We start from the raw sequence: 57,142 nt of genomic DNA, 5'->3' as shown, positions 1-57,142 counted from the left end.
ACGACGCCGACGACGAGTGCGTCGCCTCCGGCGAACCCTTCTTCGACGGGGGCTTCCTCGACGAGTACGAGGAGATGCGGGCGTTCCGGGACGCGCGCCCGGCGATCTTCACCGCGGTGCATCCCCTCCTCGCTCATGCCGACGCCGACGTCCGCCACACCGCCCTGGTCGCTGCCATCCCCCTCATCGAGCACCCCCTCCTCGCCCGCCACCAGGCAGACCTGGCCGACCACGCCCGCCGCCTGCTGGCCACCAGTACCGACCGACAGCACCGAGACCGCGTGCTGGACGCGCTGAAGGCGTGGGGCCACGACACCGGCGGACTGGAGAACGCGTCCGACGTCGCGGCCCACGAGCACTACGCCCGCCTCAGGGCCGCCCGCGCTTCCTGGGACGGCGACTGGGCGGGCGGCGGCTGCTACAGCGACGACCCACCGTTCTGAGCCGAGGGGCTTGCGCAATGGTCAAGAAACGTTGACCATTGAGCCATGCCTACCGATGATCTTCCCGAGACGCTTCACGTCACCACGGACGAACAGCTGCGTGCCGTCTCCAATCTGACGCGCCACCGAATCATGGCCGTGCTCCGCTTCGAGCCCGCGACGATCACGCAGATCGCCGACCGGGTGGGCCTCGCGAAGGGGAGTTCCAGCTACCACGTACGCCTGCTGGAGCGGGCCGGGCTGGTCAAGGTGGTCCGGACCCGCAAGGTCCGGGGGGTCACCGAGCGGTACTACGCGATGGCCGCGCGGTCGATCGTGCTGCCGGATCCGGGCGAGGGAGGGCCGGACGTGCTGATGCGGCATGCGGTGGCCGACCTGGAGGCGGCGCCGGCGGACGCCGAGCGGCACGTGCGGATGGCGCACCTGCGGCTCACCGACGATCAGTTCGCGGAACTGGGAGCGCGGCTGGAGGCGCTGGCGGACGAGTACCGCGCGCTGTCCGACCCGTCACTGCCGGACACGTCGCTCGTCTTCGCCCTGTTCCACCCGGGGTCGCGCGCCCAGGCCGCCGGGGAGGGCGAATGACCTCGGACCTCCGGAAGCCGCCGGCCGGGTTCGGACGGCTGTGGACCGCGCAGACGGTGTCCTCGCTCGGTGACGGGATGTCGCACGCCGCGCTGCCGCTGCTCGCGCTGGCGTTGACGCGGGACCCGATGGCGCTCGCCGTCGTCTCGGCCGCCGGGACGCTGCCGTGGCTGCTCTTCGGGGTGCTCGGCGGTGCGCTGGTGGACCGGTGGGACCGCCGGCGCACGATGTGGGTCACGGACGCGGCCCGTGCGGTGCTGCTCGCGATACCGGCGGCCGCGGCCGCGCTCGACGTGCTGAGCATTCCGCTGCTCGCGGCCGTCGCCTTCCTCCTCGGCCTCGGCGGGCTCTTCTTCGACACGGCCGCCACCGCCTACCTGCCGGAACTGCTCGGCCGGGACCCCGCGCTCCTCCAGCGCGCCAACTCCCGCCTGCGGGGCACCCAGACCGCCGCGTCCGGCTTCGCCGGGCCGCCTGCCGGCAGCGCCCTGCTCGCGCTCGGCCGGGCGGTTCCGCTGCTCGCCGACGCGGTCTCGTTCGCGGTCTGCGCAGCGCTCGTACGGTCGCTGCCGGCCACGCCCCGGCCCGTACCGCAGGCCCGGGAGTCGCTGCTGCGGCAGGCGCGGGCCGGCGCCTCGTACGTGTTCCGGAGCCGGTTGCTGCTCGGGCTCGCGCTGCGTCCGGCGGTCGGGAACATCGCCTTCGTCGCGGTGGAGACCGTACTGGCCCTCTTCGCGCACGACCGTCTCGGCATCGGCTCCCTCGGCTTCGGACTGCTCCTCACGGCGGAGGCCACCGGCGGTCTGCTCGGCGCGGGCATCGCCTCCTTCCTCGGCCGACGCCTCGGCACCGGAACCGCGCTGACCTGTACGGCCGCGGTCGAGGGGCTCGCAGTCCTGGGTCTTGCCACCGCCCCGAACGCGTACGTCGCCGGCGTCGCGCTCGCCGTCTGCGGCGCGGGCATGGGCGCCACGATGGTGCTCGGCCCTTCCCTGAGGCAGGCGATCGTCCCCGCCCACCTGATGGGCCGGGTCGCCTCCACCTCCCGCATGCTCGCCATGTGCGCCGCCCCGTTCGGCGCCTTCCTCGCGGGCTGGCTGGCCACCGCGTACGACGTGCGCACCGCGCTCTACGCCGCCGCGGGCCTCCTGCTCGCCATGACCGCCGTCACCGCGACGATGACCGGCAACCGCCGGGTCGAGGCGGCACTGGCCGCCGCCGCCCTCGAGTCCGGCGAGGTGGGCGGGACGCCGGCGCGGGGCGAGGGGGCGGGGGTCGGTTGATCAACATCGATGAGTTCTGGGTTCTGGGTTCTGGCACAGACCTTGGGGAGCCGTCGCAGAGGGTGAGGGCGCCGTTCGATGGAGAGGCCCAACCCCGACTGCTCGAGGTGACCCTAGGCATCGGCCAGCCGGACGGGGTCGCCGGCGCGGACACGGCCCGGGCGGACGACGGTGGCCAGGGCGTCGAGGCGCAGGTCGTGGGCGGTGGCGATGGTGCGCAGGACGGCGGGGGAATGCGGCAGGCCCGGCTGGGCCTCGTTGGTCATCACGCAGCGCTCGCTGGCGCGTTCGAAGCGGATCTGCAGGCTTTCGCCGATCCGGGCGGTCCGGCCGAGCCATGTGTCCTCGACGAACGGTGGTGTGCCCGGCGGGGTGCGCACCAGCAGGTTGGGCCGGAAGCGCCGCTCGTCGGTGGGCACCTCGGGCAGGGCGCCGCGGATCCAGTCCAGGGTGGCTGTGGCCAGCAGGCTGAGGGGGAGCTGGTCGAAGTGCGAGATGTCGCTCTCGCGGGACAGTTCGACGTCGGTCCGGCGCAGGTGGTGCCGCAGGAAGGCGGTCGGGTCCGGTACCGGCGCGCCGTCCGGATCCAGCAGCTCGGGTAGGGCCGTGACCGCGCCGCCCGGGTAGCGGGACCGTAGTTGAAGCAGGCCCGGCATCCGCCGGAACCGGCGGGTGCTCTTGCCCGAGCCGAACTTCCCCTCGGCGTCCCGGACCGCGTACAGGCGGTCGCCGACCAGTCCGCGCGGGTCCACTGCGGACTCCTCCACCGCCTCCCCGCCAGTGGACTTGACGGGGTATCGCCAGATCCGCTCGACCGTACCGAGCACCGCGTCCATGGCGGCCCCCTCTCGTCGGCCCGTGTCGCATGACCGTAGGCCGGAGCCGGCCCGAGGATCAAGAAATCTGCCCGGGATCGGGCAGGCGGGAAGGTGGTTGACGGGGTCGAAGCAGGGTCGTTGGCAACGTGGATCCAGGCAGCGCCCGACCGCGCGCCGTATGCCCATATCCCAACCGCGTACGGCGAATACACACTCTTCCGGGAGCCGAGGAGGCGGCCGAACTCTGATGCGAGGGCCGAGGCGTGGGAGAGCGGTGGCAGCCGATCCTCGGTGAGGACATCGTCTTGGAGACCGAGGATGCCGCGCCGCCCTGGCACGGCTTGCGGAGCAGGATGCGCCGTGGAGTCCATGGGAATCTGGATGGGTGCGGGTCCTTTGGAGGGATGACCGGCCGCTCAACAGCAACGGAGACGGCGCTGGATCCGTTCGGCGTTCGAATACTCGGATGACTGGGCAGGTGAAGGGCCACGAAAATGGTGAGATGCGGTCGCCGGAACTTACTGAGGATGAATATGAGAGATCTGTCGAAAGCCTGCGTGGTGCACGCCTTGCAGAAGTGACCTACTACCCGCTGAGCTGCGGTGATGGTGACGTCGCCATCGAGGAGTGGGACTTCGGCGTGTGGCACCGGCCCACGATGGGAGTCGGACTGCTTGCCGAGGACGGCACGCAGTACTCGGCGGTGTGGGGTCATAGTTTCGACCACTATGGCCTGGAGCTCTTCCGAGGGCCCATGTCCGACCACCTGACCATGATCGGACAGCCCGGAGGGACGCCGGCCGTGGTGGTAACCGACCACCCCTGTTGGTCAGGGCTCATCGGGGTTCCGCTGGTGGGCGCCGACATCCTCTGGTCCGAGGGCGACTCCGGAGTCCGGCTGCCGGTTGCAGTCGAGCTTCGTGCACCTGCTGCCAAGGCGTGGCTGGCCGCGGGTCGTCCGGCGCAATGGCCGCCAGTTGGGCGTTTCTGGCTCGGCACCGATGACGTGATGACCGTTTTCACGCGTGAGGCCGCTGTCGCTGTCGGTCTGTCTCCGGAAAGCGCAGAAGGCTGACGGACCGCCGCTTCACCGACAGGAGACTGGCCCGTGGCCCACGGGGCAGCAAAGGCTTCAGGCGTCATCTCGGCAGGTCGTTTGAGCCGGGTCGCCGCGGCATTCACTTCGATGTGAGCGACGGCCGGACCATGTGGTTCACCGCGCATCGTTTCCACCCGCCCTTCGTCCGCCGCGTCAGTGGTGAAGAGCGCCTCGTCCTTCGTTCCACTGGTGCCCGGACCGGGGCGAGTTGGCGCTCCTGTGCTTCGTTCTGATCTCAGGCGCCGACGCGCACCTCACCTCTCCTCTGTGGAATTTCTAGGCGCCCCCCCCGGCACCCCCTGGATGGTGGGGCCGCTCTCCGGTTCAGAACTCGCGGTGGGCATGCGGGCCGGGAGGGGCTGGCGGTCGAGGTAACCCGACTACGCCTGACCGGCGTCGGCGAGCCGGCCCGGCACGGACACCTGCGTGCCGTCGGCCGCGTCGTCCATCTGAACGCCGTCGCGGGGGTCGCCGTCGGCCCTGCCGGCCCAGCCGCTGATCCCGTCCAGCGCGGGAGCCGGCAGGCCGGCGGGGAGCGCCAGGGACGTGCGCGCCGGCGGAGGCGTCTCCGCCGGCGAGGCCGGAAGGCAGGCCGAGGCCGTGAGGGCGGCGGCGATGGCGAGGGGTACGGCGAGGCGCAGGAGCGTACGGTGCATGGCGGTGGTTTCCTTCGGGAGGTGCGGTCGGATCACCCCCGATCCTGTCCGCACCCCACCCCTGCGGACATCGCGCGCGGGAGTGAGTCGTCCTCCCCCACGTGGGGGAGGACCCTCGCCCGGCGGTCCTGCCCTCCGGCCGCCTGTCGGCCGGCCACACCGGCCCTGATCGCCCCCTCGTGATCATGATCCGCCGACGGCGGCACCTTGAGGCCGAGGGTCTGCTGTATGCGGCTTCGCAGCGGGCGGTGCGCGGCGGAATCCGATGGGGAGCCCGCATCGCCCATCAGAAAGCGGCCGCGTCACCCCGGCCCGGCGCGGGGGTTCGGGGTCAGGCGGCGAAGTCGCGTATGACCCGGCGTGCCAGTGCGGCGCGGGCGGGCGCCAGCTCCGCCGATACCGTCTCTACCCGCTGCTCCGCGAACGAGACGAGCCCCGGGTGCGGGCCGCCCGCGGCCGCGAGGTTTCGGCGCAGGTGGGTCGGGGGGTGGGTGGAGTCGACGCTGTGCCCGCGCCGGGCGGCGACCCGCCTCAGCCGCTCGTACTCCCGCTCCGGCACCGCCGCGAACCGGGCGGCCAGCCGCTCCCACAGCTCCCGCTCCGCGGCCTCGCGCGCCCCCCGCCCGGCCCGTCCGCCGCGCATCCCGGCGGCGACCGCTTCCCGCCGGAGCCCCGCGTCGACCGTGTCCGCGATCAGCAGCCGGTCCATCAGGGCGACGGCCGCGGCAGTCGAACCGACACGGGCCGCGCTCGCGTCGGCGAGGTACTCCGACCGCTGCGAGGCACGCAGCGTCAGGATGTCGAGCAGCCGCAGCAGCCCGAGCACGGCGCACCGGGGCAGGAACACGACCGTGTTGACGAACCGGTCCAGCAGGCCCGTCGGGGGCGTCGGCGCCAGCAGGTAGTACCAGACCGACAGCGAGTGCAGCGCCCCGACGGTGAACCCGGCCCGCCTGGTGTCCCCGTGGGCGAAGTGGCCCAGCTCATGACCCAGCAGCGCGACCCGCTCCTGCGGTGTCAGGACCTCCCACAGGCCGAGCCCGAGGTACAGCACACGGTGCTGGCGCAGACCGTACGTGGTCACACCGGCGTTGGCCCCCGGCACCACGACCACGGCGCGCACACCGCCCGTGCCGAGGGCCGCCGCGACCTCGTCGACCAGGCCGAACAGCTCGGGGGCATCGCCCCGCGACAGGACCGGCGCGTCCTTCGGCAGCCGCCCCGGCCGGGGCCTCAGCACCACGGCGAGGCCCAGGAGCAGCGCCCCCACCACGGGCTGCACACCGGTCTCCCAGCCCAGGACGATCAGGAGCACCCCCGCGACCGCCAGCAGCACGGTCAGGGAGTGCACCACCAGGGAAACTCCCTGCGCCAGCACGGCCGAAGCGGACGTGCCGCGCGTCTCACCGTGCTCCGCGCCCCGCGCCAGCTCCGCCGCCAGCTGTTCCCCGTGCCTGTGCGCGAGGCGCCGGCGGAAGGCGGCGATCCGGCCGGGTTCGGGGTCCGGCGTGCCCGGATCCACGTTCCAGTCGCATGCCGCGCACCATTCGACGTACGTCTCGTCCACCGGCACCGATGCGCCGCACGCCGGGCATTCCCGAACCGGGGGCGCGCCGGTGTCTTCCCCGCTGATGACGCTCACGTTCCCCTCCCCCGTCGCAGGTTCCCCCCTGGAACTGCGACCGGGGCAGCATAGGTGCCCGTCCGGTCCGGGCCAACCGCATTCCACCTGCGACAACGCGGCCCTGTGGATCGTGTGCGCCGTCAGGACAGGCGGGGGTTAGGCGGCGGATCACCCGCTGCCCGGGTCACGAGGTCGCCGCCACGGCGGAGCCCTTCCGCAGGGCGGCGGTGAACCAGCCGTACACGGGGGCCAGCGTCGGCGAGGGGGGCCATCCGTTGACCGTCGCCAGCAGCCGCCAGTACCGCTCGACGTGCGGGTCAGGGGTCAGGTGGAGGCGGGCGAGGAGCCAACGCCGCAGATCGCCGCCGCCCGCGCACTGGAACGCGTGGCCGTAGAGGCTGCCGAGTACGTCGGTGAGCGGTACGGCCGGGCCGGGGGCGGGGAGGACGCCGATGGCTGTGGCCTCCTCGATGCGTTCGCGCATCGTACGGTTGAGGTCGTCGTGCAGGTCGCCCACCGCTTCCGGGGACGGTGCTTGCGCCTGGTCCTCGGCGACGCGGCGTACCGCGGACCGGAATTCGGCGCTCCGGCACAGCTCCGCCAGTTCGATCCAGGCTCCGACCTGCTCCGGCGTGGGGTGGTCGGGGATCTCCGGCATGACGGACCGCATCAGGTTCGCGAACTCGGGGTTAGGCGCGCCGTCCGCGAAGACGGCCTCGACGAATTCGGTGACCAGGCGGTGCTGTTCGTCCTGGGAAAGCGTGGCGAGCCGGTGCATGAGGTCCATCTCCAGGGGTGTGGTGCCGCGCTGCGCGACGGCCCGCAGGACCGCCTGGCGCACGCGCAGGGACCGGATCTGTACGTCCAGGGCGTCGGCGTGCGCTTCGGCGACCTCGGGCAGGGACGTCTCCCGGTCCAGTACCTTGCGTACGGTCGCCAGGTCGAGGCCGAGTTCGCGCAGCGTCCGGACCAGGGCGAGGCGGGCGAGCGCGTCCGGGCCGTACAGCCGGTAGCCCGCGGGGCTTCGGCCGGCCGGCGGGACGATGCCTTTGTCGGAGTAGAACCGGATCGCCTTCACCGTCAGGCCGGTGCGGCGCGCCAGCTCTCCGATGGAGTGGAGGGTGTCTTCGTGCATGTCCCCCAGCTTGGGGTCTCCCCCGACGGGAGACTCAAGCGCTGCCGGGCGGCATCAGCGGTAGCCGGCTACCCAGACCGGGAAGAAGTCCTCGGTGAGCAGCACGTCGGACTCCGTCTGCGGCAGGCGCGAGCCGTTGATGTCCACCGCGGGCAGCACGGGTGCGCCGGCGGCCTCGTACGCCTTCTGGGACTTCTCCGCGAAGTCCGCGTACTTCATCTCCTGGACCGCGGAGTCGAATGCCGGACCGCGGAGGCCGTGCACGTGTGACGCCGCCTCCAGGAGGAGCGCGTCGGTGTAGCCGTCGCCGTTCTCCTCGGGTCGGCTACGGAGCAGGACGGCCCGGTACTCGGCGAACCTGCCCTGTTCCAGCGCGGCCCGCAGGGCGTTGACGGCCTTCTTCGACCCGGTGCCGCCCAGCCGGCCGTCCAGGGCCGAGGACAGGGTGTACTCGGTCCGCACCTCCCTGCCCAGCGTCATCTCCAGGAGCGAGGGCCCCGCACCGGTCACCTCGACCTCCCTGCACACCGAGCACCGCACGTCCTCGTACACGCGAACCGGCATCCGTCGCGGGTCCCCCACGACGATGGTGGTCCCGTCCGGCGCCAGGACCTCCGGCAGGTCTTCGACGGCGGCGTACGGGTGGCGGCGTTCCCGCTGCGCGGCCTCCGTCTGATCTCCGCAGGCTGTCGTGGTCAGCCCCAGCAGGGCGACCGTCACCAGTACGGGACGAATGCGTTCGGGTCTCATGCGGATGCGCTTTCACTGGTGTGCGGGAGGGCCCTGCCGCCTCTTGCGGCGGCACGGCGCGACAGGCATGTGACGCGCACACGAGGAATCTGAGCCCACTACAGCACAGCCGAAGACGTCTGAGGCGACCGGGGGTCGGATGGGGGGTCAGGGTGTGCGGAGGGGGGTGAGGAGGTTTGGGGGGAGGTATTCCGTGAGGGAGCGGGCGGCGGCTTCCGGGTCGGTGGACCAGTCGGGCGGCAGGTTGACCGGCCAGCGGGGCTGTTCCACCGGCTGGGTGCTTCCCAGCCTCAGGGCCACGTCCTGGCGCAGCCGCGGCAGCATCGCGTAGAGCCGGTCGCCCGGACAGGCGGTGCTGTTGAAGTCCCGGTGCCCGTAGATCTCGGAAGGGGAGAGGTCGTACTGGCGGCAGATCTGGGCGCACAGGTCGGCGAGGGTGGAGAACTGCGCCGCGGGAGGCTCCTGGGTGGTGTAGGTGCCCTCGTTCTCGATGCCGATGGCCACGCTGTTCTGTCCCACGCAGTGGGCGCCCCGCACCAGCCGGTCCCCGGATTCCAGTGCGGCCAGGCTGTGGTGGCGGCCTTCCAGGACGAAGGCGCCCCGGCTGACGGTGAAGTGCTGGCCGGTGTCGATCCAGCCCTGTGTGTCCATGTGGAACCGCTGGATCGCCCGGGCCAGGGCGTGGGCCCGCTCCTGCGAGTAGTCGCTCACGTTGGCCGACGCCGTGTGGTGGACGATGATCCGCTCGGGGCGCGTGTCGAGGACCACCACCTCCTCGGACGCCTCGCGGGCGCCCCAGCCGTCGCAGTCCGTGATACGGGGCGTCGTGGCCCCGTCCCGCCCTTCGGGCCGCCGGGAGCCGGTGGCGGCGCGGGCCGCGCCGGTGGCGGCGGTGGGGAGGAGGGTGGCGGCTCCGAGCGCGAGCGCGGTCGAGAACACGCCGCGGCGGGAGAACCGGGAGGGAAGGGACGTCATGGAGCCGCCTGTTCCGGTAGGGGTGGGCAACCCATCGAAGGGGAGCCCGCCGCAGAAGGCACACAGGCGCGCCGAGGGGCTGCTCCGCCGGGTCCCCTACCGGGCCGAACGAGCGGAGCGTCCCGGCCCCCAGGTCGTGCCGCCCGCACGTCCGCCGGTGGCGCCCCCCGGCATTCGCCGACGCGCGACGCCGGGGGTGCGCCGAGGGGCCGTCAGCGCCCGACGCGGGCGGACCGGGGCCGCCGCCCGGCCGCTGTTGCCCGGCGCCGGGTCAGGGCCGTGCGGTGCGGGCTCCCCGGGATGCCGCCCCCGCCCGGTCGAGCCGGCGGAGGCGGAGCAGCGGTCTCAGGACACAGCGGCCCGGTCGGTGGGCCCGGCTCCGGCCGGCGCAGCGCCGAACCACCGGCGTGCCGCCTCCTCGAACCCCTCGGGATCCGGGTGACGATCGCCCGCCCAGGCGACCACCCCGTCCGGCCGCACCAGCACGGCACCCAGGCCGAGGTCGTTCGCCGCCCGCCCGGCCGCGTACCGTATCCGGCCCTCCCAGCCGGCTGCGGAAGCGCGCAGGCGCCGGTCGGGGGTGAAGTCGAGGACGACGCCCCGTCCGTCCTCCATGAGGTCACCGAGGCGGCTGCCGTCCTCGAAGCGGAAGTCGGGGGCGCTGCGGCCGGCCAGCGGATGCTCGCTGCCCAGGTCGTACCGGATCCACGATCCTGACAGCCTCTCGAACACGTAGGTCGCCCCGTCACGGGTCCCTATGAGCTCGCGGACCACGGCCTGGATCGCCTGGGCGTGCGGTTCCGGCCTCATGGTCGCCACCTGGGCGCGCGACCAGTCGAGCACCGCCGCGCCGACCGGGTGGCGCTCGTCGGCGTAGGTGTCGAGAAGCCCGTCCGGCGCGTGCCCGTGCACGGTCGCCGCGAGCTTCCATCCCAGGTTCACGGCGTCACCGATGCCGGTGTTCAGCCCCTGGCCGCCGAGGGGGGAGTGGATGTGGGCGGCGTCGCCCGCGAGCAGGACGCGTCCCCGCCGGTACGACGTGGTCTGCATCGCCCGGTCGGTGAAGCTCGACGCCAGGTGGACCTCGTCGATCGTCACGTCGGTGCCGGACACGCGGCGCAGGACCGCCTGGAGGTGCTCGCGGGTCAGCGGCTGTGAACGGTCGAACGCACCGCCGTCGAAGTCCGTCATGGCGATGTGCCCGTCGGTGGGCATCCGGAGGTACATGCCCGTCGGCGTGAGGTGGAAGCCGGGGGGCAGACCCTGGGGGCCGGCGAGGGTGGCTTGCAGGGTGTAGCCGGTGAACTGCGGCTCGGTGCCGACGAATTCGAAGTCCGCGAGCCCGCGCACCGTACTGCGTCCGCCGTCGCAGCCGACCAGCCAGCGCGCCTCGTACGCGTCCGTGCCGGCTCGGGCGACGACGCTCTCGCCGTTCTGGGTCACGGCCGAGACCGTGACGCCGCGCCTGATGTCCACGCCGAGCTTGGACGCCCGGCCGCTGAGCACCGTCTCGACCGCCTCGAGGTCCGTGATCACGGCTTCGGGCGCCGGCCCGGGAAGCCGGTACGGGAGGGCGGCGACGTCGACCTGGTTCCCGTCGAGCATCATGCCGGCGAAGTGGCCGACGAACCGGGGGCCTGACGGCACACCCGCCGCTTCGGGGGCCGCACCGAACACCTCTTGAACCCCCGAGGCCGTCAGCAGCGGTTCCAGCAGCCCGCGCCGGTAGAACGCCTCCACCGATGCGGCGGACAGCCCGCGCCTGCCGAGCGGGGCCGACCGTAACGGGGAGCCGGGCCCCGGCTCCCGTTCCAGCACCACTACGGAACAGCCCGCGAGGCCGAGCTCGCAAGCCAGGGCCAGGCCCACCGGACCGGCTCCCACGATCACCACGTCATGCACGAAAGGTCCCCTCTTCGAACGCGTTCCGGCCGGACGGTCGTCCGGCACGACCTCCCGAACGGTGTCAGCCCGCTCCGACATCGCACCGACAGCCGCACCGACAAGCCGCTGACAGGCGGCCGCCACCAGCGCCCGGGGGCGGGGGGGCCTTCGCCCGGCCGCATGCGTTGGGTTAGGTTCCCGGTCGTGACTGACGATCGCGGACGACTGCTGGCCGGCCGGTACCGGCTGGCCGCACTGCTCGGCCAGGGCGGCATGGGGACCGTCTGGCGGGCGCACGACGAGCAGCTCGACCGGGAGGTCGCGCTCAAGGAACTCCGGCTCCCCGAGGGCCTCGACGCCGCCGGGCAGCAGGCGTGGATCGCCCGGCTGGACCGCGAGGCGCGTGCGGCCGCCAGGCCGAAACACCCGGGGGTGATCACCGTCCACGACCGGATAGCCGACGAGGACGGCCGGCCGTGGATCGTGATGGAACTCGTCCGCGGCCGCTCCCTGGACGACCTGGTCAAGGAGGACGGCCCGCTTCCGCCCGCCCGCGTGGCCCTGATCGGCCGACAGGTCCTGGACGCGTTGCGCGCCGTGCACGCGACGGGCGTGGTCCACCGGGACATCAAGCCGGCCAACGTGCTGCTCGAAGGCGACCGGGTGGTGCTGACCGACTTCGGGATCGCGTCCGTGGAGGGCGAGCCGGGTCTGACCCGCTCGGGGGCGCTCATGGGGACCCCGGTGTACATGTCCCCCGAGCAGATGCGCGGGCTCCCGGCGACCGCGGAATCCGACCTGTGGTCCCTGGGAGCGACGCTGTACACCGCCGTGGAGGGGCATCCGCCGTTCAACGGCTCCGGTTCCTGGGCCGTCTTCGTCGCCGTGGCCACCGAGGACCCCGTCCCCGCCGTCCGCGCCGGGGAGCTCGGCCCCGTGCTGACGGGACTGCTCCGCAAGGACCCTGCGCAGCGCCTCACCGCTGAGGAGGCGTACGAGCTGCTCGCCGGACCGGCGGGCGGGGCCGGGCCCTCCCGGCCGGCGGCCGCGGGCTCGGGCACGCTGCGGCTGGGGGAGGCCGTGCCGTCGGCTGCCGGGCCCGCGGCAGCTCCAGACCCCGGACCCGGACCCGGCCGCACCCGCGCCGGCGCGCGCGGGCGCTACGTTCTGGGCGGCCTGGCGGCGGTGGTGGCCGTCCTGGTCGCGGTGCCCTGGGGGTTACCGGACTCCGGAGCCTTTGACGACGCCGGCCCCACCCGCTCGGCCGGGGCCCTCGCGCCCACCGGCCCGTCCCGGCCCCCGTCCTCCCCGCCCGCCGAACCCACCCCGTCCGCCGCCACATCCGGCCCCGGCACCCGCCCCAGCGCGAGCCCCAGTCCCAGTCCCAGTCCCAGCCCCACGCCGACTCCCACGCCCGTGCCGGCCCACACGCCCCTCGACCGCCAGGCCATCGAACGCGTCTTCACCCTCTACATGAACGGGCTGGCCGACCACGACATGACGTCGCTGCGCCGAGGCACGTGTCCACGGCTCCGTTCGACCCTGCTCGGGTTCGCCCTCAACGGATACTTCGTGGACCGCTGGGAACTCCAGCACTACGAGATCCCCCCGGGCAGGAACGAGCTCAGCGTGGAAGCGAAGATCACCCGGCGGGACCCCGAGACCGGGGCGCTCGCGGGTGACGTCCTCAACCAGTGGATCATCGAGAGAACCGCGGACCAGCAGTACTACGTATGCGGCTGGCTCAACGGGGAGTGACGCCCCCGAGGTGGTCCGGCCGGCGGCCGCGGCTTGATCCTCACGTAGCGGGAGGTCCTACCGTCCCGTGTCATGAAGATCATCGTTCATGACACGGCGTCCGCCATGCTCGATCTCCTCCAGCGCCCGCTGGAGGAACGGCCCGACGCCCTGCGCGAGATGCTCAGCCCCCTGCAGAAGGCCATGTCCGCGATCGGCGACCTGGACATGGTCCAGATGCACCAGGCCGGCAGCGGCTTCCGGACCGACGTGGAGGACGCGCGCTACCTTCCGGCCCTGCGGCAGATGCAGGACGCCCAGGTGTGGAACCGGATCGAGGACTGCCTCGCCGCGGCGTGGAGCCGGCTGAGCGCGGCGGCGCCCGGGATCAAGGCCGCCGAGACCGTACACGTCGTCCTGGCGCTGGGTGACCCGGACGACGAGCTGCTGACGGTCCGCAACGGGGGCTACTTCGGAATGGGCGGCATACCGGGGGCGATCCAGCTGACGATGTGGCCCACCGCGACCAGCCTCGCCAAGATCGGGTACGCCGCCGCGCACGAGCTCCACCACAACGTGCGCTACGCCAACGTGGTCTGGGACCCGGCCACCGTCACGGTCGGCGAGCAGGTGGTGGCCGAGGGCCTGGCCGAGGCGTTCGTACGCGAGGTGGCCGGTGAAGACGCGATGGGGCCGTGGGCGACCCGGCTGTCCGGCCGGGAACTGGAGCAGGCACAGGCCAAGGTCACGGCGGCGATCGACGTGGCCGGGATGTGGAACCTGCCGCCGTACGTGTACGGCGACGCCACCGCCCGCCGCATGGGCTGCGAACCCGTCGGGCTGCCCGACGCCGCCGGGTACGCGGCCGGCCTGCGCATCGTCGACGCCCACCTCAGGGCCAGCGGCCTCACCGCCGCGCAGAGCACCGCCCTGCCCGCCCGGGACATCCTCGTGAACGCGGGCGTGCCGACCAGCGCGTGACCCCCGCCGCACGGCGCCACGACGGTACGCCTCGACTTCTGTAACTACTAGTATGTACATTACGCGTATGAGCACCAGGGACCGACTGATCGAGTCCACCCGCGAACTGCTCTGGGAGCGCGGCTACGTGGGCACCAGCCCCAAGGCGATCCTGGAGCGCGCGGGCGTGGGCCAGGGCAGCATGTACCACCACTTCCAGGGCAAGCCCGACCTCGCCCTGGCCGCGATCCGCCGCACCTGCGAGGAGCTGCGCGCCGCCGCGCAGAGCGCGCTGGACGGGCCCGGGACGCCGTACGAGCGGATCCGGGCCTATCTGGAGCGCGAACGCGACGTACTGCGCGGCTGCCCCGTGGGCCGCCTGACGATGGACCCGGACGTGGTCGCGAACGAGGATCTGCGGGCGCCGGTGGACGAGACGATCGCCTGGCTCCGCGAGCAGCTCGTCCGCATCGTCGAAGAGGGCCGGGAACAGGGCCAGTTCGCCCGGTCCCTCGACGCGCGGGAGATCGCCGCGACCGTCCTCGCCACGGTGCAGGGGGGTTACGTCCTGGCCCGCGCGTCGGGCTCGCCCGCGGCCTTCGACGCGGGGGTACGCGGTCTGCTCTCCCTGCTGCGACCGGCAATCTGAGGAGTTCCCCCATGCACATCACGACGAAGCGGCCCGACACCCTGCGGGGCCCGGCGGAGCACTTCACGGGCACGGTGTGGCTGGACGAGATCGCCGCCCCGAAGTCACCGTCCCGGCTGAGGATGTTCAGCGTGCACTTCGCCCCCGGCGCGCACACCGCCTGGCACCGCCATCCGCACGGCCAGGTCCTGCACGTCCTGGAGGGCGAGGGACTGGTCCAGCGCGAGGGCGGTGACGTCGCGGCGATCCGGGCGGGCGACACCGTGTGGATCGAGCCGGGCGAACGGCACTGGCACGGCGCCGCCCCCGGCACCTTCATGACGCACCTCGCCGTCGTGGAGGCGGCCGAGGACGGCGCGACCGTCGAGTGGCACGAACACGTGGACCACTACCCCGCTTGAGAACGGAGCTCACCGTGCACGCCATGCAGTACGAGATGACCCTGCCCGCCGACTACGACATGGGCGTCATCCGCGCCCGTGTCCTGCGCCTCGGGCACGCCCTCGACGACTGGGACGGCCTCGGCTTCAAGACGTACCTGATGCGCGAGCGCGGGGTACACGGTTCGCCGGTCAACCAGTACGCGCCGTTCTACCTCTGGAACACCATGGAGGGGATGAACACCTTCCTGTGGGGAGGCGCCTTCCAGGGGCCCGTCGACGACTTCGGCCGGCCCGACGTGCGGCAGTGGACGGGCCTGGCCTACGAGGAGGGCGCCGCGGCGGGCTCTCCCGCCGTCGCCGCGGTACGCCGGCGGGAGCGGGTCCCGGAGGGCGTGACGCTGTCCGCGTTCATGGAGGACGCGGTGCGCGAAACGGAGCGGCTCGCCTCGCGGGAAGGCGCCGTACTCGCCGCGGCCGCCGTCGACTCGCACCGCTGGGAGCTGGTCCGCTTCTCGCTCTGGGACCACCCCGCGCCCGAGGCCCCCGGCGACGTCTTCGAGGTGCTGCACGTGTCGGCGCCCGGAAGGCACGTACTGCCGCGGGGGCGGCAGTGGTAGACCGCGTCCGCACGGTCCTCGGGGACGTACACCCCGATGACCTGGGCGTCTGCGACGCCCACGACCACCTCTTCCTCCGCAGCCCCCAGCTCCCGGGCCGGGAACTGGACGACGTCACGGCCGCGCGCTGCGAACTGGCCGCGTTCCGCGCCGCGGGCGGTGCGAGCGTCATCCAGTGGACGCCGTACGGCATGGGACGGCGGACCGCGGACCTGCCGTCCCTGTCCCGCGCGGCCGGGGTGCACGTGGTGTGCGCGACCGGAATGCACCAAGCCGCCCACTACGAGCCGGAGTCACTCGACGCGCTGCGCGGCGGGCTGGCAGACCTCTTCGTCGGCGAACTGACCAGGGGCATCGGCACATCGGGCGTCCGCGCCGGCCTCATCAAGGTCGCGGGCGGCTTCCACGCCCTCGACGCGCACGCGCGGTGGACGATGGCCGCCGCGGCCGAGGCCCACCACGAGACCGGCGCGCCCGTCGCCGTCCACCTGGAGCACGGCACGGGCGCCCTCGACGTACTCGACCTGCTGTGCGACGAACTGGAAGTCCCGCCCCACCGCGTGATCCTCGGGCACCTCAACCGCTCCCCCGACGGCGTGGTGCAGCGCCAGGCCGCGGAGGCGGGCTGCTACCTGGCCTTCGACGGGCCCTCAGTCGCCCACCACGCCACCGACTGGCGGATGCCCGACGCGGTGAAGGCGCTGGCCGACGCCGGCTTCGGGCACCGGCTGCTGCTCGGCGGGGACACCGTCGTCTCCGGAGCGCGGTCGGTCGACGGCGGTCCCGGGATGCCGTACCTGCTGCGCCGGGTGCGACCCCGGCTGGTGGCCGCCGTCGGTGCGGAGCTGGTGGACCACGTCCTCACGCGGAACCCCGCGCGCGCCTTTGCCGTCGACTGGTGCGCATGAGCGGCGGGCGGTGTCGGCCCGTCAGCGGGCGAGCGAGACGGCGAAGGGCTCGAAGCCGTGGCGGCGCAGGATGTGGGGAACGACCAGGATCATCGCCTCGGTGGCGCGGGCCGTGGTGACGTCGCCGAGGTCCTCGATCTGTTCGGACCGCCAGCCCAGGTCGCCGAGCAGGGCGGTGACGGTCCGCTTCGCGTGCTCGTCGTTGCCCGAGAGGTAGGCGGTCGGGGGGACGGCGAGGGATTCGGGGGCGGTCATGACCATGAACAGCATGGTGTTGAGGGTCTTGACCACATGGGTGCCGGGAAGCGCGGCCTGCAGCTTCTCGGCGAGGCTGCTGCCGGGATAGCAGAGCTCTCCGGGCAGGCCGTCGCGGGCGTCGCGGGTGGCGTTGGAGACGTCGACGAGGATCTTGCCCGTGAGTTCGGTGCGCAGGTCGGTGAGGCGGTCCAGGGAACTGTCGCCGGGCGTCGCGTTGATCACGATGTCCGCGGTGCGGACGGCCGTACGATGGTCGGCGAAGGTGACGCGCGGCGTGGCAGGGGTGTCGGTGTCCGGCAGTCTGCGGCCGCCGAGGGTGACGTGGTGTCCGGCTGCGGCGAGCTTACGGGCGAGGTTGGTGCCTACGCGGCCGGTGCCGAGGATGCCGATGCGGGTCATGCGCTGCTGCTCCTTGCGATGGGGGTGGAGAGGGGACGTCCGGTCAGGCGAGCGGGGCGAGGACCTTGCGGGCGGCGTCGTGGATGCCGGGGGCCGCGGCCAGGAAGTCGCGGCTGGCGGTGTTCCAGGGCTCGCCCGCCAGGTCCGTGACGGTGCCTCCGGCCTCGGAGACCAGCAGGGCGCCGGCGACGAGGCCGGAGCGGACGTCGGAGAACTGCCAGAACGCGTCCATGCGTCCGGCGGCGACGTGGATGAGCTGCATCGTGGCGGGGACGGACACGCGTACGACCAGGCCGTTGACGAGCATGGCCGTGACGGAGTCACCGATCCGGCGGAAGGTGCGCTCGTCCTCTCCGGGCCTGGCCTGGCCGGTTCCGGTCAGGGCCGCACCGAGGTCGGTCTTGGCGGACGCCTTCAGGGGCCGGTCGTTCAGACGGGCGCCGCCACCGGCGACGGCCGTGTAGGTGTCGCCGGTCAGCGGCAGGTGGACGACGGTCAGTACCGGCTGGTTGTCGCGGACCAGGGTGGCGGTGACGGCCCAGTCGTCCATGCCGTGGACGTGGTTGATGTTGCCCTCGGCGGGGTCGACCACCCACCACTCGCCCGGCGGGAGCGCGCCGCCGGCCAGCTCGTCCTCGGCCCACTGCGAGCCCGGCCGGGCCCGCAGCAGGGGCTCCCGCAGCACGGCCAGTACCGCGTCGTCGTTGGCGTGGATCTCGGCGACGACCTGGTCCAGGCTCACGCCCCGGGCGTGCGGGGCGTAGCGGTCGCGCAGTGTTTCGCCGGCGGTCTTCACCGCGGTCGTCACGTCGGCGAGAAGCGTCGTACCGGCGGCGAAGGGCAGGGCAGTGCTCATGGCGGACTCCTGGGTCAGTCGATCGGTGGGGATGCGGGGCGGCGATGGTCTCTGCTGGTCTCCGCTCGCTCCCCGCACTTCGAAGGTAGGCCGCCCGATCGTTAACAACAAGTGCATGCTTGTCACTTGTAGAGTTACCGCCATGCAATTGGATCTGAACTTGCTCACGGCCCTGGACGCCCTGCTGGAAGAGGGCAGCGTGGCCGGCGCCGCAGCCCGCCTCCACGTCACCGCCCCGGCGATGAGCCGCTCCCTGGGCCGCATCCGCAAGGCCACCGGTGACCAGATCCTGGTCCGCACCGGCCGCAGCATGGTCCCCACCACCCGCGCGCTGGCCATGCGCGCCCAGGTCCACGCCCTCGTGCAGCAGGCCCACCAACTGCTGTCCGCGCAGCGGGAACTGGACCTGGCGTCCCTGGACCGGGTGTTCACCGTGCGCTGGCACGACGCCCTGACCGCAGCCTGCGGCACCGCCCTGATCGCCGCCGCCCGGCGTCAGGCTCCCGGCGTCCGGCTGCGCCTGTCCGCCGAAGCCGGCACGGACGACGCCGAGCTGCGCCGGGGCGAGGTCGACCTCGAATCGAGTTCCGGCGTCCCGACGCTCTCCGGCATCAGCCACCGCCTGGTCGGCCGGGACCGGCTGGTCGTCGCCGTCCGGCCGGGCCACCCGCTCACCGAAGGCCCGCTGAGTCTCGAGCGGTACGCCGCCGCCGAGCACCTCACCGTCTCGCGGCGCGGCAGCCTGCGCGACCCGATGGACGACGCGCTGACCGCACGCGGCCTCGAACGGCGCGTCGCCGCCGCCGGGCCCACCGCCTCCTTCGCCCTGCAACTCGCCCTCGCGACCGACCTGGTCGTCACCCTCCCCGACGCCGTCACCCGCACGGGCCGGGAAGAGCTCGGCCTGGTCACCCTGCCGCCGCCGCTCCCCCTGCCCGAGGTGCCCCTCTACCTCCTGTGGCACCAGCGCTACGACGACGACCACGCACACACCTGGCTGCGAGACCTGGCCGCCGCAACCGTCCAGGCCGTGTTCACCCCGCCGACGGCCGCCCAACAGGCCTAGACACGGCTTGGCCGTGCCGGCGTTGCCGGAAGGCCATGGGGCGGCGAGGCGGCCGGCGGCGGCCGGGGTGGGGGGTGTCGGGGGTGTCGGAGGCGTCGTGCATGATCAGGCCTCCGTACCGTTCCCGAGGAAGAGTCCGATGAGACGCTCCATATCCATGCCCGTACCCGCGGCGCTCGCCGTCGTCCTCGCCCTGGCGGCCACCGCCGGCTGCGGCGGCCACGGCACCGGCGAGCGGGCGGCCGGGCCCGCGAAGTCCGCCGCCGGCCCCGCGACGAGCAGCCCGCCCGCCCCGGTCAAGGTGGCGCCCCTCTCGCAGGAGGAGGCGCGGGGCGTCGTCAAGGACGTCACCCTGAAGGTCGAGGCGGACAACTTCGACGCCGGGTACTGGAAGGGCGTCGCCGAGGGCCCGCTGCTGGAGCAGCAGCTCGCCGTCGTGGAGACCGCCAAGAAGTACGGCACCGACCGCGAGCCGAGGCCCGCCGACTCCCCCGCGACGGACCCGGCGGTGCACACGTGGACCACCGGCAAGGACGACGGCAGCGACCGGTGGATCCTCGGCGCGCACGAGGTGCAGGGCTACACCGTCGGCGACGCCGGGAAGGAGGCCGTGCTGCGCTGGTCGCTGTTCCACCAGCAGAAGGCGGGTGCGCCGTGGCTCGCTGCCTTCATCGCGCGTGCTCCCGAGCCGGCGGACCTGCCGCAGGTCGCGGTCGGGCCCGACGGCCGGGCGGTCACCGGCGGGGACCTGGCGGGACTCGCGGCCGACCCGGCGAAGGTCTGCGGGCAGTACGGCGACTACATGCACACCGACGCCGGCGCGGGCGGCGTGAAGTGGAGCCAGGACGTCACCAAGCGGAAGGCGTCCTCCGGCGCGCAGCTGGAGCGGATGCGCACGTCCGTCGGGAAGGGCGGCAAGGTCGACTTCGGCGTCGACGTCAACCGCGGCTCGCACGGTCCCGTCTGGCGTACGACGGACGGCGGGGCGCTCGTGGCCTGCACGGCCGTCAGCAAGGTGTACACGGAGTCGGGCCCCGGCCGGTCGACGACCTTCAGCAGCAGCGGCTGGGCCGGCACCACGGACATCCCGTGGGCCTCGTACACCCAGCGGATCATGGGCCTGACCGTGCTGAAGGTGTCGGCGGGCGCCGCGGGCGAGGTGTCCGTCGCGGCCGAGTCGAACCTTCCGTACTCCTTCGACGGTACGAAGTCCACGGGCTGACGGGTCGTTCGGCTCCGGTGCCGGACACGTCCGGCGCCGGGCCGTACGGGTGACTTTCGGCCCCGTTCGGCCGATCTCGGGTCGGCGCGGCGGACGCACGGTGGCGCGTACCGGCCGAGTGTGAGGGGATCGTCCGCGCCCCGTTGCAGGACGCCGTCGCCGGGAGTTGTGAGTCCGATGATCCGTTTCCTGTCCGTCCTGCCGGTCGCCGCAGCCCTGACGACCGCGCTCGCCGTGCCCGCGGGCGCCGCGGCCGACCCGAGGCCCATCACCTCGCCGTACGTCCAGGCGGCTGCTGACGTCAGCGCCTCGGGCGTGCTGCAGCGGGCGAAGAACATCGACTGGGTGCGCCACGTCAACACCGGCAGGTACTGCGTGAACGTCAGCGAGGAGGTCAACCTCGCGTTCAGCGTGGTCCACGTGGAGCTGCCCAATTCCAACCGCCGCAGCTTCAGCACCACGCCCAACGCCCTCTGCGGCCCGGACACGGTCACCGTGTACACGTACGACCTCAACGGCGCCTACGTGGACAACCCCTTCACGGTCGCCGTGTTCTGACCCCCGCCGCGGCAGCGGCTGCGCCTGGCCGCGCTCTTGGGCCGTGGACGACGCGAGAATGGGTCTCCACGAGGACGAAGTCAGTCCGTGCGGTACCCCTCTGCCCCGACCACGCCCAAGGAGTCCGGTGACCGGCCTCACCACCCTCATACGGCTCTGCCCGCCGCCCCCGCCGGCTCTGCGCATCGCCTGGCAGCCTGTCGAATCCGCACTGGGCATGGCCCTGCCCGCGGACTACAAGCAGCTCGCCGAGCTGTACGGCCCGGGGGTGTTCTGCGAGTTCGTGCACGTCCACCACCCGCACGGGGTCACCCCGTTCGTCAACCTCACGGGCCCGATGCCCGCCAGGATCCGGTCTGACCTGCGCAACGACGTCGCCGAAGGCATCTTTCCGGTCCCCCACGACCCGGACCGGCTCTTCGCCGTCGGGGGGACGGACAACGGCGAACGGATCTTCTGGATCACCGATCCGGTCGATGAACCCGACCGGTGGCACATCGCCGTCAACGAAGCCAGGGGCCCAAGGTGGTTCACCTTCAGCGGCTCCCTCACCGAATTCCTCGGCTCCGTGTTCACCGGGCGGACCAGCGTCCCCCAGTTCCCCCGCGGCCTCCTCGACGAAGCCCCCGCCTTCACCGGCTCACGCCCCGTCCTGTGGAAGCCGGCGCCCATCGCGGAGTCCGCGCCTGTCGACACCGCGTCCATCCGGGCCTGGGCGCGGGCCAACGGCCACGACGTGCCCGCCCGGGGCCGCATCCCGGCCGAGATCCGCCGAGCCTGGGAGCAAGCCGTCTCCTGACCGGGCGCGCCCGTTGTGACCTGCGGAGATGCCGGTCGTCCCGACATGTGGCGCGATTCCGAGCGGTGGGCCCCGAGGGGGGTATGGTCTTCCGGTCACGGACGGCCATCGGATCGTCTGTTCTACCCGAGGGAGCCGACATGACGGACCTGAACTCGCTGCGGGCGAGCCTTGCGTCTGGTGAGCACGAGTTCGCCGACACCCTGGCCTTCGTCGCCGAGCACTACGACTACCAGCCGCAGGCGTTCCGCAACGGGGAACTGGAGAACGGCGCGGGTGAGAACGAGGGCTCCTGCAAGACGCTGGGTCTGGCGCTGCTGGAGGGTCTGACCGACGAGGAAGCGCTGCTGGCGTTCGGTGAGCACTACCGCAAGGTGCTGGCGACGCCGAACGACACCGATCACGGCAACATCCGCAACCTCCTGGCCCATGGCCTGGCCGGGGTGAGCTTCGCCGGGCAGGCGCTGACCCGGAAGGGCTGAACGGCGTCGGACTCCGGGCGGGCGGACGGTGGGCCTTCGTCACCGTTTCCCCACAAGTGCCCCTGTCGGCGTCGGGGTGGGCGGGGCCGGGGCTAGGGTCGTGGTCATGGGGGACGGACTGACGCGGGTGAAGCAGTGCAAGCAGTGCCGACGTCCGCTGGACGAGCGGCGTTGGGGGCGTCCGAAACGGTTCTGCAGCCGGTGGCACCGGGTGCGGTACTGGCTGGAGGAGCTGGGGGAGCTCGTGCTGAGCTAGGGACGGCCGCGCCGGCCGGCCCCTGTCAGGGTGGTCTGAGGCTGTAGGCCGGCGCGTGCCTCGCGGCCGGAGTGGCGGTAGCCGGTGCGGCCTGGTTCACGGTCTCCGGGGCCTGGGCCACGACGCACGCGGTGTGCGGGCCAGGTCGAAGGGCGTGGCCGTCGTCGGAGCCGTCGAGAACACCCGGTACCGCGAGGACGGCGGGCGCCTACCTGACGACGCGGCCCGCTACGCCGTGCTGGAGCCGGGGCGCCAGTACGTCATCGCCGTCCAGTCGGCCCGACGGCCGGCACGGGCTGTCAGCTCGCAGGCGGCGCCGGTTCGGATGACGCGGCTGCTGGTGGTACCAGCGTTCGTGCTCGGTGTCGCGAATGTCGAGCTTGCGCCAGCGGGGATGCCTGAAAGCCCGGGGCGGACCGCCAGTAGGCGGCGAGGGCGCAGAGGTCAGAAGCTGTCGACCCATCCGAACGTGGCGTTGTACGCGCGCTGCAGTGCGTGGCGGCCGCGGTCCCCGTCGGCGTACATCCATGCCAGGGCTGCGGAGAACCAGAGCAGGAAGATGCCGCCGACGACGGTCGGCGCGACTGTCTGGCCGAACCCGGTGAGGAGGAGCAGGACGGTGGCCGTGAGGGCCGCGCCGACGTGGGCTGGTCGTGAGTTGAGCGGCTCGGACTTGCGTGCCTCTCTGCGTTCGGCCCGTTCTGCGGCGAAGCGGGCGTCGCGGGTGGGCTGGGGTTCGTTCTCGTCGAAGTACATTTCATGTCCCCGGCCGGAAGCCGCGCGCCGCCTCGCGGAGGCGGGCGGTCAGGGCGGAGGTCTGGTCGTGGGGGAGGTTCAGGACGCCGTTCTCCGTCATCAGGGCGTGGAACTGCTGCTCCTGGTACGGGGTTCCGTGCGGCAGGGGGGCGATGTGCCAGTGGAGGTGGGCGTTGCCCTGTTGGCTGCCGAGGGAGTAGAGGTAGGTGCGCTCCGGGTCGCAGACCGCCTCGACGGCCAGCGCGATTCTCCTGACGAACAGCATCAGGCGGCTGTAGGCGGCTTCGTCCAGGTCGCGTACGGCGTGCTCGACGTGGGCTTTCGGGGCGACGAGGACCTTGCCCTCCAGCGTGGGCCATCTGTCCATGAACGCGATGTGGTCCTCGTCCTCGAAGACCGTCTCGTGGACGTAGTCCGGGTCTCCGGCGAGGAACGCGCAGACGAAGCAGGGGCCGTTGCGGGCGCGGGCCGTGTACGAGGTGAGGTCCATCGGTTGGCGGGCCGTCGGCATGGGGGCTCCTGGGTCAGGGCCGCGGTGTGGCCGCGGGGTCCGGGAGGGTGTGGAGGAGTTCGAGTCTGCGCTGGACGGCGTCCGTGGCCCCCGGGCGCAGGCCGGGGACGCGGCGGCGGAGGGTCACCAGGTGGGGGCCGAGTTCCCGGGCGCGGCGCGGGTCCGGGATCTGCTGCCACTGGTGGTGGGCGCGGTCCACGGCGCCTTGGACCGGTGGGGCGTCCGGGGCCTGGTGGCGGCCCAGGCGGGCGTCGGCGGCGGCCATCCACAGCTCGCAGCTGCCGGCCGCGTCGCCGGCGATGTGGGCGAGGTCGGCCCGGACCTCCAGCCAGTGCACGGCCTCGGCGGACCCGGGCCCGTACGTGTGGGCGGCCCAGCCCTCCCACCGGGCGGCAAGGGACGCGGCCTCGGTGTGCTGCCCGGCGTGCGCAGCGGCGAGGATCGCGGGGAGCGGGTCCGTGGCGTCCACCGCCGCGGGGCGCGGCGGAACGGGCGTCGGGGTGGCGTCCGCCGCGAGCAGCAGGGCGGTGTCGTCGCCGGCCTGGGCGGCCGCCCGCGTGTGGAGTTCGGCGAGCGGCGGGGTCAGTCCGCTGCGCCAGATGCCGGCCACGCCCTTCAGGTAGGCGGGGTCCGCGACGCGGTTGCGGGCGGGTGCGGGGGTGATCCGGCCGTAGAGGGACGTCCCGTGGCCGAGCGTGAGGCCGTGGGCGGTGATCTTCTGCCAGGTGTCGGGGGTGGCGACCAGGTCGACGAGGACGGTGGTGGTGCCGGGGCGGCGCGGCTTCAGCTCGTTCGCCAGCCAGGCCCAGGGCAGGCCGGTGTAGCGGAGGGTGGAGGGTGTGGTGCGGGCGAGGGCCAGGTGGATCCCGTGCTGCCGGGTGTCGAGGTGGAGTTGCCCCGCCAGGAGGAGCGTCAGGGGGCCGGGCGCGGTGGCGGCGGCGCGGATGCGCGTGAGGACGGTCTGCTGGTCCGTCGGATCGGACAGCTCGACGATCGTCCCGGCCGCGGTCCGGGTCAGCGCGCTGGGCGGACAGGCCGCGAGCGTGGACAGGACGCTGCTGGCCGCGATGAGGCGGCCCTTGCCGGCCGGGGCGGCGGCGAGGAGCAGCGCGGTCCCGGGTGCGGTCGTCTCCCCTGTGATCAACACACGAGCACCGTACGCCACCTCCTGGACGGGCCTCAAAGGGTTCCGGTGACTCGCTCCGTTCCGTCGACCCCGGCGGACCGGGTGACGGCCGGGGCGGACGGCGGCGCACGGGGGTCTGCCGTGGGCGTCGGTCAGGGCGAGGGGGCGGGGCGCGCCCCGGTCATGAGGGCCGTGTAGAGCAGCAGGGCCGCGGTCAGGCCCACCGCCCAGCCGTAGTCGGCGAGCGGCTTCAGGAAGGGGATCAGGCCCTCCTCGGGGAAGGGGCCCTTGCCGGGGGCCGAGTGGGAGCCTCCGACGGCCAGGACGCCGCCGACGGCGAAGGCCGCCAGTGCCCTGAGGTTCCAGCCGCCCGTGTACCAGTACGGGCCGCCCTCCCGGTAGAGGTCCGGCAGCGAGAGCCGAGTGCGGCGCACGATCCAGTAGTCGGCGATGAGGACGCCGGCGACCGTGCCGAGCAGCCCGCCGACCAGGCCGAGCCAGGTGAAGATGTACAGCTCGGGGGTGGAGGTCAGCTTCCACGGCATGATCAGTACGCCGACCACGCCGGTGATCAGCGCACCCCGGCGGAAGTCGATCAGGCGGGGGGCCAGGTTGGCCAGGTCGTAGGCCGGGGAGACGACGTTGGCCGCGAGGTTCACCGAGATCGTCGCGATCAGTACGGTGACCAGGGCGAAGAGCAGCCCGAAGACGCTGTCGGCCTTGGCGACGAGCTCCACCGGGTCCCAGATCGGGGCGCCGTACACCGCCTCCGAGCCGGAGGTGACGAACACCGACAGCAGCGCGAACAGCGTCATCGTCGTAGGCAAACCGAGGGTCTGGCCGAGGATCTGGGAGCGCTGGCCGGCGCCGAAGCGCGTGAAGTCGGGGATGTTGAGGGCGAGGGTGGACCAGAAGGCGATCATGCCCATGAGGGAGGGGAAGAAGACCGGCCAGAAGTCCGCGCCCCAGCCGAGCCGGGACGGCTGGTCGAGCAGTTCGCCGAAGCCGCCCGCCTTCACGCCGATCCACACCAGCAGGACCAGCGCGCCGAAGATGACGAAGGGCGCGGCCCAGTTCTCGAAGCGCCGCAGGGCCTCCATGCCCCGGTAGATGATGGCGAGTTCGAGGGCCCAGAAGGCGACGAAGCAGAGCCACAGCGTCCACGGCTCGCCGCCGATCTCCGAGGCCCCCGCCCAGCCGCCGAAGATCTTGCCGAGCAGGACGAAGATCCCGGACCCGCCGATCCAGGTCTGGATCCCGAACCAGCAGCAGGCCACGGCGGCCCGGATGAGCGCCGCCATGTTGGCTCCGCGGACCCCGAAGGAGGCACGGGCCAGTACGGGGAACGGGATGCCGTACTTGGGGCCTGCGTGCCCGGTGAGGAGCATCGGCAGGAGCACGATGAGGTTGGCGAGCGCGATGGTGAAGACGGCCTGCTTCCAGTCCATCCCCAGGGCCACCAGCCCGGAGGCGAGCAGCCAGGAGGGGATGTTGTGCGCCATGCCGACCCACAGGGCCGTGAAGTTGTACGTGGTCCAGCGCCGGGCCTGGACCGGTACGGGAAGGAGGTCGGGGTTGGCGAAACGGCCGTCGGAGGGGACTTCGCCGGGGGCGAGTTCGACGCGGTCCCCCGTCTCGGGCGTCGGGTGGTGGTGGTCGGGCACGTGCGCACGCCCCCTCGGGTCGGGTGGAGGCCCCGCGGGACGCGCAGACCTCGGTCAGGGCTGGACACCGGTTCCCCGTCCATCGTCTCCCCCCGGTCGCTCCGGGGCGAGGGGTCGGCGGTCGCGGAAGTTCACCGTCGGGTGAGGAGGCGACGCAGCCGGCCGCGGAGGCCGCCGTGGCCGCCGTGGCCGCCGTGGCCGCCGTGGTCGCCGTGGTCGCCGTGGTCGCCGTGGTCGCCGTGGTCGCCGTGGTCGCCGTGGAGGCTGCGCTCCGCGGCGGGGGGCCAGGGGCCGCGGGAGTCGAGCTCGTCGGCCAGCCGGGCCAGGAAGCCGCGGAACTCGGCTTCACCGAAGGGCTCCTGCCCTTCGTACGGGTCGAACGTGCTCGCCAGCGGGGTGCCGGTGGCCAGCACCGCCCGCAGCGCCGCCACCTGTTCGGCCATCGGCCGGTCGGAGAGCGGTTCGGCCCGCATGGCCGTCGCGTACCGGCGCACCGTCGCGTCGTCGAGCACCGCGCCGCCGCCCTCCCGGTACATCGCCTGGTACAGGATGCAGTTGACCAGCCCGAACGCCCATGGCGCCGCCTTCCCCCTCGCAGTGGCCATCGACGGCTCCTCCTCCTGACGGACGACGGGCTCCGCTGCACGTCGCCTCGCGTCACGTCACCGGGGCCATCAAACCAGCTGCCGTCCGCGCCGGATGCTGACGCCCCTCTTAGGGGTGTGCGGGGGACAGTGGGGACCGTCACGCCTTGAGGGGGGAGTGCGATGCCCATGCCCATGCCCATCCGCGTCCGAGGCCGCGCCGTGGGCGGGGGGCGGTCCGCGCCGCCGCGGCGTACCGTCACCCGCCTGCGCCTCACGTGCGTCTACGGCGGGGTCTTCATGCTGGCCGGGACGGCCCTGCTCGCCGTCGTCTTCCTGCTCGCGCAGGAGGCCGTGAACAGGGGCAACGAGCCGGTGTTCGAGCTGCGTTCGGAAGGCACACTGGTGCTGGCGCCGGCCGACTGCCCGTGGCCGGAGGCCGCTGGTCCTGAGGCCCACGGGCAGTCCCCCTGCCCGGCCCGCGACCCGCTGACCTCGCCGGCGCTGCTCGTCCTGGCCGCCCTCGGACCCCTGTCGGTCGTCGCGGGCTATGTGACGGCCGGGTACGCGCTGTCGCCGGTCCGGCGGATCACCCGCACCGCCCGGGCGGCCGGCGGCTGAGGGGTCCGTGCGCCCGTGTCACGTGCGTTCGTAGGCGACCTTCGCCAGCTGGACGGCCTGCTCGCGGGTCTCCTCGTCCACGATCTGCACGCTGATGCGGTACTGCGCGTTGCCGCCTTCGAGCCGGTACGCGGCGGGCGCGAGGCGGGCGAGCAGCTCGTCGTCCGTGTCGTAGGGGAGCCGGAGGTTGACCACGCCGTTGTGCGCGTAGACGTACGCGAAGGCGCCCTTCGGCGAGCCCTGCCGGCGCACCCTCAGGTAGTCGCCGTAGTCCAGGCCCGAATCCGCCCCGGCGCGGTGGCGCTTGACGCCGTGCACCTTGACGTCGGGCCAGGCGGTGGCCTCGGCGAGGAACCCGGTGAAGTGTTCGGCGGCCGGGTTCCCCCGCAGCAGTGCGCTCACCGCCCCCTGGCCCTCGTGTGCGACGCCCGGGATCAGGTCGGGGCCGGAACCCTCGGACGGACCCGGGGAGCCGGCCACGACGACGCCGGTGGGCGACTGGTCGCCCTGGGCGAGCAGCTGCTGGATGACCTGGGACGCGTCGAGTTCCGCGGCCGTACCTTCGAACTGAAACACCGTCAGCTTCATCGGATTCCCCCTAGGTGGATGAACTACGGCCAACTCTACCCGGTTCTCGTTCAGTTGTCGGCTAGTTCTACTTACTAATGGAGAGCTGAGCTCAACTACGACCCCCTGGATGTGAGGTGACCTGAGGTCGGCCTCAGGCGAGACGCAACGTCTTGCCAAAGGCGGGAGACCCGCGTAAGGTCTCGGCGAGACGATACGTCTCGTTTCGAATGAAGGGGGTCGCCTGTGCGTGCTTCAGCTGCTGGTAGTCAGGTCGTGCTGGCCGAGGTCGGCAAGCGGTACGGGACCCGGACTGTGCTGGACCGGGTCGGGTTCTCGGTGCGGCCCGGGGAGCGGGTCGGGGTCGTCGGGGACAACGGGTCGGGGAAGTCGACGCTGTTGAGGCTGCTGGCCCGGCAGGAACGGGCCGACGCGGGCGAGGTGTGCGTACGGGCGCCCGGTGGCGTGGGGTACCTCGCCCAGACCCTCGACCTGCCGGCCGGGGCGCGGGTCGGCGACGCCGTGGACCGTGCGCTGGCCGGGCTGCGGGAGCTGGAACGGCGGATCCGCGTGGCCGAGGAGCGGCTCCACCTGGCCGGCCCCGAGGAGGTGGAGGCGTACGGGCGACTCGTGGCCGAGTACGACGCGCGGGGCGGACGGGACGCCGACCGGCGGGTGGCCGTCATCCTGCGGCGGCTCGGTGAGCGGGAGCCGCTCGAGCGGGGGCGGGCGCTCGGCACCCTGTCCGGCGGGCAGCGCTCGCGGCTGGCACTGGCCGCGGCCCTGGCGTCCGAGCCGGAGTTGCTGCTGCTCGACGAGCCCACCAACGACCTGGACGACGAGGCCGTCGGGTGGCTGGAGGAGCACCTGGTGCGGCGGACCGGCACGCTGGTGGCCGTCACCCACGACCGGATGTTCCTGGACCGGGTCACCACGGCGGTCCTGGAGGTGGACCACGAACGGCTCACGGTGCACCGGCACGGCAACGGCTACGCCGGGCATCTGCTCGCGCGTGCCGCGGCGCGGGCCCGGTGGGAGCGCGAGTACGAGGAGTGGGTCGAGGAGACGCGGCGCGTGGAGCGGCTCGCCGACGGCAACATCGGGCGGCTCGCGCGGATCCCGCGCAAGGCGCCGGCCGCGTTCAGCGGCGCCGGGGCCTTCCGCGCCCGGTCGCGGGCGCACGGGGCGATGAGCCGCATCCGCAACGCGCGGGAGCGGCTGGCCCGGCTGACGGAACATCCGGTTCCGGCACCGCCGCAGCCGCTGCGGTTCACCGGGCGGTTCGGGGCCGACGAGGGCCCGAGGGGCGGGGTGGAGGTGCGGGGGCTGGCCGTGCCGGGGCGGCTCGCACCGGTGTCGTTCCGGCTGGAGCCGGGCGAGCGGATGCTGGTCACGGGGCCCAACGGGTCGGGGAAGTCCACCCTGCTGCAGGTGCTCGCGGGTCTCGTGCCGGCCGGGGACGGCAGCGTACGGGCGCCGGGACGGGTCGGGCTGCTGCGGCAGGACGATCCCTGGTCCGGTGAGGGCCGTTCGGCGGCGGGGGCGTTCGGGGAGGAGGCCGCGGAGGCGCTGGTGCGGTTCGGGCTGCTGGGAGCGGCCGACGCGGACCGGCCGCTGCGGGAGCTGTCCGCGGGGCAGCGGCGCAAGGTGGAGCTGGGCAGGCTCGTCGCCGACGGGCCGTACGACCTGCTCCTGCTCGACGAGCCGACCAACCATCTGGCGCCCGGGGTCGTGGAGGACCTGGAGGCGGCGCTGGCTCCGTACACCGGGACCCTGATCGTCGTCAGCCACGACCGGCGGCTGCGGGCCGGGTTCTCCGGGAAGCGCCTGCCCCTGGACGGGGCGGGTGCCCCGGACACGCGCCGCCGGGCGGCGGAGGCCCCGGCCGGGCGGTGACACCGCGGGAGTCCCGGCCGGGCCGTGCCGCCGCGCCCCGGAGTCCCCGCCAGGCATATGACACCGCGCCGTAGGGCCCCGGCCGGGCGGTGACCGCCCGGGGGCCGGCGTCCGGAGCCCGGCGTCCGGAGCCCGGCATCCGGAGCCCGTACCCGCGCGCCCGCGCCCCGGCTCACAGCCAGCCGTGGCGTTGTGCCTGGAGGGCCATCTGGAAGCGGTTCTCGGCGCCCAGGCGGGCCATCAGGATCTGGAGCCGGCGGAAGAAGGTGCGGCGGCTGATGCCCAGTTCGCGGGCGATGACCTCGTCGCTCGCGCCGCCCGCGAGGAGGCGGAGCAGGCGGCGGTCGGCCGGGGGCAGGCCGGCCGGGCGGGTGGCGCGGCCGTGGAAGGGGAGGGCCTGCTGCCAGGTCTGCTCGAACAGGGCCAGGAGCGCGGAGAGCAGCCCGCACGGCTGCACCACCAGCATCGTGTTGTGCACGTCCGCCTCCCTGATCGACAGGGACACCAGCGCGTACGCCTCGTCGATGATCACCAGCTTGACCGGTACCGTCGGCGCCACCCTGGCCTGCTCGCCGGCCTCGATGCACGGCTCGATGGCCGTCTCCAGCTGACCGGGCACCTCCAGCGACGCCTTGGAGTAGACGACCCGCTGCGTCACGCCGCGGGCGAGGGTCCCCAGCGCGTCGTCGAGGGCGCCGGCCAGCGGGAAGTAGGGCGGCGAGTCGAGCTGGCGGATCTGCGCGCGGGCGCTGGTCCAGGCCTGTCGCATCCTCGGGCCGATCGCGTCGCCGGTCACCACCTCGACGAGGTTGTCGTTGTACGCCGCGAGCCGCTGGCGGCGGAACGACTCGAACGCGCCGCCCACGGCGATGCGCGACCCCTCCAGCTCGGCGGCCCGGTGCCTGGCGAGGATCTCCAGGCCCGCGGCGGGCGGCACCGGCGCCACCACGTCCGCGCCCTCCGCGGCGGCGCTGGCGAGCCCGGCCTCGACCAGCTCGGCGTACGCGGCGGCGAGTTCGGCGCCGTCCAGCCCGGCGGCCTCCCCGATCCCGGTGAGCGGGGCGGGGGCCAGCTCGAGGAGCGACAGGTACACCCGGCCCGCCGCGGGGCCGACCCCCAGCATCCGCAGGGCCTCGGCCAGTTTCGCGTTCGCCATGCACCGCATTATCGACGACCGCCGGGACGGAATGGCCGATCAGTGCCACTGGCACCACGGGCCCACCCGGGCCCGCCCTCCCGCAGTACCGTCCGGGAACCGCCGGGGCTCACGGCCGGCCAACCCATCCGGAAAACGCAAGACGGAAGACGGAAGAAGGAGAAGGACGTGGCGAAGGGTCGCAAGAACGGCCTCTACTCGGGGGTCTCCGAGGAACTGTCCGCCCTGATGAGGACGGGCTGGGCGGACACCGAACAGCACGACCTCCCGCTCGACGAGCAGGCCCCGTACGCGGCCGGCCGCCGCGCCGCGCTCTCCGCGCGCTTCCCCGGCGAGCGCCTGGTCATCCCGTCGGGCAACCTCAAGACCCGCTCGAACGACGACACCTACCCGTTCCGCCCGTACACCGGGTACGTCCACATGACCGGGGACCGGGCCCGTGACTGCGCGCTGGTCCTCGAACCCCGCCCGGACGGCGGCCACGACGCGTACTGCTACCTGCTGCCGCGCGACGGCCGGGACACCGACGAGTTCTGGCTGGGCTACACCGCGGAGCTGTGGATGGGCCGGCGCCGTTCCCTCGCCGAGTCGGAGCGCGTGCTCGGGGTGTCCTGTCGCGACGTGCGCACCGCCGCGGACGATCTGGCCGCCGCGCCCGACGTGCCCACCCGTATCGTCCGCGGCGTCGATCCGGCGCTGGAGGCGGCGGTCACCACCGACGCCGAGCGGGACGCCGAGCTGGAGGAGGCGCTGAGCGGGCTCCGGCTCGTCAAGGACGCCTGGGAGATCGGCGAGATGCGCAAGGCGGTGGACTCCACGGTGCGCGGATTCACCGACTGCGTCGGCGAGCTCTCGCGGGCGGTCGCCTCCTCCGAGCGGTGGATCGAGGGCACCTTCTTCCGCCGGGCACGGCTGGAGGGCAACGCCGTGGGCTACGGCTCGATCTGTGCCGCCGGCGAGCACGCCACGATCATGCACTGGACCGACAACGACGGCCCCGTGCGCCCCGGCGACCTGCTCCTGCTCGACGCGGGCGTGGAGACGCACACCCTCTACACCGCCGACGTCACCCGCACCCTGCCGATCAGCGGCGTCTTCACGCCGGTGCAGCGCATGGTGTACGACGCCGTGTACGAGGCCCAGGAGGCGGGCATCGCCGCCGTGAAGCCGGGGGCCGCGTACCGCGACTTCCACGTCGCGGCGCAGCGGTACCTGGCGGAGAAGCTCGTCGAGTGGGGCTTCATCGAGGGCCCGGCGGACCGCGCCTTCGAGCTGGGCCTGCAGCGCCGCTTCACCATGGCCGGCACCGGCCACATGCTCGGGCTGGACGTCCACGACTGTGCCGAGGCCCGCAACGAGGAGTACGTGGACGGCGTGCTGGAACCGGGCATGGTGCTCACGGTGGAGCCGGGCCTGTACTTCCAGCCGGACGACCTCACGGTGCCCGAGGAGTGGCGCGGCATCGGCGTGCGCATCGAGGACGACCTGCTGGTGACCGCCGACGGCAGCGAGAACCTGTCGGCGGGGCTGCCGCGCTCGGCGGACGAGGTCGAGGCGTGGATGGCCCGCGTCGCGGGCTGACGACGCAAGCCGGGCCCCTCTCCCGCCGCGTTCCGCCGCCCACGGGGAGGGGCCCCAACGCCGTGCCGGCCCCGGGCGTTCGCGTCCCCGGGCCCCTCGGGTCCGCGACCCCGGGGTCCCGGGGCCTTCGGGTCCCGGGGCCTTCCGGTCCCGCATCTCGGGGTCTCCGGGGCCTTCCGGTCCCGGGGCGTTCGCGTCTCCGGGACCTTCGCGTCCCCCGGGCGGCGGTCCTCAGGCGCAGGCCCGGGCTCGGGTGTCCGCCGGGGTGCGGCGGGCGATCCGCATGCGGGCCCCGGCGTACTCCACCGTCTCGCCCGGCAGGATCAGCAGCCCGTCCTCGCCCGCCCCATCGGCCTCGCCGTCGGGCCCGTGCGGCCCGTCCGCACCTTCCGCGCCATACGCGTCATCTGCGCCGTCCGGTCCCGCCCCGATCGGCCGGACCTGGACCGCCTGGCCCAGACCGCCGGCCATGAACACCGTCGGGTCGACCTCCCAGCCGTGGCCGGCCAGCCAGCGCTCCAGCGCCTCACCGTCCGCCGCCTCCGCCCAGCGCGGCCATGCGTACGTCGTCGTGCTCTCCATGCCTACCCCCTGTAGCTGATGGGACCACCGGCCCAGATGGTGCCACCCGCCTCTGACAACGGCACCGTGAAATCCGTGCCGCACAACCCGCACGGGAACGTCTCTCCTTGAGGCCCCGAGGCAGGTGTCCGGTTTCGTCCTGGGGATCGAAGGGCCACCTCCTGCCACGCCTCGGAATCCGCACATGCCGGGTGTGGGCGACACCACTCGAAGGTGGCGGGGCGCGTCGGCACCGGGCCCGACGGAAGGGGGCATTCCGGGTGCGGCGACGCGAGTTCGGGCCAACTCCCTTGTTCGACAGTCGAGTTGATCTGCGCTGACCTATGTTCTAGGGGCTTCAGCGGTTCTTTCCACGACTCGCCAGGAGGTCCGATTGCAGCCCGGACGCATACGCGCCCTCGCCCGAGCGTTACGCCGCTCCCCCCTGCTCATCGCCTTCGCACTCGGCTCCCTGCTCGTCGGGCTCACCCCCTGGCTGGGCGTGGCCAGCACCGGCCCCCGGCCGGCCCCGTTGCCAGGTGCCCCCGTCCAACAGGCGGCTCAGCAGTCGCCGCACCACGGCGTGGCCCCGGCGAACGCCATGGAGCCGACGGCGCCCGTCCTCGACCGGACCGGATGGACGGCCACGGCCAGCGACGAGGAGACGACCGGCGAGAACGGCCGCGCGGCCAACGTCCTCGACGGCGACACGGCGACCATCTGGCACAGCAAGTGGACGGGCACCCCCGCCCCGCTGCCGCACAGCATCACCCTCGACATGCACCGCACGGCGGTGGTCTCGGCGCTCGTCTACCAGCCCCGCGCGGGCGGGGCCAACGGGCGCGTCGGTGAGTACAGCATCAGCGCCAGCGCCGACGGCCAGAACTGGGGCGGCCCCGTCGCCACCGGCACCCTCGCGGACGACGCCAGTGCCAAGACCCTCGGATTCGCCCCGCAGGGCGCCCGGTTCGTCCGGCTCACCGCGTCCACGGAGGCCGGCAACCGCGGCCCGTGGACCTCCGCAGCGGAGCTCAACCTGCTCGGCGACCCCGGCACCCCGGCCGCCACCGTCGACCTGTCCCGGACGGGGTGGACGGCCACCGCGAGCGACGAGGAGACGACCGGGGAGAGCGGCCGCGCGGCCAACGTCCTCGACGGGGACCCCGCCACCATCTGGCACAGCAGGTGGACGGGCACCCCGGCCCCGCTGCCGCACAGCATCACCGTCGACATGCACCGCACGGCGGCCGTCTCCGCGCTGGTCTACCAGCCGCGCAACGACGGCCCCAACGGGCGCGCGGGCGCGTACACCGTCACCACCAGCACCGACGGCACCACCTTCGGCGCACCGGTCGCCGCGGGCACCTGGCGCGACGACGACACCGTCAAGACCGCCACGTTCACCCGCACCGAGAACGCCCGCTACGTACGCCTGACCGTGACCGGCGAGGCCGGCAACCGCGGGCCCTGGACCTCCGCCGCAGAGATCCGCCTGAGCGGGCCGGCCGACCCGGCGGCCCACGGCTCCTGGGACCGGATCACCGGCTTCCCGCTGGTCCCGGTGGCCACGGCCGTCCTGCCGGGCGACAAACTCCTGGCCTGGTCGGCGTACGCGGTCGACCGCTTCGGCGGCAGCAACGGCTACACCCAGACCGCGATCCTGGACCTGAAGACGGGCAAGGTCACCCAGCGCCGCATCGACAACACCGGCCACGACATGTTCTGCCCGGGCATAGCGATGCTCGCCGACGGGCGGGTGCTGGTCACCGGCGGCAGCAACGCGGAGAAGGCGAGCGTCTACGACCCGGCCACCGACACCTGGTCGGCGACCACCGCCATGAACACCGCCCGCGGCTACCAGGCCATGACCCTGCTCTCCACCGGTGAGGCCTTCGTCCTCGGCGGGTCCTGGAGCGGGGCCACGGGCGACAAGGCCGGCGAGGTCTGGTCCCCGGACACCCGCACCTGGCGCAAGCTCCCCGGCGTCCCCGCCGGCCCGGCGCTGACGGCCGACCCCCGCGGCGCCTACCGCGCCGACAACCACATGTGGCTGCACGCCACCTCGGGCGGCAAGGTGCTCCAGCTGGGCCCGAGCAAGCAGATGAACTGGATCACGACCGGCGGGAACGGCAGCATCACCTCCGCCGGCACCCGGGCGGACAGCCAGGACGCCATGACGGGCAACGCCGTCGCGTACGACATCGGCAAGCTGCTGACCCTGGGCGGCTCGCCCGCGTACGAGAACACGCCCGCCACCCGGCGCGCGTACACGGTGAGCATCGACGGCGGCGGTCAGGTGCGGGCGGCGCGCACGGGTGACATGGGCTACGCCCGCGCGTTCGGCAACAGCGTCGTGCTGCCCGACGGCAAGGTCGCCGTGTTCGGCGGTCAGGCGTACCCGGTGCCGTTCAGCGACGCCACGTCCGTGCTGACCCCCGAGCTGTGGGACCCGGCGACCGGCAGCTTCACGCCGCTCGCCTCGATGGCCGTCCCGCGCAACTACCACAGCGTGGCGAACCTGCTGCCCGACGGGCGGATCTTCTCCGGCGGCGGCGGCCTGTGCGGCGACTGCGCCACCAACCACGCCGACGGGGCGGTGTTCACGCCGCCGTACCTGCTGCGCGCGGACGGCTCGCCCAAGCCGCGTCCCGTCATCACCGGCGGGGTGCCGCCGCGGGCGGCGGCGGGGGCCTCGCTCACCGTCACGGCGGAGGGGCAGGTGGCCTCGTTCGTCCTGATGCGGGCCGCGGCCGCGACGCACTCCACCGACAACGACCAGCGGCGGGTGCCGCTGGTGTCCACGGCCGCGGGCAACGGCACGTACACGGTGTCCGTCCCGGCCGACAAGGGCGTGGTCCTGCCGGGCACGTACATGCTCTTCGCCCTGGACGCCCAGGGCGTGCCGAGCACGGCCAAGTTCATCACCGTCTCCTGACGGGAGGGCAGCGGCGCCCGCCTCCCCCGGCCGGGAGGGGGGCGGGCGCCGCGCGTTTCACCGCGATTTCAAACATTGCGCGGATCCGTGATCGCCTCGGCGTCGCAGCGGGCTACGGTGGCGCCCACCACACACCAGCAACCCCCTCTGACGAAAGGCAACTTGTGAGCACACGGGACGACGCTTCGCAGCCGGACCTCGCGCAGCTGCTGGTCACGGCGGCGGAACTGCCCGCGGCGGGCCTCGACGACTTCACCGAGCTGGCATCGCCCTCGTCCGACGAGGACCCGCCGCCGATGACCGCGCAGACCCCGGAACTCACGGCCGTGCTGAACCGGGCGTTCGGCGACAAGGCCGCGCGGGAGGTCCGGACCTCGTTCATGAACGCCGACTCCTCGATGGTGGTCGACGAGGGCGTCTCGGAGCGGGTGCCGGGGGCGGCCGCGGCCTGGATGGCCGACATGCGGCGGGTGTACGCCGAGTGCGCCTCGTGGACGATGAGCATCGGCGACGACGAGATCACCGTCCGGGTGGTGGACCCGGCCGATGACCCGAGCGAGCCGCTCAAGGTGGAGCAGCGGTTCGGCAACGGGGGCGCGGAGGCCCTGATGCGCACGATGCTGGCCGGTGCGCCCGGGCAGCAGGCGCGGATCACGACCCTGCTGGTGCGCCAGGGTGACCGGGCCCTGGAGCTGACGTTCCGCAGCCTGGCGGGCGACCCGGACGGTCCGGAGGCGGCCCGCCTCGCCGACGGGACGGCGAGGTTCCTCGACCTGGCGCCGGCGAAGTTCCTGGGCCTGCCTCCCCGCTAGGAGGGCGGTGCGGGAGGTGCGGGGTGCGCAACCCGTCGCGCGTCGGGGCGTTGATCAGTTCCGAGTGCCCAGACGCCGAAGTCCCGCAGGATCGGAGCCCGCCCCGTGCCGCCTCACCTCCTCAAGCGCCGGTTCGTGCGCTTGCTCGCGCTCGTCACGGTCACCGCTGCCACGGCCCTGGGCCAGGCGGTGGCCGCTCCGGTGCTCGGCGCGCCGGTGCTCGACGCTCCGGTGTTCGACCGGGAGTTCGCCGACCCGGACGTCGTGAAGGTGGGCGGTACGTACCACGCGTACGCCACCAACGGCGACGGCAAGAACGTCCAGCACGCCACCTCCCGCGACCTGAAGCGGTGGCAGCCCGACAGCGGTGACGTCCTGCCCGTGCTCGGCGGATGGGCGGCGCCCCGGCGCGACCTGGTGTGGGCGCCGGAGGTGTTCGGCAGCGGCGACGGCTTCACCCTGTACTACACGGCCCATGACCGGGCGAGCGACCGGCAGTGCATCGGCGTCGCGCGGTCGGCGTCGCCGAACGGCCCGTTCCGCCCGGTCGGGGACGGGCCGCTGGTGTGCCCGGCCGCCGAGGGCGGCGCGATCGACGCCTCCACGTACGCCGAGGGCGGGCAGCGGTACCTGCTGTGGAAGAACGACGGCAACTGCTGCGGCGCGGACACCTGGCTGCGCCTGCAGCCCGTCTCGTGGGACGGCACCCGTACCACCGGCGACCCGGTCAGGCTGATCAGGCAGGACCCCACGGGGGACGGGGGCGTGGTGGAGGCCCCCACCCTCGTCAAGCGGGCGGGGCGGTACGTGCTGTTCTACTCGGCCGGCGACTACAGCGGCGACCAGTACCGGACCGGCTATGCGCTGGCCCCGGCCCTGACCGGCCCGTACACCAAGGCGGCCGAGCCGCTGATGACGACGGAGTCCCTCTCCGGCACGGTGCGGGGCCCCGGCGGGCAGGACGTGGTGACCGGCCCCGACGGCCGCGACCGCATTCTCTTCCACGGCTGGCGTGACGACCCGCGCCGCCGGGTGATGTACGCGGCCGACCTGGACTTCGCGAACGGCCACCCCGTCGTGCGCGGGGCCTGACGGTCGCGGTCGGGGTAGCCCCAACCCTTATTGCAACTACTTCGCAATAAGGGCAGGCTGTGCCGTGCCAAGCCGATCAGACGATCGGACGAATCACTCACCCGAAAAGGGGGCGTGCCTGATGGGCAGCACCTCCGTGGTTCCCGACCTCCCCCACGGCCAGGACGACACGGCCGGGGCCGTGCACGCGTGGGTCCGCGGCTGGGCCGTGTCGCGCGGCGCGGCCGACCCCGTCCCCGCGCCCTGGGGCTTCACCCTCGACGTCGGCCTCCCCGGGCACGTCGCGCGCCACGTACTGACGGCCGCGGACGAGGCGGCCGTCCGCAAGATCACCGAGAACCCGGCCGCCCCCGGCACCTGGCTGAAGGCGCCCGCGCCGCCGGAGGAGTTCGAGTCCTGGCTGGGCCCGGGCTGGTCCCTGGCCGGCGGGCCCGGCTTCCTGATGTCCGCCCCGCCCCACGCCGCCCGCGCCGGGGCCCGGCCGGCGGTCGCCGACGGCTACCGGCTGGACACCTGGATCCGGGACGGCGTCGCCCGCGCCCTGGTCCGCACCGCCGCGGGCGCCTTCGCCGCACGCGGCCAGGCCGGCATGGCCGGTCCCGTCTTCGTCGTCGACCAGGTCGAGACCGACCCCGCCCACCAGCGCCGGGGCCTGGGCCGCCTGCTGATGCACGCCCTCACCGACGCCACCGCCGAACGGGGCGCCACGCAGGGCGTGCTGGTCGCCACCCCGGAGGGCCGGGCCCTGTACGAGACGACGGGTTGGCGGGTAGTGGCCCCGCTGACGGGCGCGGTACGCGGCTGATCGGGAGGCCGGCTCACAGTCCGCGGATGGCCTCGGCCAGGTCGGAGCCGTACGAGGCCCAGCAGACGACCGACCCGTCGGTGTCGAGCTGCCCCATGAACCACTCCCCGTCGGCCAGCACGAGGCACAGGTCGTGGAACGCGAGGATCACCTCGGGCCGCAGGGTCTCGTAGTCGCTCCGGCCGCGTTCCTCGACGACCACGAGCCGGTCGAGGCCGAGCGGGGCGGCGCTCCGGTCCCCCGACAGCGCCCGGATCCGCTCGACGGTCCATCCGACGGGAAGGCCGGCGATCACGGTCGGACGGTCCATCAGACCTCCTCGAATCCGAATCCGCGGAAGGTCCCCGACCCGTCGGCGGCATCGGCGAACTCCGCGAAGTCCATGTTCGAGATGCTGAGGTTCGCGGACACGTCGGGGAACCACCGGGCCGGCACCCTGAACGTCCGCCCGGGCTCCTCCCAGAGGTCCACGGCCAGGAGCGGGTGGGCGGGATCCGCCATCGTCGCCGCGTCCGCCAGGAACATGTGGACGACCAGCTCGTCCTCGTCCGCGGCGGCCTCCTCGGCCAGCAGCACCCGCACGTCCACGTCGGTGAAGCGGGGGTCGCTGACATAGGTGGCGTTGGAGTACTCGCCGCCGACGGCATCGAGCGCGGCCCGGACCGCGTCCCAGGCCCCCTCGTCGCCGAAGTCGGTACGTACGACGAGCGAGGTCAGGTCATCGGGCTGGGGCAGCGGCATGAACGGATCCTCTCACCCGGCACCGACATCGCCCCTCACGCGTTTCGGGCGGAGGCCGTGCGCGCCGGCGCCCACCCCCGGGCGCGCACGTACGGGCCGTACCGTCAGTCGGCCCGGGGCGCCCACGAGGCGGCATGCGCCGCCGCGGTGCGTCCGCACGACCACGCCACGGCCACGGCGGAGACGGCCACCACGCAGATCCCGGCGCCGAGCAGGCCGGCCGATATCCAGCCCCCTTGCCCAGATTGACCATCAGGCCGCCCAGCAGCGCCGCGACCCCCGATCCGACGACGCCGACGACCGCCACGGCGAGGTTGTACAGGGCCAGCGGTCCAAGGGCCTGCGCCTGTTCGATGAACACCCCCGCGGCTCCGAGGGCGCCCGCGGCCGCCAGCGCCGCGATGCCGAGCAGCCCGACGTCCAGCAGCCAGCGCACCTGCGCCGCCTGGGCCGCCGCCCCCAGGTACCAGGACTGGCCCGGCTGCGCGGCCATCGGGCCGATCAGGTCCGGTACGCGGCCCGTTCGACGGCCTCCACGCCCACCGGCTCGGACGGGCACGCAGTGACAGTACCGAGCGCGGCCAGGGCCCGGCAGGTGGCGGGGATGTTGCGGGTCCGGCGAACTGGGTGGTGATGACCTGCCCGATGATGATGACGCCGAGGCCCACGACCAAGGCCGCGCTGAGCCGGGCCAGCGCCTGCGGCCGAGCCACGAGCCACCGCCCGGCCACGACCCAGGCCGCGTCCCCCCTCCTGCCGCCGCTGCGCGTGAGGCGTGCGCCAATGAGGCGGGCCAGCCGGCCGACCTTCCCCGCGGTGTGCCGGTACTCGGGTCCCCAGGCGACCACGACGACCGCCCCCGCGAACACCGCCCCCGACCACCGGCCGCGCCCGGCGCCGTACCCGCCCGCCGGCACCGCACGAGGCACCCGGCCACGCTCACCCCGAGCAGCACGGCGAACACCCCCACCGCACAAACCGGAAGCCACACCCGGTAGCCGGTGAACTGCAGCAACAGCGAGTCACCGAGACGCCCAGCACCGGCACGCACCCGCCCAGCACCCCCACCCGAGCGGCCGCGCGGCCTCCGCCGCCACCACGACGGCCCAGCCCCGTACCGGGACCCCGAGCGCGTCGAGGAGCAACAGCCGCCGCTCACGCACCTCCGACCGGCCGCGGGCACGAGCGCCGCCACGGGCACCCCGCCGATCAGCGCCACGACCAGATCGAGCTCGGCGACGCCCCGGTCGAACTGGTGGGAGCCCACGAAGAACATGTGGTGCTGCCGGTTTCCGAACCCGGAGACGAAGGAGCCGGGCTCGTCGACCTCGTCGAAGAACCCGTTCACGGCCGGATTGACGTACGCCACCAACGGACCCTGGCCGAGTCCGCGGCCACAGGGACCGGGTTCCGGGCAGTCATACGCGCGTCACGCCGATCATGGACGGCGTGCGCGGCCCCCCATACGGTGACCAGCGCGAGCAGCGCGGCGAGGGCGAGCGCCGCACGGTGCGCGGATCCGTCCCGGGCTCGGGCCATACGGAAGCCCAGCGCCCACCGCAGCCTTAAGCCGGACCGCCCCTCGCCCCTCAGCACCGGACACCTTCCAGCACTCCCCCGGCCAGGGTCAGCACGGCGTCCGCCCGCTCGGCCACCTCCGGGGCGTGGGTGACTACCACCAGCGCACACCGGCGCTGCGCGGGCAGGGCAAACAGCATCTCGGCGACGGCCCGCGCGGCTTCGCCGTCCAGGGCCCCGGTGGGCTCGTCGGCCAAGACCACGTCCGGGAAACCGATGAGCGCCCTGGCCACCGCCAGCCGTTGCCGCTCACCACCGGGCAGGGTGGCGGTGGGCGACGTACGCACACCCGCGAGACCGAGCTCCCCGGGCAACTCCTCGGCCCACCCGTACACCTCGCGGGGACTCGCCGAGGACATGAGGCCGGGCAGGGTTCTCCAGCGCGGTCATCTCGGGCAACAGCTCCCCGAACTGCCAGGCCATCCCGACGTGCGCCAGCCGCAGGGCGGACCGCCGGGAGGGCGGGGCGGCGGTGATGTCGTGCCCCGCGGCGGTGACCGTCCCCCGGTAACGACCACACTGCGGCCGGCCCGCACGTCGAGGTCCAGCCCGTCGAGCACGACCCGTCCGGCCACCTGGTGGCGCAGGCCCCTGGCGGAGAGGGCGGCGGCGCGGGCGAGTGCGGGCACGGCTTCTTCTCCTTGCGCGGTTCAGGACGACCGATTCGGGACGTACAAGCGCCTTGCGCGCACGCTACTGCTTGCACCGGGCGGGGTCGGCCTTCAGGAACTTCTCCCGACTCATCACTCTCTTGCCTTCGGTTGAGGTGAGAACCTGCCCGGCACGAAGACTCGTCAACTCCTCGGAGCTAAAACCGAGTCGCCCCTTGAGGACGTTTCCCTTGATGGACCCATTGACCTTGACGACATACTTTCCAGAATCCTCCAGGGACCTCAACGAGTCGTCCTCCGTGTCCCATCCCTCAGGAACCTCGAACAGCAAGACAGACGCCGGAGACCCGTTTCCCCTGCTGTTCCGGATTCCCCATCCCTCGACGGTGTCGGGAGGGCCGTCTTCCCGTAGCAGCATGATGCTGCTGGCTTCGTATCCAGGGCACGGGGCAATCAGGAGGCGGGCAGCACCAGTCTCAGTACGCTCCAGCGCGAGTACGTCCTTGGGGGCAGGTGAACAACCTGATGCCACGGAAGCCAACAGGAGGGCAGCCCAGAGCAGAATCAAGGACCTTCGCAAAGCTGATCGCTCCAAGGTCACTTCCCCCGTTCCTTGTATCCGCCCCACCATAGATTCGCCTCGATCTCGTACCGGTTCCCATCAGACGCATTTCCAACCTGCAATGTCGACTTGGGCGACTCGAAAACGACATAGTCCACAATGAATTGCAAGGCGGAAGGGGTTCTCGCCCATTGCCGTGAATGAACCGCCTCATGGCGCTCAAGGTCGGGACCGAATATTCGAGCCGCCGCCGGCCCTGCTTCTTCCGCAATCTTACGGCGATCACCGGGCTGAGTAACGGAAATCTCTTTTACGAACTCCTTCTTACTGAGAGGGTAGAAGTGAACGTCCCCCACAGTCAGCGGTTGCCCGCCACCAGGCGAGTTTCCGAAGCAGACGTACTGTGCAGCCCGCTTCGCGCAACTGTCGGCGGCTATCGCATACGTCGCAGCCAACTCGTTGGATCCGTTCAGCACATTCATCTTGTGGAACGGGTCGGTGAGGAACTCAACGGGATTGACGTCATCGATGCACTCGATCCTCGTGTCATCCGCCCGGCAGGGATTGGGATGCTCGACCAACGGCATGACGGACGGCAGCCACGGGGGAGCCGGGAGAGGGGTGGGCGGCGGTGGGGGTTTCGGGCCGCCGCAGCCGTAGCGGGTCATGGTGCAGTTGGGGGGCTTGCCGTTGTAGCGGGGCGGGCGGTAGCTGTTGCCGAAGTTGGCGCCGTGGCCCGAGCGGGCAGCGGGGTTGCCCGAGCCGCTGCCCGGCTCCTGGGCGTCCGGCCGGGGCTGGTGGCCCGGGGTGGTGTTGTGGCAGGTGGCGCAGGCGCGGGTCGGGCAGTCGAGTTCGGCGCAGAGGCCGCTGGGGTCCGAGGTGGTGAGCGGGCTGTTGTGCGCGTAGCTGTAGGCGTTGAGGGACTGACTCGAGCCCGGTGTCAGGACCGGATCGACGCTGAGGAAGGTGCCGGTGCGGGGGTCGTATTCGCGGGCGCCGAGGTGCGTCAGGCCCGTGGACGTGTCCTGGGTTCCGCCGACGAAGCCCTTCTCGCCCGGCCAGGTGGCCGGCTTGGTGCCGCGTTCCTCACCGAAGGGCTTCGTGCTGCGGTGCTGGACCGCGAGTGTGGTGGCGTCGATGGCCGTGGTGCCGGTGTTGTGGTGGTCGGCCACGACGTACGAGAGCTTGCCGTCGGAGGTGCGGACGATGGTCGGGCCACCGGGGGTCGCGTAGTAGCGGGTGCCGGTGACCTTGTTCGTCGCGGTGTCGAGGGTGAGTTCGGTCGAGCCGAGGGTGAGGGTGGTCCTGCCGGGGTCGCGGCGCAGCAGGCGGTTGCCGTCGGCGTCGTAGACGTAGGTGGAGGTATCGGCCTTCTGGGTGGCGGAGGCGAGGTGGCCTTCCTCGTTCCACGTCAGGGTCTGGCTGCCTCCCGTGCCGTCGGGCCGCGTGAGGGTGTTCCCGGTCGCGTCGTAGGTGACGGGGGCGGCGGCCGCCGGGCCGGTGCCGCTCTGCCTGGTCGTGGAGACCGGGGCGTGCGGGCGCGCCGAGCCGGGGGCCGGGAAGGCCGTCGTGGTGGTGACGGACTTCGCCGGGTCGCCGGCGGCGTCGTGGTCGGTGAGCGAGGTGCGGTTTCCGGTGATGTCGTAGGTGAAGGACTGGCGGTAGGGGGCCGGGCCGCCGATCGCACCGGTCACGGGGGCGGTGCGGGTGCAGCCGCCGATCGCGGGGACGGAGGGGGCGGGGCGGGTGGTCGTGGTGCCGGTGTCCGTCCACGCTCCGGTGAGGCGGTGCAGGTAGTCGTACGTGAAGCACTGGAGGTCGCGTGCGGAGCCCTGGTTGGAGTCGACGGACGTGACGTCACCGGACGGGGTGTACGTGTAGCCGGTGGTCTCGACCGGGGTCGTCTGGTCCTGTTTGTCGATCCGGGTGCCGAGCAGGCGGCCGGTGGCCGGATCCTGGACGGTGGTGAGGCTGACCTGCCTGGGGACGTCGCCGAAGGTGGTCCGCAGCACGGTGCCGCGTTCGTCGTAGTCGGTGAAGTTGACGTAGTCGACGGTGTCGGAGCCGTAGGAGACCGGCAGGCCGTTGATGTTGCGGCCGGCTTCGAGCCGCTCGGAGGGCAGGCCCCCCGCGGCGGGCAGGGTGGTGCGGCGCTCCAGGCCGGTCACGGGGTCGTAGCTGGTCGCGAGCGAGTAGGTACCGGTGAGGGCGCCTTCGCCGTCGGGGACGGTCAGTCTGGTGCCGGTGGGCCGGTAGCCGATGTCGTAGCCGGTGGTCTCCTGCCGCCAGGCCTTGCCGTTCACCCAGCTCGTGGACGACGTGGGCCGGCCGGGGAGCAGGGTGTCGTACTCGAACACCGCCAGCTTGGGGCCGTCGACGGCGTTGAGGTTGCGGGAGGTGGGGCGGCCCAGGATGTCGTAGCTGGTGAAGACGGTGGTGCCGAGTGCGTCCTGCGTGGAGGCGGGGCGTCCGGCCTGGTCGTAGGTGGTCGTCGCGACGCCCTTGTCCGGGTCGGTCGAGCGGGTGCGTCGGCCGTGCAGGTCGTACTCGTACGTCCACGCGTTGCCGGCCGCGTCCGTGAGCCGGGTCAGTTGCCCGGTCGTCGAGTAGGTGTAGCGGAGCGGGTCGTACTCGCCTTCCGCGTCCGCGCCCTTGTACGTGCGCCTTTCGACCGTCCGGCCGCGTGCGTCCGTGATCGCGCTCGTGGCCGTGTCCCCCATGGGCGGGAGCGTATCCGTGCGGTCGGCCCCGGGGTAGGTGGTGGTGGTCCGCCACTGCTCCTTCCCCTTGGAGAGGAAGACGGAGGCGGTCGGCCGCCCGAGGCCGTCGTGGAGCGTCGTGGTCTGGGCGGGGACGGTGTTGTCGTCGGCGACGAACCGGGTCGCCACCGGTGCCGAGTCCTTGTTGACGTAGGTCTGGTTGGTCTTCGCGGCCAGGCCGTGGCTGTCGTAGGCGGTGTCGGTGATCAGGCGGCTGCCCACGGCTCCGTTCTGGGCGACCGACTGGAGCTGTACCTGCTGTCCGAAGGCGTCGTTGATGGCGATGGAGGTGGCGTACGACTGGTCCGACCTGAGGGACTGCGTGGTGACCGAGCTGGTGCCGGTGTTGGAGAGCAAGTAGGTGTAGAGCGTGCTCGCGCTGGTGTCCCTCGCCCGGCCCGGGAGCCAGACGGCGGTGGTGCGCCCCAGGGCGTCGTACGCGGCTTCGGTGGTGCGGCCGTTCTGGTCGACGGTCTTGACCGAGAGGCCGCGCAGCGGGTGGAGGGTGGTGGTCGTGGTCCAGCCCTTGGCGTTGGTGGTTTTGGTCGTTGCCGGGGGCACGAGGGTCGCCGGCTCGTAGACGGTCGTGGTCTTGGCGCCCGCCGCGTCGGTGGTGCTGGTGACGCGTCCATAGGCGTCGTAGGTGGCGGTGGAGGCGGTGGTGTACGTGGGCTGGCCGGACTCGAAGCGGTCCAGGTTCTCCGTGGCGGTGGCCAGACCGGGGCCGCCCAGGGTGCCGAACGGCCGCCCGTCGTAGAGGGTGCGGTTGCGGGCGAGGGTGTTCGTCGCGCCGGGTGTCGTGGTGCAGTCGCCTTCGACCTGCACGGTTTCGGCGACCCGGTCGACCATCCACGCTGAGGTGTCGCGGGCGTAGGAGGTGGTGGTGCAGGTGTCGGGCAGGCCGTCCGCCCGGTCCAGTGCCGTCAGCTGCATGCCGTAGACGGTGTCGTACGTGGCGGCCTGCGAGGTGGTCCGCCAGGTCTTGTCGGCGCGCAGGGACTTCTCCTGGGACGCTCCGGGGCGCTGCATCCGGGCCGTGAGCGCGGGGAGTTTCGTACCGCGGCCGTGGGTCGCGGTGGCCGGGGACAGCCAGGGCTCGGACTGGGATACGGAGACGAGCTCTCCGCTGTCGGAGGCGAAGGTCCGGGATTCGCGGGAGGTGCCGGCGAGGGGGTCGCTGTCCTTCAGGGTGTTCCCGGAGATGCCGGTGAAGGTGGCCGTGCGCTTGCTGCCGTCGGCCTTGAGGTCGCCGTCCATGCCGCGCAGGTAGAAGACGGCCGACTTGGACACGGCGTCGGGGGCGGTGCCGGCCCTGGAGACGACCTGCTCGTAGCCGCGGAACTGGTTCCAGGTGCGGCGCTTGTCGTCGGTCAGCTCCTCGTCGTCGCGGTGCCATGCGGCTGCGCCGACGTACTCGTACCGGACCTCCCTGGGACGGGAGCCGCCGAAGGGGTCGATCTCGGTGACGCGGTTGACGACGTACTTGTGGAACCAGTCGAGGGTGGGGTCGAGCGGGCTCTTGTCGTCGGGGTTCCAGTAGACGGGATAGCAGCGGGTGGTGTTGGTGTCCTGGGCCGTGGGCAGTGCGGTGCCCGGGCCGCAGTCGGGGTCGGCGTAACCGATGTCGGTCACCTTGCCGGTCTCCGTGGTGATGCCGACGATGCGGCGCCGGTTGAGTGCGGGCTTGTTGTCGCCGGTGGAGTCGACCCGGTTGTTCAGCAGCCGGCCGGAGAAGGTGATCGGCGGGATGGGCAGCGATGCCGCGCCGTCGTATCCGGTGTGGGTGAGCGAGGCGAGCCACAGGGACGGGGCGGTGCCGTCCTGCGGGTTGGGGAACTCGTGCTTGAGTTCGTAGGAGTCGACGCTGCTGTAGCCGCCGCTGCCGTTCAGGACCTGGGTGGTGATGGTGGTGAGCCGCTTGGTGCTCCAGAAGGTGGCGGCGGTGTTCTCACAGGTCCCGGTCGCGGTGCAGCTCTGGTCGAACGGGACGTCGGGCCATTTCGCCGCGTTGGCTTTGGTCAGCTTGGCGGGGGCGCAGTCGAAGGCGGCGTCGGCGAGGCAGCGTTCGGACGTGGCGAAGAGGACCTGGGCCGTCGGCTTGACGGTGTCCGCATCGGTCGCCTTGGAGCCGTAGGTGATCCGGGCGAGGTTGCCGCCGCGGATGTAGGGGGTGCGGGTTCCGTCCGGGGTGGCTGCGGTGGCGCCGCGCTTGTAGTGGTTGGTCTCGGTCTCGTACCAGTGGGTGATCAGGCCGCCGCGCGGGTCGACGACGAAGTCGAGGTTCCAGCGCCAGGCCTGCTGGCACGAGGACGCGGCGAAGGTCGGCTGGTGGCACTCCTCGCCCGTGTTGTTGCCGTAGACCGGGGTCGTCCAGGCGGAGTTGGTCGCGGGCGCCGTGGGGTTGCCTGGCTTGCGGCCCACGCCGAAGTAGTACTGGGTACCGTCCGTGGACGTGATCTTCCAGTGCTCGCCGTTGTTGTCGCCGTTGGCGGCGCCGGTCAGCTTCTCGACCTTGGAGGCGTCGTCGTTCTCCAGTCGCCAGGTGCCGGACGTGTCGTCGCGCACGAGGGTGGAGGACTTGCCGTTGAGGGAGAGCGTGGCGTTGTCGCCGGCGAGGCACTGTTCGTTGGTGCCCGGCTCGCCGTCCTTGGAGCAGGGCTTGAACCGGCGCTCTACGAAGCCGGGCGCGTAGTCCCAGCCCTCACCGATCCAGGACGCCTGGTTGTTCGTGGCCGCCGTGCGGCCGTCGACGGACTGGGAGCTGTAGGAGAGGGCAATGCTGGGCTTGGTGCCGCCGAGCCCGTCGGGCACCGTGATCGGGTATCTCCATGAGAAGCCGCCGGTGTTCCCGCCGCTGCTCCAGGTTCCGGAGGGGGCGAGGCTGGTGGCGGTGTAGGTGCCCGCGGGCCCGCCGGGGGCGGCGGCCGCGGCGAGGACGGTGGCTCCGCCCGTCGCGGTGGCGGAGCGCTGTCCTTCGGACTTCGCCCCCGCTCCCCCGTCGAGGGTCACCTCCGCGCTGAGCAGGCCGGGCCGGTCCCTGTCGTTGGCGGTGGGCAGCGGTGTCTGCGTACGGCACTCGGCGCGTTCGGGGTCGGACAGTGCGCATGCGGGCAGTTGGACGAGCCGGGCACGGGAGAGCCAGTCGCCGCTGAACGCGCCGGCGATGGAGGAGACGTCGACGGACACCCTGACCCGGGTGTCCCCCGGTGGGTCCGCCGTAGGGCGGACCGCGAGCAGAAGGCCCTGGACGCCGGCCCGTTCTGCCGCAGATTTGTCCGTGAGCCGGACGGATGCCTTGGCCGAGCTCGGCACGGCCTTGTCCGCCGAGGTCACCCACACCGGTGAGGCACCGGCCCGGCTGGGGTCGCGGAGGGGTACGGCCGGGACGGCCGGGACGGCCGGGACGGCCGGGAATGAGCCGGCCCCGGGTGCGGTGAACAGGGAGCGGGGGCGGACCGGGGCGGGGGCCGCGCTCAGGTCGACCTCGGCCTGGGCAGCGGCGGGCCAGTTCACTGCCTGCGGCTTCCACGGTCGGCTCCCGTCGCCCGACGGTGCCACGGGCGCGCTCTTGGCCGCGTTCCTCCCTGAAACCGACTTGGTCTTTTCCAAGGCACCCGGTGACCAGCGGCGGGGATCTTTTGGTTTCCAGCCGGAGGCGGCATCAGCCGTTCCCGTGCCGAAGATCAAAGACAGAATGATCAAGAGGGAAATCGCGACACGGCGCCGCAGCGCCCGGTTTCCGGTCGCCGATAAAAGATCATTTACTGCCGACACGGCATGTCCCCCACGGTCGCCGAGCATCAATTGATCCGGGAGCCTAGCCCGTTCGCACAACGAAAAATTGGTACCAATCTGGACAAGGAACGCCTGGTGAACGCCTCAGATTCGAGAATCTGCCCGAAAATAACTCATTCGCTTGCGCGATGACTTGATTTCGACAGGCGATTGGTCGCGATTATTCGAATTAGCCTCCAGGAATACGGAATTCCACATCGCGGCCGCCGGCAGGAAGGTCAACGGGAGCTGTTAGCGTTCCCGCCCAGTTGCCAGTCACAACCACATTGGGGAGGCTGCCGTGGGGGGCATGCCGAGAAGAAGAAGGCCGGCCAGGAGGCCGGTCGCGCTGGCCGGACTGGTCGCACTGGCCATGGGCATCACCTCGGTCTGCGGAGCCGAGGGGGCCGCCGCGGCCGGGAAGCCCGGTGCCCAGAACGCCCAGCAGCAGCCGGAGCGACCGGCCACCGAGCGGGAGCGCGCCGAGAGCAGTGCCCTGGCCGAGGCCCGGCGCAGCGGCAAGCCCGTCCCCGTGCCGGCCGCGACGAGCGAGACCGACACGGTGGTCGCCAACCCGGACGGCACCCTGGGACTGACCCGAAGCGTCGTTCCGCTGCGTACGAAACGCGGAGGCGCCTGGGCCGAGCTGGACGCCACGCTGGTCAAGGAGCCCGGCGGCGCCCTGCGGCCGAAGGCGACGTCCAGCGCCCTCTCGCTGTCCGGCGGCGGTCCGGGCCCCCTCGCGATCCTGGACCAGGACGGCAAGCAGCTCGTCCTCAGCTGGCCGGAGCAACTGCCCGTACCGGTGATGGAGGGGCCGAGCGCGCTCTACCCGGAGGTGGCCCCCGGGACCGACCTCAAGGTCACGGCCGAGGAGAGCGGCGGGATCTCCCAGGTGCTGGTGGTCAAGTCCGCCGAGGCGGCGCGCCATCCGAAGCTGGCCAGGCTGACCATGGGGCTGAAGGGCAACGGCGTCACCGTCTCCGCCGACCCGGCGGGCAACCTGAAGGCCGCCGACGCCTCCGGCCGTACGGTCTTCCAGGCGCCCGCGCCGACCATGTGGGACTCGAGCTCCTCGGCCGTACCCGCTCCCGCTCCCGCCAAGTCCCTCCGGCCCGCCGGTACCGGCGACGGCTCCAACCCGCCCGCCCCGGCCCCCGCCAAGGCGGTCTCCGACAGCGAGGGACCCGGCGACACCGCCAAGGTCGCACCCCTGCCGACCGAACTCGGCAAGGACTCCCTCGCCCTCACCCCGGACCGCGCCTTCCTCGCCGACTCGTCGACCGCCTACCCGGTCTTCATCGACCCGGCTTGGCAGCCCACCAACCGCGGCACCCAGCACTGGGCCTGGGTCCAGGAGGCGTACCCCACCACCGTCAGCTACGACGACTACGGCGACACCTACGACCCCGGAGTCGGCTACCAGCACTGGCGCTCACGGATCGGCCTGGAGCGGTACTACGTCCAGGTCGACACCGGCGACCTGCGGGACAAGAGCATCAAGAAGGCCTCCCTCTTCGCCACCCAGTCGTATGCCGCCGACGCCACGTGCAGCCAGAACTACAACGTGGACCTGCACTCCACCGAGCCCCTGCTCTCGAACATCACCTGGAACACCCAGCCCCGCGACTGGGAGGTTCTGCGGACCGCCGCGCTCAACAGCTCGGGCGGCCCCGGCTGCCCTGGGGCGACCACTCGTGGTGAGTGGGACGTGCGCGACCACCTGATCGCGAACGAGTGGCGTGGCAGCCTCACCTATGGCTTGTTCGCCTCCAACGAGTCGAAGAACAGCGGGAACAGTTCCTTCAAGCGGTTCACCCGCAACAAGAACAACCTGCCCTTCCTCTACGTCGAGTACAACCGGGCCCCCTACGACCCGTGGGCGCTCGGCATGGCGCCCGCCCCGCAGAACCCGAACGGCAACGGCTGCGGCTGGGTCGGTGCCACCTCTTACGCCGGCCTGAGCCTCGGAGCCTGGATCGGCGACCCGGACAACCAGCCGGTCTCCGCGCTGTTCTACGTCAACGACGACGCCGGCAACGCCCTCGTCTACGACAGCGGCCGCGTCGGCGAGGCCACCGGCACCCACTGGACCTCCGTCCGGCCCACGAACCTCGCCGACGGACACACCTACACCTGGCGGGTCGCCGCCCACGACGGCGACATGGACTCCAAGTGGGTGAACGGCTGCACGTTCACCGTGGACACGCAGCCACCTTCCATCCCGGTCGTCACGTCGGCCGAATACCCGCCGTCCGGCGCCCTGCCGGGCTCTGTCGCACACGTCGGCCGGCCCGGTAGCTTCACGTTCAGGTCGACCGACCCGGTCAGCGGAGTCCTGTACTACGAGTGGGCGTTCAACTCGGCCATCCCGACGGGCGGCGCCAAGCGCCTCGACCCGCTGGCCGACGGTTCTGCGGCCATCCCCCTGACCCCGACGGCCTGGGGCACCAACATACTGCGCGTCCAGGCCGTGGACCGGGCGGGCAACCGCTCGCAGCAGCAGACGTACACCTTCTACGTGCCCGACGACCCGGACGCGAAGACGACGCTCGGCGACATCACGGGCGACGAGCGGGTCGACTTCGTCGCACCCGCCGCGGGCGGAGACCTCGTTGTCTACCCCACCGCCGTGGACCCGGCCGCCGGAGGTGTACTCGCCTCCAACGCCGCCAACAGCCCGGGCGCCAAGGGCTGGGGCAACGGCACCCTCACCACCCATCGCGGCGGCAACGGCATCCGCATCGACGACCTGTGGGCCTATCGCGACGGCCAGCTCAGGCTCTACCGCAACTCCCTCACCCAAGGCGGCCTCGCCGCGAACGGCGGCCTCTACTACACCGCCGCCAACTCCACACCGGTGCAGCGCCCCTACGCGGAGGACTGCACGGTGGCGGCCACCGGCCGGCCCTGCGGAACCTCGTACGCGACGGACTGGAGCCGGGTCCGGCAGATCCTCGCCGTCGGCGACGCACTGCCCGAACAGGGGGTCGAGCCGCGCAACGACCTGCTGACCGTCGAGAGCAACGGCTCAGGAGGCTCGCAGCTGGTGCTGCTCCAGGGGAAGGCCTCGACGGGAGCGCTGCGCGATCCGGTCGTACTCGTCCTCAGCGGCTCGGGCTGGGACGACCTCACCCTCATCGCCCCCGGCGACACCACCGGTGACGGCCTCCCCGACCTGTGGGCCCGTGACAACACCACGGGTGAGGTCTACCAGTACGCCAACGCCGCCGGGAACCCGGCAGCCCTGGGCGACCACAGCAAGCGCACCCGGATCGGCGGCGGCGTCACCGCCACCACCCATCCCGTCCTCGGCTCCTCCGGCGACACCAGCGCCGACGGCCTCCCCGACCTGTGGGCCCTCGACAGCCGCCACCGCCTGCTCACCTGGAACTCCACCGCCACCGGCGGCAAGGTCACCGGCTTCGGCAGCCCCCGGACCATGGGTGACTCCCGCATATCCACAGGCGCCTGGAAGTTGAACGAAGGCACCGGTACCGCCACTGCGGACCGGCGCGGCCGCAACGACGCCGCCCTCACCGGGACGGGTGCCACCTGGGCCGACGACACCGTCGCCGGCAGCGCCGCCAAGGTCGTCGACCTCAACGGCGCGGGCGCCACCGTCACCGCAGCGGGACCCGCCGTAGACACCAGCCGCAGCTTCACCGTCTCCGTCTGGGCCAAGACGGACAAGCTCGGCGGGGTGGTCGTCAGCCAGGACGGGCAGCGCTCCAGCGGGTTCAGCGTATGGTCCGACCCCGACGGCACCTGGCGCTTCGCCCTCGGCCGCGCCGACACCGACGGCTGGAACTACGACCAGGCGACCATCCGCAACGGCGCCGCCAAGGTACAGGTCGGGGTCTGGACCCAGCTCACCGCCACCTACGACGACACCACCGGCCTGATCGCCCTCTACGTCAACGGCACCCTCGCCGCCACCGGCCACCACGCCAAGGCCAACGCCTGGAACGCCACCGGCCCCCTGGTCCTCGGCCGGTACAAGACCCAGGGCACCCCTGACGCCTTCCTCGACGGCCGCGTCAGCGGCCTCACCGTCCACGACCACTCCACCGTCCCCTCCGCGCCCCGCACCAGCCTCGTCTCAGGCGTCAGTGACGCCAAGTGCGCCGACGACAACACCGGAGGCACAGCCGACGGAAACCGCATCCAGATCTGGGACTGCAACGGCAGCAACCCCCAGCAGTTCGAGATCCGCGAGAACGGCGAGGTCCGCATCCTCGGCAAGTGCGTGGACGCCGCCAATCACGGCACCCTGGTCCAGCTGTGGACCTGCAACGGCACCGGACCCCAGCAGTGGCTGCCCCAGGCCGACGGCAGCCTCTACAACCCGATGAACAACCGCTGCATGGATCTGCCCCAGGGGCGCACCGACAACGGCGTCCAGCTCCAGCTGTGGGAGTGCAACGGCACCAACCCCCAGCGCTGGCTCACCACCGGCCTCGCCTCACCCCTCGGCACAGCCGACTGACCAACCGCCGGCGTCCAGCGGCCGTCGTCCCTCACGCAGTTGGGGGCGGCGGCCGTAGCCGTTGCGTACGTTCCCCCGGCGAATCGCACGCGCATAGGATCCGGTCCATGGGACCGTTGAAGCCGAACCTCCTGGACCTGTTGGTTGCCCTGTTCTGCTTCGTGGCGGTGTTCGCCGTCATGGCGAAGGTCCTGCTCCCGCGGATCGGGAGGGCTCTCGTGGGGCGTGAGTACGCCGTCGCGGGGGTGTCGGGGCTGGCCGAGGAGACCCAGCTGGAGGCGCAGCGCGTGCTGGCCGTGTGTCAGGCGGAGTTGACCGCCGCACGGCACGAGGCCTCGCGGATACGGCAGGCCGCGCACGAAGAGGGGGCGGCGCTGCTGGCCGAGGTGCGCGCGGAGGGGTTGCGGGCGCGCGAGGAGATGGTCGCCGCTTCTGCCGTGCGGCTCCGGGCGGACCGGGTCGTCGCCGAGGCGGAGCTGCGCGAGGACGTGCTCGGGCTGGCCACCGAGCTGGCCGGACGCATCGTCGGCGAGCCGCTCACCGACGCCTTCTTCGCCGTACACGGCGGCTTCCGGTTCGGGTGGCGCGGCAGCCACTACCCCGGGAGGCCCGTCGAGGACCTGTGGCTGGCGGTCGGCAGGGATCCGGACGGCGGCTGGTACTTCGACGCGTACTCCCTCGGGCGCACGCCCCTGCCCGGCGGCGCACCGGTGGCCGCCGCGTTCGCGCGGTGGCTGCTGGCCGCCGCGCCCCAAGGCCGGTACGAGGAGGAGTTCCTGCTGCTCGACGGTGTACCCCGGAGCGGATCCCTGCTGACCGTGGAGGTGCTGCTGGGCCGGGAGGAGGCCGGCGGCCCCGAGTACCTCCAGGTGCTCCTGTCCGGCGAGGCCGGAGGGCACGCGTTCGAGGTGTGCGCACCGCTGGAATGCCGGCGGGTGGTCCGCGCCGAACTCGAGGCCGCCGCCCAGCGGCTCCTCGGCGCCGCGGAACGGTCGGCCGACCGGGCCTGAGGGCGGCTGGAAACTCCGTACGCCCCGGCGGCCTCGGGTGCGAGACTCTCGTGTTGATCGTTTACGGGGGAGCGCGCCATGCACCGAGGTACCGGACTGCTGACGAGACACGGCCTGGCCCTGGCGGTGTGCGCCGCGGCCGCCGTCCTGACGGGTTGCGGGTCCGGTGGCGAAGGGAAGGACGACTCCCCTGCCAGGGCCTCCTCCTCCGCGTCCGCCCCGGCCGCCACCGCGACGCGTGACTCCGTCGAGGCGGACATCGTGGCCGCCCTCCGCAAGGCGGGCGTCGACCCGGCGGTGGGCAAGTCCACCCCGGTCCGCAACGGGGCCAAGCGGCCTGACGCGTTCGACTGGATGGGGGTCCTCAGGGCTCCCGACGCCGAACCGGCCCGGGTCGCGGCCGGCGCCGAGCTGGAGCGCCTCGGGTGGCGGAAGGTCTCCGAGCGCGGCACGGTCCACCGGTACGAGAAGGGCGAGTGGACCCTGCTGGCCAGTGCCATGGGCGCGGAGAGGCTCCCGTCCCTCCCGGAGGGGACCGGCATGCTCTCCTTCACGGCCACGAAGCCCGGTTCCGCCGGAGGGGGCGACGGGGAAGCGCCCTGAGGCGGCGTCAGCGGACGTGGTTCTTGAGGACGTCGGTGTCGTCCAGGGTGATGTCCACCGGCGCGGGGATCCGTACGGTGTCGCCGAAGAAGAACGTCTGGGTGTGGTACCGGCCGTTGACCGGGTCGGCGTGCAGGACCAGCGAGCCGTTGTCGCGGTCGATGAGGAGGTAGACCGGGATCTCCTGTTCCGCGTAGGCGCGCGGCTTGTCCTGGCGGTCCCGCTGGTCGGTCTTCGCGTCGTACGAGGTGACCTCCAGGACCATGACGACGCCGTCCGCGGCCGCCCACTCCCCCTGGCCCGCGAAGTAGCCCTTGGGGGCGAGGACACCGTCCGGGCGGGCGTTGCCGTTCCCGTACGTCTCCACGCGCAGGCCCTGCTCCGGGTACAGGCGCAGGTCGGGGCGCTGGCGCATGCAGTGTTCCAGCAGCCACATGATGATCTCGCCGTGGTCGCCGTCGGGCACGGGCTTGACTCCCAGTTCTCCGTTGATGAGTTCGAGCTTGACGTCGTGCTGTGCGGCGGCTTCCGCGATGGCTTCGAAGGCCTCGCGGCTCATCTGCGGCCAGTCTCGTGTGATCACGGTGTCCTCCCGGTAGGGCCGTGGCCAGGGTATCCAGCCGCCGTCGGGCGCGGCACTCCGCGTCCGAGCCGCGTCCGAGCCGCGTCCGAGCCGCGTACGTGCCGCGTACGTGCGTGTACGGCGGCCGGCCGCCCGACGGAGGGGGTCGGGCGGCCGGCGCCGGTCAGGCCTGCGCCTCCGTGCCGCGGTAGCCGCTCGCCTGGAGGGTGAACATGGCGGCGTAGGCGCCGTCCAGGGCCATCAGCTCGTCGTGGGAACCGGACTCGACGATGCGGCCGCCGTCGAAGACCAGGATCCGGTCGCAGTCGACGACGCTGGCGAGCCGGTGCGAGATCAGCACCGTGATCTGGTCCTCTCGCAGTCGGCCGCGCAGCACCGCCTCGTACACGGCGTGCTCGGACGGCGGGTCCATGCTCGCCGTCGGTTCGTCCAGGAGGAGCAGGACCGCCTCCTGGTAGAGGCCCCGCCCCACGGCGATCTTCGCCCACTGTCCGCCGGAGAGCTGCTGGCCGCCCTTGAACCGCTTCGACAGCAGCGCGTTCCACTGGCCGGGCAGGGCGGCGATGACCGCGTCGGCGCCGGCGGCCCGTGCGGCGGCCATGGCGCGCGGGGGGTCGGCCTCGGTGAGGGTGCCGGCGCCGGCGGTGATGTTCGCCAGGGCGCTGAAGGGGAACCGGACGGGGTCCTGCAGCACGCAGGCGACCCGCTGGTGGACGGAACGGGCGTCCATCTCGCGTACGTCGACGCCGTCCCAGCGGACGCTGCCGCGCTGGGCCTCGTACAGCCCGGCCAGGAGCTTGGCGCACGTCGACTTCCCCGACCCGTTGAGGCCGACGAACGCCACCGTCTCCCCGGCGCGGAGGGTGAAGGAGACGCCGTTCAGGGCGGGCGTGTCCTTGCCGGGGTAGGTGAAGTGGACGTCGCGGACGGTGATTTCCCCGACCCGGTCCGGTGCCGGGACGCCGGTGGTGCGGGGCAGGAGGCGGCGGCTGCGCTCCTGGACGGCGAGGAGGTCGTCGACCCAGAGGGCGTGCTCGTAGACGAGGTGGGCGACCTCGATGAGCCGGGTGAGGGAGGACTGGCCCGCCTGGATGGCCAGGACGGCGCCGGCGCCCGCGGCCAGCGGCAGCCAGCCGGCGATCAGCATGGCCGCGAGGGCCGCGTAGGTGATGCCGGTGCCGACGCCGCCCACCGCCCGTCCGGCGAGGCCCAGGAGGGCGGAGCCCACGCCGAGGCGGGTGTCCTCCTCCGCGATCCGGGTGGTCAGGCGGCGGTGTTCCGCGAGCAGGGCGCCCTGGGCGGTGTCGGAGCGCAGCTCGGCGGCCGCGTCCACGTCGAGCAGCAGCCACGAGAAGACGCGTAC

The 57,142-nt window shown here is 72.7% G+C and carries 50 protein-coding genes (2 of these 50 only partly in view); 26 read left to right on the top strand and 24 right to left on the bottom strand.

Going from position 1 to position 57,142, the window contains the following annotated elements; genetic code table 11:
• The 3 genes in view from D1J60_RS35400 to D1J60_RS35390 are tightly spaced (at most 45 nt apart) and all read left to right on the top strand, a layout consistent with a single transcriptional unit that may run on beyond the window.
• Positions 1-443: the 3' portion of a hypothetical protein gene (locus D1J60_RS35400; RefSeq protein ID WP_125824604.1), read on the top strand. It extends 376 nt beyond the left edge of the window; the window shows 443 of its 819 coding nt (coding positions 377-819); its start codon lies beyond the left edge, outside the window; the stop codon is at positions 441-443.
• A 45-nt stretch (positions 444-488) separates the two neighbouring features.
• The gene (locus D1J60_RS35395) at positions 489-1,028 is read left to right on the top strand and encodes a winged helix-turn-helix domain-containing protein (RefSeq protein ID WP_125824603.1); all 540 of its coding nucleotides are present in this window, start codon (positions 489-491) and stop codon (positions 1,026-1,028) included.
• Positions 1,025-2,311 carry an MFS transporter gene (locus D1J60_RS35390; RefSeq protein WP_125824602.1) on the top strand — a complete coding sequence of 429 codons (1,287 nt, stop codon included), beginning with the start codon at positions 1,025-1,027 and terminating at the stop codon, positions 2,309-2,311. Before D1J60_RS35395 ends, D1J60_RS35390 begins: the two co-directional genes overlap by 4 nt.
• A gap of 113 nt (positions 2,312-2,424) precedes the next feature.
• Here the strand turns inward: D1J60_RS35390 and D1J60_RS35385 are convergent, their stop codons facing one another.
• Positions 2,425-3,147 (bottom strand): MOSC N-terminal beta barrel domain-containing protein, encoded by a 723-nt coding sequence (locus D1J60_RS35385; RefSeq protein ID WP_125824601.1) that lies wholly within the window; start codon positions 3,145-3,147, stop codon positions 2,425-2,427.
• 448 nt (positions 3,148-3,595) lie between these two features.
• Between D1J60_RS35385 and D1J60_RS35380 the strand changes: the two genes are divergently transcribed.
• Positions 3,596-4,204 (top strand): hypothetical protein, encoded by a 609-nt coding sequence (locus D1J60_RS35380; protein ID WP_125824600.1) that lies wholly within the window; start codon positions 3,596-3,598, stop codon positions 4,202-4,204.
• A 404-nt stretch (positions 4,205-4,608) separates the two neighbouring features.
• Here the strand turns inward: D1J60_RS35380 and D1J60_RS35375 are convergent, their stop codons facing one another.
• The 6 genes from D1J60_RS35375 to D1J60_RS35350 all read right to left on the bottom strand — a co-directional run bounded on the left by D1J60_RS35375 (position 4,609) and on the right by D1J60_RS35350 (position 11,270).
• Entirely contained in the window at positions 4,609-4,884 is a 276-nt protein-coding gene (locus tag D1J60_RS35375; RefSeq protein ID WP_125824599.1) for a hypothetical protein, read from the bottom strand.
• Between the two features lie 331 nt (positions 4,885-5,215).
• Positions 5,216-6,526 carry a M48 family metallopeptidase gene (locus D1J60_RS35370; protein ID WP_347147215.1) on the bottom strand — a complete coding sequence of 437 codons (1,311 nt, stop codon included), beginning with the start codon at positions 6,524-6,526 and terminating at the stop codon, positions 5,216-5,218.
• Between the two features lie 166 nt (positions 6,527-6,692).
• Complete coding sequence (locus D1J60_RS35365; protein WP_125824598.1) at positions 6,693-7,643, bottom strand: MerR family transcriptional regulator; 951 nt, start codon at positions 7,641-7,643, stop codon at positions 6,693-6,695.
• Positions 7,644-7,697: 54 nt separating this feature from the next.
• Positions 7,698-8,393, bottom strand: coding sequence for a thioredoxin domain-containing protein (locus D1J60_RS35360; protein ID WP_125824597.1), 696 nt, complete (start codon positions 8,391-8,393; stop codon positions 7,698-7,700).
• 147 nt (positions 8,394-8,540) lie between these two features.
• Entirely contained in the window at positions 8,541-9,368 is an 828-nt protein-coding gene (locus tag D1J60_RS35355) for a peptidoglycan recognition family protein (protein WP_125824596.1), read from the bottom strand.
• 345 nt (positions 9,369-9,713) lie between these two features.
• Positions 9,714-11,270, bottom strand: coding sequence for an FAD-dependent oxidoreductase (locus D1J60_RS35350; protein ID WP_125824595.1), 1,557 nt, complete (start codon positions 11,268-11,270; stop codon positions 9,714-9,716).
• 186 nt (positions 11,271-11,456) lie between these two features.
• On the opposite strand from D1J60_RS35350, the gene D1J60_RS35345 reads away from it, so the two are divergent.
• The 6 genes from D1J60_RS35345 to D1J60_RS35320 all read left to right on the top strand — a co-directional run bounded on the left by D1J60_RS35345 (position 11,457) and on the right by D1J60_RS35320 (position 16,506).
• Positions 11,457-13,010, top strand: a complete 1,554-nt coding sequence (locus tag D1J60_RS35345) for a serine/threonine-protein kinase (RefSeq protein ID WP_241253677.1) — start codon at positions 11,457-11,459, stop codon at positions 13,008-13,010.
• Positions 13,011-13,082: 72 nt separating this feature from the next.
• Positions 13,083-13,970 (top strand): DUF2268 domain-containing putative Zn-dependent protease, encoded by an 888-nt coding sequence (locus tag D1J60_RS35340; protein WP_125824593.1) that lies wholly within the window; start codon positions 13,083-13,085, stop codon positions 13,968-13,970.
• Between the two features lie 52 nt (positions 13,971-14,022).
• Positions 14,023-14,598, top strand: coding sequence for a TetR/AcrR family transcriptional regulator (locus D1J60_RS35335; RefSeq protein ID WP_125824592.1), 576 nt, complete (start codon positions 14,023-14,025; stop codon positions 14,596-14,598).
• Between the two features lie 11 nt (positions 14,599-14,609).
• Entirely contained in the window at positions 14,610-14,999 is a 390-nt protein-coding gene (locus D1J60_RS35330; RefSeq protein ID WP_125603812.1) for a cupin domain-containing protein, read from the top strand.
• Between the two features lie 14 nt (positions 15,000-15,013).
• Entirely contained in the window at positions 15,014-15,598 is a 585-nt protein-coding gene (locus tag D1J60_RS35325) for a DUF4865 family protein (protein WP_125824591.1), read from the top strand.
• Positions 15,592-16,506 (top strand): phosphotriesterase, encoded by a 915-nt coding sequence (locus D1J60_RS35320; RefSeq protein WP_125824590.1) that lies wholly within the window; start codon positions 15,592-15,594, stop codon positions 16,504-16,506. Before D1J60_RS35325 ends, D1J60_RS35320 begins: the two co-directional genes overlap by 7 nt.
• A gap of 21 nt (positions 16,507-16,527) precedes the next feature.
• Here the strand turns inward: D1J60_RS35320 and D1J60_RS35315 are convergent, their stop codons facing one another.
• Positions 16,528-17,163, bottom strand: a complete 636-nt coding sequence (locus tag D1J60_RS35315) for an NAD(P)-binding domain-containing protein (protein WP_125824589.1) — start codon at positions 17,161-17,163, stop codon at positions 16,528-16,530.
• Positions 17,164-17,206: 43 nt separating this feature from the next.
• Positions 17,207-18,019, bottom strand: a complete 813-nt coding sequence (locus tag D1J60_RS35310; protein WP_125824588.1) for an inositol monophosphatase — start codon at positions 18,017-18,019, stop codon at positions 17,207-17,209.
• A gap of 142 nt (positions 18,020-18,161) precedes the next feature.
• Here D1J60_RS35310 and D1J60_RS35305 point away from each other — a divergent pair, with 142 nt between their 5' ends.
• The 6 genes from D1J60_RS35305 to D1J60_RS35280 all read left to right on the top strand — a co-directional run bounded on the left by D1J60_RS35305 (position 18,162) and on the right by D1J60_RS35280 (position 22,402).
• Positions 18,162-19,085 (top strand): LysR family transcriptional regulator, encoded by a 924-nt coding sequence (locus tag D1J60_RS35305; protein WP_125824587.1) that lies wholly within the window; start codon positions 18,162-18,164, stop codon positions 19,083-19,085.
• A 139-nt stretch (positions 19,086-19,224) separates the two neighbouring features.
• Positions 19,225-20,307 (top strand): hypothetical protein, encoded by a 1,083-nt coding sequence (locus tag D1J60_RS35300; protein ID WP_125824586.1) that lies wholly within the window; start codon positions 19,225-19,227, stop codon positions 20,305-20,307.
• 177 nt (positions 20,308-20,484) lie between these two features.
• Positions 20,485-20,865: a hypothetical protein gene (locus tag D1J60_RS35295; protein WP_125824585.1), complete on the top strand. Its 381-nt coding sequence runs from the start codon at positions 20,485-20,487 to the stop codon at positions 20,863-20,865.
• 127 nt (positions 20,866-20,992) lie between these two features.
• A complete protein-coding gene (locus D1J60_RS35290) occupies positions 20,993-21,664 on the top strand; it encodes a histone-like nucleoid-structuring protein Lsr2 (RefSeq protein WP_241253676.1) in 672 nt (223 codons plus the stop codon).
• Between the two features lie 140 nt (positions 21,665-21,804).
• Positions 21,805-22,146: a HopJ type III effector protein gene (locus tag D1J60_RS35285; protein WP_125824584.1), complete on the top strand. Its 342-nt coding sequence runs from the start codon at positions 21,805-21,807 to the stop codon at positions 22,144-22,146.
• Positions 22,147-22,252: 106 nt separating this feature from the next.
• On the top strand, positions 22,253-22,402 hold the full coding sequence (locus D1J60_RS35280; RefSeq protein ID WP_241253675.1) for a hypothetical protein: 150 nt from the start codon (positions 22,253-22,255) through the stop codon (positions 22,400-22,402).
• 444 nt (positions 22,403-22,846) lie between these two features.
• Here D1J60_RS35280 and D1J60_RS35275 read toward each other — a convergent pair whose 3' ends face one another.
• The 5 genes from D1J60_RS35275 to D1J60_RS35255 all read right to left on the bottom strand — a co-directional run bounded on the left by D1J60_RS35275 (position 22,847) and on the right by D1J60_RS35255 (position 27,064).
• Complete coding sequence (locus D1J60_RS35275) at positions 22,847-23,158, bottom strand: hypothetical protein (RefSeq protein WP_125824582.1); 312 nt, start codon at positions 23,156-23,158, stop codon at positions 22,847-22,849.
• Position 23,159: 1 nt separating this feature from the next.
• On the bottom strand, positions 23,160-23,648 hold the full coding sequence (locus D1J60_RS35270; RefSeq protein WP_125824744.1) for an HIT family protein: 489 nt from the start codon (positions 23,646-23,648) through the stop codon (positions 23,160-23,162).
• A 34-nt stretch (positions 23,649-23,682) separates the two neighbouring features.
• Complete coding sequence (locus D1J60_RS35265; RefSeq protein WP_125824581.1) at positions 23,683-24,816, bottom strand: hypothetical protein; 1,134 nt, start codon at positions 24,814-24,816, stop codon at positions 23,683-23,685.
• 131 nt (positions 24,817-24,947) lie between these two features.
• Positions 24,948-26,459, bottom strand: a complete 1,512-nt coding sequence (locus D1J60_RS35260; RefSeq protein WP_125824580.1) for an NCS1 family nucleobase:cation symporter-1 — start codon at positions 26,457-26,459, stop codon at positions 24,948-24,950.
• Positions 26,460-26,590: 131 nt separating this feature from the next.
• Positions 26,591-27,064, bottom strand: coding sequence for a hypothetical protein (locus tag D1J60_RS35255; protein WP_125824579.1), 474 nt, complete (start codon positions 27,062-27,064; stop codon positions 26,591-26,593).
• Positions 27,065-27,232: 168 nt separating this feature from the next.
• On the opposite strand from D1J60_RS35255, the gene D1J60_RS35250 reads away from it, so the two are divergent.
• Positions 27,233-27,664, top strand: a complete 432-nt coding sequence (locus D1J60_RS35250; protein ID WP_125824578.1) for a hypothetical protein — start codon at positions 27,233-27,235, stop codon at positions 27,662-27,664.
• A gap of 18 nt (positions 27,665-27,682) precedes the next feature.
• On the opposite strand, the gene D1J60_RS35245 is transcribed toward D1J60_RS35250, so the two are convergent.
• Complete coding sequence (locus tag D1J60_RS35245; protein WP_125824577.1) at positions 27,683-28,240, bottom strand: hypothetical protein; 558 nt, start codon at positions 28,238-28,240, stop codon at positions 27,683-27,685.
• Positions 28,241-28,507: 267 nt separating this feature from the next.
• Between D1J60_RS35245 and D1J60_RS35240 the strand changes: the two genes are divergently transcribed.
• Positions 28,508-30,127 (top strand): ATP-binding cassette domain-containing protein, encoded by a 1,620-nt coding sequence (locus tag D1J60_RS35240; protein ID WP_241253674.1) that lies wholly within the window; start codon positions 28,508-28,510, stop codon positions 30,125-30,127.
• A 172-nt stretch (positions 30,128-30,299) separates the two neighbouring features.
• On the opposite strand, the gene D1J60_RS35235 is transcribed toward D1J60_RS35240, so the two are convergent.
• Entirely contained in the window at positions 30,300-31,283 is a 984-nt protein-coding gene (locus tag D1J60_RS35235; RefSeq protein WP_125824575.1) for a helix-turn-helix transcriptional regulator, read from the bottom strand.
• Positions 31,284-31,451: 168 nt separating this feature from the next.
• Here D1J60_RS35235 and D1J60_RS35230 point away from each other — a divergent pair, with 168 nt between their 5' ends.
• Complete coding sequence (locus D1J60_RS35230; protein WP_125824574.1) at positions 31,452-32,864, top strand: aminopeptidase P family protein; 1,413 nt, start codon at positions 31,452-31,454, stop codon at positions 32,862-32,864.
• 231 nt (positions 32,865-33,095) lie between these two features.
• On the opposite strand, the gene D1J60_RS35225 is transcribed toward D1J60_RS35230, so the two are convergent.
• The gene (locus D1J60_RS35225) at positions 33,096-33,446 is read right to left on the bottom strand and encodes a hypothetical protein (RefSeq protein ID WP_125824573.1); all 351 of its coding nucleotides are present in this window, start codon (positions 33,444-33,446) and stop codon (positions 33,096-33,098) included.
• 373 nt (positions 33,447-33,819) lie between these two features.
• Between D1J60_RS35225 and D1J60_RS35220 the strand changes: the two genes are divergently transcribed.
• From D1J60_RS35220 to D1J60_RS35205, 4 genes are all read left to right on the top strand, one after another.
• The gene (locus tag D1J60_RS35220; protein ID WP_241253673.1) at positions 33,820-36,360 is read left to right on the top strand and encodes a discoidin domain-containing protein; all 2,541 of its coding nucleotides are present in this window, start codon (positions 33,820-33,822) and stop codon (positions 36,358-36,360) included.
• 164 nt (positions 36,361-36,524) lie between these two features.
• Positions 36,525-37,172, top strand: coding sequence for a hypothetical protein (locus tag D1J60_RS35215; RefSeq protein ID WP_125824572.1), 648 nt, complete (start codon positions 36,525-36,527; stop codon positions 37,170-37,172).
• Between the two features lie 105 nt (positions 37,173-37,277).
• Positions 37,278-38,264, top strand: a complete 987-nt coding sequence (locus D1J60_RS35210) for a glycoside hydrolase family 43 protein (protein WP_125824571.1) — start codon at positions 37,278-37,280, stop codon at positions 38,262-38,264.
• 121 nt (positions 38,265-38,385) lie between these two features.
• Positions 38,386-39,069, top strand: a complete 684-nt coding sequence (locus D1J60_RS35205; protein WP_125824570.1) for a GNAT family N-acetyltransferase — start codon at positions 38,386-38,388, stop codon at positions 39,067-39,069.
• 13 nt (positions 39,070-39,082) lie between these two features.
• Here D1J60_RS35205 and D1J60_RS35200 read toward each other — a convergent pair whose 3' ends face one another.
• From D1J60_RS35200 to D1J60_RS35180, 5 genes are all read right to left on the bottom strand, one after another.
• Positions 39,083-39,379, bottom strand: coding sequence for a hypothetical protein (locus D1J60_RS35200; RefSeq protein ID WP_241253672.1), 297 nt, complete (start codon positions 39,377-39,379; stop codon positions 39,083-39,085).
• Positions 39,379-39,810, bottom strand: coding sequence for a hypothetical protein (locus D1J60_RS37590; protein ID WP_164721110.1), 432 nt, complete (start codon positions 39,808-39,810; stop codon positions 39,379-39,381). The genes D1J60_RS35200 and D1J60_RS37590 overlap by 1 nt, the downstream gene beginning before the upstream one ends.
• A gap of 1,589 nt (positions 39,811-41,399) precedes the next feature.
• Positions 41,400-41,747 carry an ATP-binding cassette domain-containing protein gene (locus tag D1J60_RS38920; RefSeq protein WP_347147214.1) on the bottom strand — a complete coding sequence of 116 codons (348 nt, stop codon included), beginning with the start codon at positions 41,745-41,747 and terminating at the stop codon, positions 41,400-41,402.
• A gap of 334 nt (positions 41,748-42,081) precedes the next feature.
• Positions 42,082-42,417, bottom strand: a complete 336-nt coding sequence (locus D1J60_RS35185) for a hypothetical protein (protein WP_125824569.1) — start codon at positions 42,415-42,417, stop codon at positions 42,082-42,084.
• 179 nt (positions 42,418-42,596) lie between these two features.
• Entirely contained in the window at positions 42,597-48,833 is a 6,237-nt protein-coding gene (locus tag D1J60_RS35180) for an RHS repeat-associated core domain-containing protein (protein WP_125824568.1), read from the bottom strand.
• A gap of 571 nt (positions 48,834-49,404) precedes the next feature.
• Here D1J60_RS35180 and D1J60_RS35175 point away from each other — a divergent pair.
• The 3 genes from D1J60_RS35175 (at position 49,405) to D1J60_RS35165 (ending at position 55,196) form a co-directional block, all read left to right on the top strand.
• The gene (locus D1J60_RS35175; protein WP_241253707.1) at positions 49,405-53,583 is read left to right on the top strand and encodes a ricin-type beta-trefoil lectin domain protein; all 4,179 of its coding nucleotides are present in this window, start codon (positions 49,405-49,407) and stop codon (positions 53,581-53,583) included.
• A gap of 107 nt (positions 53,584-53,690) precedes the next feature.
• Positions 53,691-54,593, top strand: a complete 903-nt coding sequence (locus tag D1J60_RS37775) for a hypothetical protein (RefSeq protein ID WP_206436694.1) — start codon at positions 53,691-53,693, stop codon at positions 54,591-54,593.
• Between the two features lie 78 nt (positions 54,594-54,671).
• Positions 54,672-55,196 (top strand): hypothetical protein, encoded by a 525-nt coding sequence (locus D1J60_RS35165; RefSeq protein ID WP_125824566.1) that lies wholly within the window; start codon positions 54,672-54,674, stop codon positions 55,194-55,196.
• 7 nt (positions 55,197-55,203) lie between these two features.
• Here the strand turns inward: D1J60_RS35165 and D1J60_RS35160 are convergent, their stop codons facing one another.
• Positions 55,204-55,779, bottom strand: coding sequence for a Uma2 family endonuclease (locus tag D1J60_RS35160; protein ID WP_125600171.1), 576 nt, complete (start codon positions 55,777-55,779; stop codon positions 55,204-55,206).
• A gap of 163 nt (positions 55,780-55,942) precedes the next feature.
• A protein-coding gene (locus tag D1J60_RS35155; protein ID WP_125824565.1) for an ATP-binding cassette domain-containing protein crosses the window boundary here: on the bottom strand, positions 55,943-57,142 show its 3' portion. 798 nt of this gene lie beyond the right edge of the window; the window shows 1,200 of its 1,998 coding nt (coding positions 799-1,998); the start codon falls outside the window, past its right edge — the gene reads right to left on this strand; the stop codon is at positions 55,943-55,945.

The sequence above is a fragment of the Streptomyces sp. W1SF4 genome (assembly GCF_003950035.1).
Lineage (GTDB): Bacteria > Actinomycetota > Actinomycetes > Streptomycetales > Streptomycetaceae > Streptomyces > Streptomyces racemochromogenes.
This window is presented reverse-complemented; position numbering and strand designations above follow the sequence as displayed.

Excerpts from the sequence above, each read along its gene's own strand:
- D1J60_RS35380 (WP_125824600.1), top strand. The coding sequence starts at position 3,596 with ATGACTGGGCAGGTGAAGGGCCACGAAAATGGTGAGATGCGGTCGCCG.
- D1J60_RS35200 (WP_241253672.1), bottom strand. The coding sequence starts at position 39,379 with ATGGACCGTCCGACCGTGATCGCCGGCCTTCCCGTCGGATGGACCGTC.
- D1J60_RS35185 (WP_125824569.1), bottom strand. The coding sequence starts at position 42,417 with ATGCTGCTACGGGAAGACGGCCCTCCCGACACCGTCGAGGGATGGGGA.
- D1J60_RS35275 (WP_125824582.1), bottom strand. The coding sequence starts at position 23,158 with ATGTACTTCGACGAGAACGAACCCCAGCCCACCCGCGACGCCCGCTTC.
- D1J60_RS35270 (WP_125824744.1), bottom strand. The coding sequence starts at position 23,648 with ATGGACCTCACCTCGTACACGGCCCGCGCCCGCAACGGCCCCTGCTTC.
- D1J60_RS35225 (WP_125824573.1), bottom strand. The coding sequence starts at position 33,446 with ATGGAGAGCACGACGACGTACGCATGGCCGCGCTGGGCGGAGGCGGCG.
- D1J60_RS35355 (WP_125824596.1), bottom strand. The coding sequence starts at position 9,368 with ATGACGTCCCTTCCCTCCCGGTTCTCCCGCCGCGGCGTGTTCTCGACC.
- D1J60_RS35365 (WP_125824598.1), bottom strand. The coding sequence starts at position 7,643 with ATGCACGAAGACACCCTCCACTCCATCGGAGAGCTGGCGCGCCGCACC.
- D1J60_RS35375 (WP_125824599.1), bottom strand. The coding sequence starts at position 4,884 with ATGCACCGTACGCTCCTGCGCCTCGCCGTACCCCTCGCCATCGCCGCC.
- D1J60_RS35315 (WP_125824589.1), bottom strand. The coding sequence starts at position 17,163 with ATGACCCGCATCGGCATCCTCGGCACCGGCCGCGTAGGCACCAACCTC.
- D1J60_RS35165 (WP_125824566.1), top strand. The coding sequence starts at position 54,672 with ATGCACCGAGGTACCGGACTGCTGACGAGACACGGCCTGGCCCTGGCG.
- D1J60_RS35255 (WP_125824579.1), bottom strand. The coding sequence starts at position 27,064 with ATGGCCACTGCGAGGGGGAAGGCGGCGCCATGGGCGTTCGGGCTGGTC.
- D1J60_RS35295 (WP_125824585.1), top strand. The coding sequence starts at position 20,485 with ATGATCCGTTTCCTGTCCGTCCTGCCGGTCGCCGCAGCCCTGACGACC.
- D1J60_RS35250 (WP_125824578.1), top strand. The coding sequence starts at position 27,233 with ATGCCCATGCCCATCCGCGTCCGAGGCCGCGCCGTGGGCGGGGGGCGG.
- D1J60_RS35360 (WP_125824597.1), bottom strand. The coding sequence starts at position 8,393 with ATGAGACCCGAACGCATTCGTCCCGTACTGGTGACGGTCGCCCTGCTG.
- D1J60_RS35305 (WP_125824587.1), top strand. The coding sequence starts at position 18,162 with ATGCAATTGGATCTGAACTTGCTCACGGCCCTGGACGCCCTGCTGGAA.
- D1J60_RS35390 (WP_125824602.1), top strand. The coding sequence starts at position 1,025 with ATGACCTCGGACCTCCGGAAGCCGCCGGCCGGGTTCGGACGGCTGTGG.
- D1J60_RS35310 (WP_125824588.1), bottom strand. The coding sequence starts at position 18,019 with ATGAGCACTGCCCTGCCCTTCGCCGCCGGTACGACGCTTCTCGCCGAC.
- D1J60_RS35280 (WP_241253675.1), top strand. The coding sequence starts at position 22,253 with ATGGGGGACGGACTGACGCGGGTGAAGCAGTGCAAGCAGTGCCGACGT.
- D1J60_RS35285 (WP_125824584.1), top strand. The coding sequence starts at position 21,805 with ATGACGGACCTGAACTCGCTGCGGGCGAGCCTTGCGTCTGGTGAGCAC.
- D1J60_RS35330 (WP_125603812.1), top strand. The coding sequence starts at position 14,610 with ATGCACATCACGACGAAGCGGCCCGACACCCTGCGGGGCCCGGCGGAG.
- D1J60_RS37590 (WP_164721110.1), bottom strand. The coding sequence starts at position 39,810 with ATGCCGCTGCCCCAGCCCGATGACCTGACCTCGCTCGTCGTACGTACC.
- D1J60_RS35385 (WP_125824601.1), bottom strand. The coding sequence starts at position 3,147 with ATGGACGCGGTGCTCGGTACGGTCGAGCGGATCTGGCGATACCCCGTC.
- D1J60_RS35300 (WP_125824586.1), top strand. The coding sequence starts at position 19,225 with ATGAGACGCTCCATATCCATGCCCGTACCCGCGGCGCTCGCCGTCGTC.
- D1J60_RS35175 (WP_241253707.1), top strand. The coding sequence starts at position 49,405 with ATGCCGAGAAGAAGAAGGCCGGCCAGGAGGCCGGTCGCGCTGGCCGGA.
- D1J60_RS35340 (WP_125824593.1), top strand. The coding sequence starts at position 13,083 with ATGAAGATCATCGTTCATGACACGGCGTCCGCCATGCTCGATCTCCTC.
- D1J60_RS38920 (WP_347147214.1), bottom strand. The coding sequence starts at position 41,747 with ATGTCCTCGGCGAGTCCCCGCGAGGTGTACGGGTGGGCCGAGGAGTTG.
- D1J60_RS35235 (WP_125824575.1), bottom strand. The coding sequence starts at position 31,283 with ATGGCGAACGCGAAACTGGCCGAGGCCCTGCGGATGCTGGGGGTCGGC.
- D1J60_RS37775 (WP_206436694.1), top strand. The coding sequence starts at position 53,691 with ATGGGACCGTTGAAGCCGAACCTCCTGGACCTGTTGGTTGCCCTGTTC.
- D1J60_RS35335 (WP_125824592.1), top strand. The coding sequence starts at position 14,023 with ATGTACATTACGCGTATGAGCACCAGGGACCGACTGATCGAGTCCACC.
- D1J60_RS35395 (WP_125824603.1), top strand. The coding sequence starts at position 489 with ATGCCTACCGATGATCTTCCCGAGACGCTTCACGTCACCACGGACGAA.
- D1J60_RS35205 (WP_125824570.1), top strand. The coding sequence starts at position 38,386 with ATGGGCAGCACCTCCGTGGTTCCCGACCTCCCCCACGGCCAGGACGAC.